Source organism: Actinomyces israelii (genome assembly GCF_030253495.1).
GTDB classification, from domain to species: Bacteria; Actinomycetota; Actinomycetes; order Actinomycetales; family Actinomycetaceae; genus Actinomyces; species Actinomyces israelii.
In genome coordinates, this window is the sequence record NZ_CP124548.1 from 1,432,653 (window position 1) to 1,488,127 (window position 55,475).

Sequence of the window (55,475 nt, forward strand, 5' to 3'; positions counted from 1 at the left end):
ACGAGGCCGTTGACGCCATCGCGACGCAGGCGCGGTCCGCGGCCGCGACCGCCCGGGCCACCGACCAGTGACCCCGGGACGACCGGCGAGCCGGCCCCGCGTCCCCGTCATCGCGCTCACCGGCTACCTGGGGGCCGGCAAGACGACGCTCCTCAACCACCTCCTGCGCACCCCGGGCGCCCGCCTGGGGTGCGTCATCAACGACTTCGGTGACATCAACGTCGACGCCGCCCTCGTGAGCGGCGAGGTCGACGAGCCCGCCTCCGTCGCGGGCGGCTGCCTGTGCTGCATGCCCGACGCCGGCGGGCTGGAGACCGCCCTGGAGCGGCTGACCGCGGCCCGGGCGGACCTGGACGCCATCCTCATCGAGGCTTCCGGGCTGGCCGAGCCGCCCAACCTGGTCAGGCTCCTTCGCTCCGCGGCGTCGCGCCGCGTGCGCTACGCCGGCCTCATCGACGTCGTCGACGCCGTCAACGACGCCCGCACCATCGGCGGCGCCCCGCCGGCGCGGTACGGAGCCGCGACCCTCGTCGTCGTGGCCAAGACCGACCTGCTGGATGCCGGGGAGCGCCGCCGGGCCCTGGCGCGCGTGGCCGGCCGCGCCCGCGCACGCAACCCGCGTGCGCTGGTCGTCGAGGCCGACCACGGCCGCATCGACCCGCTCCTGGTCATGGACGTCGCCCAGGAGGCCGCGCCCCCGGGCGAGCTGCCCCTGGCCGAGCTCACCCGCACTGCGCGCGCCGAGGCGCACGGCGGCCACCGGCACGCCCACGCGGACTGCCTCACCGTTCCCGCCGCCCTGCCCGTCTCGCCGGGCGCCCTGGCCGACCTGCTGGAGCGCCCGCCCGTCGACGCCTACCGGCTCAAGGGCGTCCTCGACGTCGCCGGCTCCGCCGGGCGCCCGGGACCCCCGGAGCCCTCGGACGGGGCGCGGCGGGTGGTCGTCAACGTGGTCGCCGGGCAGGTGCACCTGGAGACCGCGCGGCCCGCGCGGCCCGCGCGCCCCGCCGAACCGGGGCTGGTCGCCATCGGCACCCGCCTCGGCGACGACGTGCGCGCCGCTCTGGAGGAGGCCCTGCGCCCCGCCCGGGAGCCGCCCTCCCCGTCGGACCTCGCCCGCCTGGACCGCATCCGCCGACGCAGCCGGGGGATATGAGCGGGGCGTGAGACGGCGTAGAGGCCCAAGGCGGCATGGGACGGCGGCACCGGGGCCGGGCGCAGGACCGCTCACCGGGCCCGATCCCGGCTCCGCCCGCGGCAAGAGTGGCCCCTACCATGGCCCGCGACCCCTGTTGTCGCCGGCCAGGGCCGTTAGGCTGGCCGTATGACTCGGTCCAAGCCCATGAGCGCCGCCGACGCACCCGCCCCCGCCGTCCCGGCGCCGGTGGATGTCGACCGTATTATGGCCTGCGTGCGCGAGCTGGGCCTGCGCTTCTTCCTGGACGACGAGGGCGACATCGGCATCCCCTGGCGCTACGTCACCGTCCACGCCATCTTCCAGGACACCCGGGCCCTCCAGCTGCGCGGCGTGTGGCACCGCATCGCCGACACCGAGCACCTGGCCGCCCTGCGCCGCCTGGTCGAGGAGTGGAACGCCACCCGCATCGGCCCCAAGGCCTACCTGACCATAGCCGACGGCGGTATCGTCCGGCTCCACGGCGAGGTCACCTATCCCCTCGAGGCCGGGATGACCGACGCCCAGCTCGGGGACTTCGTCCTGACCGGGTGCAGGCTGATCGTCGCTCTCATGAGAGAGGCGGAGGACCTCTTCCCGGACCCGCTGCGCGGCAGGCTGGACCCATGAGCCGCCTGAGCGATCTTCTTGCCCGGCTTCTGGGGCAGCCGCAGGGCCAGTCCGAGCCCGCCGAGCGATCGCGTCCGGCGCGCGGGTCCTCCTCCGCCCGCCCGCCCGGTCGCCGCGCTGAGCGCGGCTCCCGGGCGCTCGCGGGCCCGGCGGCCGCGCGCGCGAGCGGGCCCGGGGGCGACGCCGCGCCCGTCGCCCAGGAGCCCCGCGCCCCCCACCCGGATGAGGACGCGGAGACCACCAGCGGGCTCACGCTGGACCGCATGGAGACGATGATCACGGACGCCATGGGCTACGGGGTGCAGCGTCACGCCGAGTCCGGGCACCCCTGCCTGCTGGGCACATGGGACTCCTACCCGTTCGTCATCGAGATCCCAGAGGGGCACGAGGGCTGGCTCCTGGTCTCCGGGGACTGGGATGAGCCGGTGGGCGAGGGCATGCGCGACGAGCTGGCCTCCAGCGTCAATGACTGGAACCGCGACAAGTTCTTCCCGACGGTCTCAATCATCGACTCCCCGTCGGGCTCGCTGGTGCGCGCCACCTACCTGATCGACCTCAGCTCGGGGGTCACCGACACCCAGCTGCGCCTCCACCTGGAGACGGCCCTGTCCTCGTGCACGCAGGCCCTGAGCCTGGTGCGCCCCCTGCTGCCCGAGCTGTGAGGCCGCGGTGAGCCCGTCCGCCGTCCGCATCGCCGTCGTCGGCCCCACCGCCACCGGCAAGTCCGAGCTGGCACTCGACCTGGCCGACGCGCTCACCCGGGACGCGGGCGGCGTGGAGATCCTCAACGCCGACGCCTCCCAGCTCTACCGCGGCATGGACATCGGCACCGCCAAGCTGCCGCCCGGGCGACGGCGCGACCATCCCCACCACCAGATCGACGTCCTGGACGTGCGCGAGGACGCCAGCGTCGCCGCCTACCAGCGCCATGCGCGCGCCGACCTGGAGGGCGCCGAGGCGCGCGGCGCCCGCACCGTGATCGTCGGCGGCTCCGGGCTGTACGCGCGTGCGGTCACCGACGCCCTGGACTTCCCCGGCACCGACCCGGCGGTGCGCACGGCCCTTCAGGAGCGCGCCCGCCGCGAGGGCGCACGGCGCCTGTGGGAAGAGCTGAGCGAGGCGGACCCCACCTCCGCCCGGCGCATCGAGCCGTCCGACACGCGCCGGATCGTGCGCGCCCTGGAGGTCCTGGCCGTCACCGGCAGGCCGTTCTCCGCGACCCTGCCCCGTTACGAGGACCTCGTGCCGACGCTCCACCTGGCCCTGCGGGTCGACCGCGCCGCCCTGAACGCGCGCATCGACGCGCGCGCCGCCGCCATGTTCGACGCCGGGCTGGTCGGCGAGACCGAGGCGCTCATGTCGGCGGGCCTGGGGCAGGGGCGGACCGCCTCTCGGGCCATCGGCTATGCCCAGGCCATCGACGTGCTCCGAGGACGGCTCACCGAGGCCGACGCGGCTCAGGCCACGGCCCGGGCGACCCGTCGTCTCGCCTCCCGGCAGATCAAGTGGTTCCGCCGCGACCCGCGCATCCACTGGCTCGATGCGGCCCTCGACGACGCCGGGACGTGGAGGCCCGGCGAGCGTCGGCGCGTGAGGCAGCAGGCCCTCCGCCTGGTCGCCGAGGCGGACGGGGCGCGCTCGGCGTCTCCCGGAGCCACTCGTCTAGGCTGGAGGCCATGACTGCTGCCTCAGGCCTCGCGGGCCACGAGCTCATCAAGGGCCACGGCACGGAGAACGACTTCCTCCTGCTTATCGACCCCGAGCGGGACGTGCCGGTGAGCGCCGCCGACATCGCCGCCGTGTGCGACCGGTGCGCCGGGTTCGGCGCCGACGGCTTCGTGAGGGTCGTGCGCACCCGGTTCCTGCCCGGCGCCCGGTCCTTCCACGAGGCCGTGCCCGAGGCCGAGTGGTTCATGGACTACTACAACGCCGACGGCTCCGTGGCGGAGATGTGCGGCAACGCCTCCCGCCTGTTCGCCGCCGTCCTGGACGCCGAGGGGCTGCGCCCGGTGGCCGACGGCGGCTCCATCACCATCGGCACCCGCGGGGGCGCGCGCACCATCACCCGCATGGGCGACCTGTGGACGGTCGACATGGGGCAGGCCCGCCTGACGCGACCCGACGGCGCCCAGGCCGACATCGAGGCCGACGGCTGGGACACGGCCGTCGTCGTCCCCGGCCTGGAGGGCGAGCGCGCGGCCCTGTCCGTCTCCGTGCCCAACCCGCACACCGTAGTCGCCCTGGGCGACGACAAGGATCTCGACGCCGCCTCCTTCACGGGCCTGACCGGCTCGGGGGCCCCGGTCGTCTACGAGCCGGCGCCCCCGGCCGGCACCAACCTCGAGCTCGTGGTGCCGCTGGGCCAGGACGCCGACGCCGCCACCGGCGAGCGGGTGGGCCGGGCGCGCCTGCGCGTGCTGGAGCGCGGCGTGGGGGAGACCCGCTCGTGCGGAACCGGCTGCTGCGCCGCGGCCGTGGCCCTGCACGTGTGGGAGGGCGAGGGGGCCCCTGAGGACTACCGGCTGCTCGTGCCCGGCGGCGAGATCGGGGTGCACGTGGGCGCCGACCCTCTCGCCGAGGGCTCCACCGTGCTGCTGACCGGGCCCGCCGAGATCACCGGGCGGGCCCGCCCCGGGCGGCTCCGGTCATGACCTGCCGTGACGCGGCGTGGGGCTGTTCCCACTGACGCCGAGCGTTTTCTCACGGCTCACAGGGAGACATACTGACGGCACACCGAGTAAAGAGACAGGCACTATGACCTCCACAACCGATCAGCACCCGAGCCCCGGTCCCGTCACCAGCGTCGTGACCACGGGCCTGATGCTCTTCGCCCTCTTCTTCGGGGCGGGCAACCTCATCTTCCCGCCCCTGCTGGGCGCGGCCTCGGGCCGCAGCCTGGCCGCGGTCATGGTCGGGTTCCTCATCACCGGCGTCCTGCTGCCGCTGGCCACGATCGTGGCCGTGTCCACCTCCGGAGAGGGCATTCTCGGCCTGGCCCGTCGCGTCGGACCGCGCTTCGGAGTCGCCATGCCCCTGGCGGTCTACCTGTCGATCGGCCCGTTCTACGCCGTGCCGCGGGTCACCACGGTCGCCTACGAGCTGGCGACCCGTCCGGTCCTCGATCTCATGGGCGTCGGCGACTCGCGCCTGACCCTGGCCGTCCACGTCGTGGTCTTCCTCGGCGCCTCCGTCCTCATCGCGCTGCGCCCCAGCAGGCTGGCCGACCGCATCGGCCGCTGGCTGACCCCAGCCCTCCTCGCTCTGCTGGCGGTGCTGTGCGGGGCGACGATCCTGAGCGCCCGGGGACTCGGCCGGCCGGCCATCGAACCCTATGCGAGCGCCCCGATGGCGACCGGGCTCACCCAGGGCTACCTGACCATGGACGTCCTGTCGGCGAGCGTCTTCGGCATCGTCGTCATCACCTCCCTGCGGGAGCGCGGCTTCGCCGCCCCCGGCAGGCTCGTGCGCGGCACCACCATCGCCGGGGGCATCGCCGCCGTCCTCCTGGGTGCGGTGTACATCGGCCTGGCCCTCATCGGGGCGCGCGCCCCCGGCGACGTCACCACCGAGACCACGGAGGGGACCGAGCTGCTGCGCACGGCCGCCTCCCTGACGCTGGGAAGGGGCGGGGTGATCGTCTTCGCCGGCATCGTCATGCTGGCCTGCCTGACGACGGCGGTGGGGCTGCTGGCCTCCTGGGCCGGCTACGCCTACACCGCCTGGCCGGCCGTCTCCTTCAACCGCCAGCTCCTGGCGGGAACGGCCGTCTCCATCGTCCTGGCGAACCTGGGCCTGAGCGCGATCCTGAAGATCACGGCCCCGCTGCTCTTCCTGCTCTACCCGCTGGCGATCTGCCTGGTCGTCGTCACGCTGATCGACGCGCTGGCGCCGGGGCACCTGCGCTCGGCCTACCTGTGGTCCGTGAGCGTCGCCGGCGTGCTCGGCGCCGTCTCCGCACTGGCCGAGGCCGGTTGGACCGCCCCCAGCGACCTGCTGGCGCGCACGGGGCTGTGGGACAGCTCCACCGGCTGGATCGTGCCCGCCCTGGTCGCGCTGGGCGTCGGACTGGTCCTGGACGTGCGGGCGGGACGCTGGTCCACGCCCGCCGGCGATGTCAGCAGCGCCTCCCTGAAGGTGGAGCAGGCGGCCGCGTCCCAGCGCTGAGGACACGCAGGCCCCGGTGCCCGGGCTCCGCCGGCCGGTCTCGCGGGAGACGTCCTGAGGAGCGGGCGGCTCTTCGCCGGCCGACAGCGCCCTGGAGCACGCGGGATCCGCCGGGGCGCTCTGCGGACCGGTCGGCGCGTCGGCGCCTCCATCGGCATCGCCGCGCGCCGGGACGCGGCCGCGGGTCAGTGCGCGGCCGAGACGTGGAGCACCTCGTAGCCGGTCAGCCGCGGGTCGGTCTGCTCGGCGGGCCGGCAGGAGAGCTCGACCAGCACGACCGTCCAGGTGGTGATGTCGACAGCGGCCAGACGGGTGACGCTCTGGCTGTCGGTCCGCGTCAGGAACGGCCGGGTGACCGCGTCCAGGCACCGGGATGGGGCCTCCCCCTCGGGCAGCTGCACGGTGGACATGGTCAGGCTCCTGGCGTCGGCGTAGGGGGCGGGGCCCGGCACGAGCCGCGCGACGGTCCAGTCCTGGATGGGCTGGCGGCCGAAGTCGCGCACGATCGAGGAGTAGCCGGACTCGCCCCAGCAGAAGGATCGCATCCCATCGATGTCGCGCCACACGTAGAAGGGCGCGTAGGCGTTGCGCGTGGCGCCCCTGGCCTTCTCCCGGATCAGGCAGGCCCTGAATTCGAGTCCCGCGAAGTCGTCCATGAGGCGGCCGGTTGCGGCCACGCGGTCGCGGATGGTCCGCATGTCGTAGTCGGCGGGCAGGTTGATGGCGTACTGCATGGCGTACATGGGTCGCTCCTGAACGGCTTGTCGGGATGTGACTCTGGACTCTGCGGCGCTCAGTGGCGCACGCGCAGGACGCGGAAGCCCTTGGAGGAGGCCGTGCGCACCGTCTCGTAGGCCTCGCCCGCCAGCGACGCCGCCAGGGAGTCCGCACCCAGGTTCTTGGCGACGACGAGCCACGCCTCGCCGTCGGGGGCCAGCAGCTCCAGCCAGGAGGCCAGCAGCGCGTGCAGGGCCCTCTTGCCGATGCGCACCGGCGGGTTGGACCAGATGAGATCCAGTCGGGTGGCGTCGCGCTCGAGCTGCGCCTGCAGCGCGGAGGCCTCGAGCACGCGCACGCCCGCGTGCCCGGCCGCCGCGGCATTGCGGGCCGTCAGCTCCAGGGCCCGCTCGTTGACGTCGGTGGCGAGCACGCGGGCGTGCGGGGCGGCGTCGGCCAGCGCCAGCGCGATCGGGCCCCAGCCGCAGCCCAGGTCGAGGAAGGTGCCGGTGGCGGGCGGGTCCGGGACGTGGTCGAGCAGGACCCGCGTGCCCCTGTCGAGGCGGTCGGGGCAGAACACGCCCGACGCCGTCGTCACCATGTGCTCGTGGCCGCGGATGACGAAGGAGCGGGTGCGCTCCCGGGCGGCGGCCGTGGGGGAGGGGGTGAAGTAGTGCTCGCTCACGCCCCGAGGCTACCGCCCGGCCCGCCGGGGCCTCAGGCGGCGCGGCGGGCCAGGAGCGGCGTGAGGCCCAGCATGATCGTGAGCACCACGACGACGGGGACCACGAGCCGCTCCTCGACCCCGGCCGACGTCGGCGCCACCAGGGTCGTCGCCAGCGTGCCCAGGGCGGCCGCGCCGACGTTTCCGGCCACCGTCACAGCGGTGGCCGACCGGGCCTCCGAGATCCCGTCCGCCGCCCTGCCCAGCTCGACCGGGTCGGTCACGCAGCGGATGAGCGTGTCCTGGTGGGTCAGACCCATGCCCAGGCCCGCGATCCCCCAGCCCGCGTGCAGTCCCCACCACGGCGCTGCCCCGGCGAGGGCTGCGGCCAGGAGCGCGCCGCCGAGGGCGAGGAGCAGCCCGCCCGCACCCGTGCGCACCAGGTAGGCGCGCCGTCGCCGTGCCGGATGCGCACCGCACCACACGGCCACTGTGCTCCACAGGACCCCGGCCGTGGTCAGCGCCCAGCCGACCGCGCCCGGACCCAGGGCGAGGACGTCGTGGCCGGCGGGGGAGACGAGGAAGTCGAGGGCGAAGTAGCAGGCGCACACCCACGTCAGGGTCGCCAGCGCCGCCCGGCGCCCGGGCGCCAGCCGCAGCACACCGGCGGGGAAGACGCGCGAGCAGGCCCACCCCACGCCGCCCAGGCCGAGGGCCGAGACCGGCCAGAACCAGGGCGCCGACGCCGGTACCGCCCCGATGAGGGCCACCCCGCCGGCCATGACGAGGGCCGCCGCGAGCGGGGCGCCGTCGTCGTCGTCGCGCACCCGCAGGCCCCGGATCTGCCGCGCCATGACCAGCCGGGCGGCCACGAGCACGGGGATGTAGGCCACCAGCGCCCAGCGCCATCCCCACCCCGAGCTGATGGCGGCGGCGTAGGTGGGCCCGGCCAGCGAGGAGACCACCCACATGGCCGAGCTCGCCGCCAGGAAGGCGCGGCGCCACGCCTCGGGCAGCCCCGCGACCATCGCCCCCATGGTGACCGTGGACAGGGCCCCCGCGGCCATCCCGCGCACGACCTCCCCCAGGACGTACACGCCCACGTCGGGCGCCAGCGCCCCCGCGGCGGCACCGGCGACGAGCAGCCCGGTCAGGGCAGTCATGAGGCGGTCGGCGCGCCACCTGGCCAGCATCGCCCCGCCCAGCGGCATGGTGAGGAAGGTCGGCACCGTCGCCGCGGCCGTCACCAGGCCGTAGTGCGCCCGGGCGCTCAGGTCTGATGCGACCAGCGGCAGCACCGTCTGGTTGATGTAGACCTGCATGCCGGCGAGGAGCTCGACCACCAGCATCGCCAGGGTCAGGCGGCCCACAGGCGTCGCGATCACGCCCCGCACCGACACGGGCGGGGCGCCGGGCCGCCCCTGGCCGCGCCGGTCCCGCCGGCCCTGAGGGGCGGGCGGGTCCGGGGAGGCCGTCGCGCTCACGCCGTGAGCGTACCGGCGGGCCGTGGCCGGGAGGCCTCATTGGCCCGCGACCTCGTGTGGCGCTACGATGCGGCCATGTGGAGTTCTCGTATGCGCTGAGCCGGTGACGGCTCGCCGCTGTCGCCCCGATCCCTCACCCGCGTCCGGCAGGCCGGGCAGTTCCGCCGAGCCGGGCTCCGGGCCGCTGCATGCATACGGACATACGAATTAGGACTCTCTTGTGACTCACCGCTCGAATAGCCGCTCGATTCACGACTCGGACCGCGGCGGCGCCCCCGGCCCCGATGACGCGCCCGACACGGGCGCCGCGCACCCTGCGGACGCGGCGGAGCGCCCGCACGCCGCCGGCCCGGGCCGGCCGCCCACGCCCGAGGACATTGTCAGCCGCGTCCTGTCCCGCGCCGGGACGGCTCTGGCCTCCACCGCCGGCGAGCACGCCGGCCGCGAGACCGATGACGACGGCCTCCTGGAGCGCGAGGCGCGCGCCGGCACCCGCCGTGTCGCCGGCCTGAGCACCGAGCTCGAGGACGTCAGCGAGGTCGAGTACCGCCGGATCCGCCTGGAGAGGGTCGTGCTCGTCGGCCTGGACCTGCCGCGCCCCGCCGCGTCCGCGGCCCAGTCGCCCGGGGCGGCCCAGGACGCCGAGACCTCGCTCGCCGAGCTCGCCGCCCTGGCCGAGACCGCCGGATCCCAGGTCCTGGACGCCCTCATCCAGAGGCGTGACCACCCCGACCCCGCCACCTACCTCGGGTCCGGCAAGGCCAGGGAGCTCGCCGAGACGGTCGTCGACGCCGGAGCCGACACGGTCATCGTCGACGGCGAGCTCGCCCCCTCCCAGCGCCGCGCCCTGGAGGACGTCGTGGGAGTCAAGGTCGTGGACCGCACCGCCGTCATCCTCGACATCTTCGCCCAGCACGCCAAGTCGCGCGAGGGCAAGGCCCAGGTCGAGCTCGCCCAGCTGGAGTACCTCCTGCCGCGCCTGCGCGGCTGGGGGGAGTCCATGTCGCGCCAGGCCGGAGGGCGCGTCGTCGGCGGCCAGGGCATCGGGTCGCGCGGCCCCGGCGAGACCAAGATCGAGCTCGACCGACGCCGCATCCGCCGCCGGATGGCCGGGCTGCGCCGCGAGATCAGGGCCATGGCGCCCTCCCGTGAGGTCAAGCGCGGCTCGCGCCGGCGCGGCCCCATCGCCTCGGTCGCGATCGCCGGGTACACCAACGCCGGCAAGTCCTCCCTGATGAACCGGCTCACCGGCGCCGGCCTCATGGTCCAGGACGCCCTGTTCGCCACCCTGGACCCGACCGTGCGCCGGGCGGAGACCGCCGACGGGCGCGTCTACACCCTCACCGACACGGTCGGGTTCGTGCGCAACCTGCCCCACGAGCTCATCGAGGCCTTCCGCTCCACCCTGGAGGAGGTGGCGGGCGCGGACATCCTCCTCCACGTCGTCGACGCCGCCCACCCCGACCCTCTGGGCCAGGTGGCGGCCGTGCGGGCGGTGCTCGCGGACATCCCCGGGGCGCTCGACGTCCCCGAGCTCATCGTCCTCAACAAGGTCGACCTGGTCGACGCCGTCGCCCTGGCGGCCCTGCGCACCCGCCTGCCCGGGGCGATCGAGGTCTCGGCCCGCAGCGGCGAGGGGATCGAGGAGATGCGCTCGCGCATCGAGGCCATGCTGCCGCGCCCGGACAGGCCAGTGGACGTTGTCGTGCCCTACTCCCGGGGCGACCTGGTCTCCCGCGTCCACGCCGACGGCGAGATCGACGCCGTGGAGTACGTCGAGGCCGGCACCCGGGTCGTGGCCCGGGTGGATCCCGCCCTGGCCGCCGAGCTGGAGGCCGCCTCGGAGCCGGCGCCGTAGCCCGTCCCGGGCACGCGCCGCCCTATATGCGCGCCCCGGACACCGAGGAGGATGACGACGGGGGTGCGGACGGGCCCGGGGGTGCGCTCGTGCGCCGCCGATGCGCTCGTGACAGCCGGGCGCCCGTGAGCGCGGCGGCGGCGAGCGCGACGCACCCGGCCGCCGTCAGGACGACGGCCTCGCCGCGCCCCGTGACGAGCACCCAGGGGCGCTTGCTGGCGGCCTCCAGGAAGAGCATGACGACGACCACCGCGTTGCGCGCGACGAGCATCCGGCTGACCCTGGTCCTGGTCAGGGAGCCGAAGCAGCCGCACTCGGTGACGATCCCCCTCAGGAGCGCCTGCGCCATGGCCGCCGCGAAGCAGACGAACAGCAGGCCCCCGGCGATGCAGGTGACGACCCGGTGCGCTCCCGCAATGAGAGCGGCGCCGAGCAGGATCTCCGCCCCGGTCAGGACCGCCAGGCAGGCCGGCTGGAGCGGACGCGGGACCATCCTGTAGCGGTCGATGGCGTCGAGCCTCCTGCCGGGCGGGTCGCGGTGCTGCGCGGCCGCGGCGACCAGCAGCACGACGCCCACGAGGACTCTGAATACGGAGGAGAAAGCCGGCATAGTCCTGTGTCACTTCGCTCACGGTGCGGGGGAGCAGAGATAGGTCCGGCTGGTGCAGTTGCGCACGATCAGGTTGCCGGACGAATCGTGTCCTTGCGCGGTGCACGATACGGGATTGTTGTCCTCGTTGACGGTGGTCTCGACGACCTCCAGGTCGTCGAGGGGCTCTTCGTACCAGGGGGTGGCCGGTGCCGCCTGGGCCCGAGCCAGTTCGGGTACGATTCTATAAAGGGCTGCGCCCAGGGCTGCTGAGACAGATCCGGCAATAAGTGAACGGCGTCTCATAGTGTCTCCTCCTGTTGCTGAGTCGCGTTCAGTGCGGTGAGTGTGATCTGAGTGGTCGGATACGAATGAACATGCTGCTTGCCCGGAACCGCCTTAAGCGCAACACATCTCTGTGCGACGTGGCTCTCGGTTCCCGGGCTCCCTGTAGGCAACTTCCTTCCTAATTTCCCTCCTTCCTGTGTCGTCCATCACGGTAACATGTTCTCCTTCGCGTTGCTGTGACCTCTACTACGTTGAGGAGGGATTGTTTCTTCGCTTTCTTAATGGGGTTGTTGCCAGCTTCCTCTACTTCTGCATGTTGTTAGCTGTTGGGCGGCCGAGCCTTCTGACGGCGCAGCGGGACGCGAATCGTCCTGCCGCGGGCCCCAGCCCGCCTGTTGCGCGGGCCTGCCGCCCGGTGATCCTCACGTATCCTCACGGCCGTGCCGCCGACATCAGCCGCCCCGCCGCCCTCGCCCCCGGACGGGTGCGGCCGGCGCACCCGGGCGGCCCTCGACGAGGCCGTGCGCCGCCTCGGCGGCGCCCCGCGCACCGGGCAGGTCGAGATGGCCGATCGCGTGGCCGGCGCGCTGGAGGCCGGCGACCACCTGCTGGTGCAGGCCGGCACCGGCACCGGCAAGTCGCTCGGCTACCTCGTCCCCGTCATGGTCCACGTCCTCGACGCCGGGGAGCGCGCCGTCGTCTCCACGGCGACGCTCGCCCTCCAGCGCCAGGTGCTGACCAAGGACGCGCCCCTGGCCGCCGACGCCGTCGAGGCCGTCACCGGGCTGCGGCCCGGCGTCGCCCTGCTCAAGGGCTGGCAGAACTACCTGTGCCGCCACCGCCTTCAGGGCGGCTACCCCGACGACGACGGCGCCCTGTTCTCCGCCGGGGAGGCGGCTGCCGCGGGGCGGGTCGGCGAGGCGAGCCGGCGCTCGACCGGGGAGCAGGTCGTCCGGCTGCGCGAGTGGGCCGCGCAGACCGCCACCGGCGACCGCGACGACCTCGTCCCGGGCGTCTCGGACCGCGCCTGGGCGCAGGTGTCGGTGACCAGGGCCGAGTGCCTGGGACCGACCTGCCCGTTGCGCGAGGAGTGCTTCCCCGAGCTCGCCCGCGCCGCCGCCACCGAGGCCGACGTCGTCGTGACCAACCACGCCATGCTCGGCATCGCCGCGGCGGGCAACACCGGCGTGCTGCCCGAGCATCGGGTCCTGGTGGTCGATGAGGCCCACGAGCTCGCCGACCGGGTCCGCTCCCAGGGCACCGCGAGCCTGTCCGCGGCCGCCGTCGCGCGGGTGGCCGCCACCGCCAGGCGGGGCGCCTCGATCGTCGTCACCGAGCTGGAGTCCGCCGGCCAGCAGCTCCAGCTCGCCCTGGCCGACCTGCCCGACGGGCGCCTGCGCGACGGCCTGCCCGCCGCCCTGCACGAGGCGCTCGTCGTCCTGGACGGCGCGGCCCGCCAGGCGCTCGCCGACGTGCGCGAGGCCGCCAGGGCCGGCAGGAGGGGCGCCGACGCCGACGGGGCCGGGGGAGCGGCGCTGGCCCGCACCGCTCTGACCGACCTGGTGGAGGCCATCGAGCGCATGACCTCGGACTCGGTGCGGGAGCGCCGCGACGTCGCCTGGATCGAGCGGCCCCGCATGGGCGCCGAGCCCCCCAGGCTCACGCTGGCGCCCGTCGACGTCGCCGGATCCGTGGCCGACTCCCTGCTGGCCGACCGCGCCACCGTCCTGACCTCGGCCACCCTGGCCCTGGGCGGCAGCTTCGAGCCGATGGCCCGCGCCCTGGGGCTCGCCCTGGCCGCCGGCCAGTGGGACGGCGTGGACGTGGGCACCCCCTTCGACTACGCCCGCCAGGGCATCCTCTACACCCCCACCCACCTGCCCCGACCCGGCAGGGGCATCTCCGAGGCGGCGCTCGACGAGGTCCTCGCCCTGACCGAGGCCAGCGGCGGCGGCATGCTGGGCCTGTTCTCCTCGCGCCGAGCCGCCGAGGAGGCCGCCGAGGTCCTGCGCGGCGCCACGGACCTGACCGTCTACGCTCAGGGCGAAGACCAGCTGCCGTCCTTGGTGGAGGCCTTCGCCGCCGACGAGGACGCCTGCCTGGTGGGGACCCTGTCCCTGTGGCAGGGAGTAGACGTGCCCGGACGCGCCTGCCGGTTGGTCGTCATCGACCGCATCCCCTTCCCGCGCCCGGACGACCCCGTCGCCCAGGCCCGCAGCGAGGCCGTCGCAGCCGCCGGCGGCAACGGCTTCATGAGCGTGTCCGCCACCCACGCCGCCCTTCTGCTCGCCCAGGGGGCGGGGCGGCTCATCCGGCGGGCCGACGACCGCGGCGTCGTCGCCGTGCTCGACCCGCGCCTGCGCACCGCCCGCTATGGCGCCTTCCTGGCGCGCTCCATGCCGCCTCTGTGGCCCACCCGGGAGCGCGACGTCGTCCTGGGGGCGCTCGCGCGCCTGGCCGCCGCGACACGACCGGGGTAGTCCCTTCGAAGGGGCCGCGGCACCGGAGCGTCCGGCCCTTTCAGGCCCGGATAGTGACGAACCTCGCCCCCGCCGACGGAAACCGCGTATTCTGGCCCTGGCCGGCGCGCCTGCCGTGCCATCACCCTATTCGGAGGAAAACCGTGTCCGAGGCCACCATCACCAACAGTGCACAAGGTTCCTACCCGACGGCTCCGGGGGGCCGCCCGTCCAAGGTCGCGATCATCGGCGCGGGTGCCGTGGGCTCCACGCTCGCCTACGCCTGCGTGACCAAGGGGGTCGCCCGCGAGGTCGTGCTGCAGGACATCGTCAAGGAGAAGGTCGAGGCCGAGGCCCTCGACATCGCCCAGGGGATCCAGTTCACCTCCGCAGGCTCCGTCTCGGGCTCCGACGACCCCGAGATCTGCCGCGACGCCGACGTCATCGCCATCACCGCCGGGGCCAAGCAGAAGCCGGGCCAGTCCCGCCTCGAGCTCGCCGGCGCCACCGTGGGCATTATGGAGAAGATCCTGCCCAAGCTCGTGGAGGTCGCGCCCAACGCGATCTTCCTGCCGGTAGCCAACCCGGTGGACGTCGTGACCTACTGCGCCAAGAAGATCACCGGCCTGCCGGAGAACCAGATCTTCGGCTCCGGCACCGTCCTGGACACCGCCCGCATGCGCTACCTGGTCTCCCTGGAGACCGGGACCGCGACGCAGAACATTCACGGCTACATCACCGGTGAGCACGGCGACTCCGAGGTCCCCCTGTGGTCCTCCTGCGAGATCGGCGGCGTGCCCGTCACCCAGTGGGGCAAGACCCTGGACGGCGGGGTCTTCGACCAGGCCAAGCGCGAGCGCATCGCCCACGACGTCGTCCGCTCCGCCTACCGCATCATCGAGGGCAAGGGCGTGACGAACTACGCCGTGGGCCTGGCCGTTCAGCGGATCATCAGCGCCGTCCTCAACGACGAGCAGCGTGTCCTGACCATTTCGCCGCTGCTGGAGAACTGGCACGGCATCTCCGACGTGTGCATGGCCGTGCCCACCATTGTGGGCCGTGAGGGCGCTGGGCGCCGTCTCGAGCTGCCGCTGACCCTGGATGAGCGCGACCGCCTCACCTCCTCGGCCGAGCGCCTGCGCGAGGTCGCCCGCGGCCTGGGCTACTGACTAGCGCGCCGCGTGACCGCGCCCGCGGCGCGGACTCCGGCCGGCACACGGCCGGCACAGGGTCGGCATGGAGTCGCACGGAGCCGACGGCCGGTGAGATGAGCGCAGCACCGGGGGCTGAGGCCCCGCTCCGGTTGAGGGGGCGGGGCCTCAGTCGCGCGTGCGAGAGGGCAGGGCTCTTCTCGCCCGACCCGCCGGCCGGCACTCGTCGGGGCCGCATCTGGATGACCAGGTCCGGGGCCCGTCTCTGTACGACCGCGAGGGCGGCGAGGGGCCCGTACGGCCTGGGACGCGCACGGCGCGCGGAAGTGACGCAGAGCATACAGCCACCTGCGATATGTGCTTGACGATGTTTGAAGGGTACCTGTAGTTTTTTGGTCGTCAGAGATCAGCAGGCACCTGCTGGACAGGTGCCCGATACGATGCAGGAGATCGTCATGGACACCACCACACGCACAGGACTGCACGAGCGGCTCCGCCGCCTTCACCGGCTCATGCGCCGCCGCCACGTCGAGGCCCGCACTCACGCCGGTCCCCTGGCCGACACCACCCGCGGGCGCGGGCGGGTCCTCGCCGCCCTGAAGATGCAGAGCCCCATTCCCACCCGCGAGCTCGCCTACCTGCTCGACATCCGCCAGCAGTCCCTCAACGAGCTGCTCAAGAAGCTCCAGGCGGACGGGCTCGTCGAGCGCACCCCCTCCGAGACCGACGGGCGCGTCATGATGGTCGCCCTGACCGAGGCGGGCCGGGATGTCGAGGTCGGCCGGGAGGACGACGACTACCTCGACGCCCTGACCGACGAGGAGGCCGCCGCCCTGGTCGGGCTCCTCGACAAGCTCATCGACGCGCTCGAGACCGAGTTCGGGGCCGATGACGACGACGACCCGTCCGACTGGATGGCCGAGGCCCGGCGCCGCATGGGCGACGGGCCCTTCGAAGCCATGATGCGCATGCGCGAGCAGGGCTTCGGGCCGGGCCCCTTCGGCGGCCGGGGTCGCGGCGGGCACGGGGGCCGTGGCCGGGGTCCGCACCGCGGTGAGCACGGTCGCTGCTTCCCGGGCGAGGGCGGCTCGGAGGACGGGGGGCGCCGGCTCCGGCGTCGTCGCGGCGGGCCCCTCCCGACCTGGGCCGGCGGATTCGCGGAACCTCGCCGCGGCTTCTAGCGCGGTCGGGCCCGGCCGGTCGGGCCCGACCGTGTCAGATCCAGTCGTTCTTGCGCATGATGACGTACACCACGACCGAGGGGACGACCACCATGACCACTGCGGAGATCAGCCCGGAGCGCTCCCCGGCGCCCGGGTAGGGCACGTTGATGCCGAACCACCCGGTCACGAGGGTGGGCACGGAGATAACCGCCGCCCAGCCCGCCAGCTTCTTCATCACGTTGTTGAGCCGCTGGTCCTGGAGGGACAGGTGGGTCTCGAAGACGCTGGCGATCATGTCGCGCAGGGACTCCGTCCACTCCGTCGCCCGCAGGACGTGGTCGTTGAGGTCGGCGTAGAAGGGGTCCAGCTCGCGCTGCGAGTCCTCGCGGTGGCGCCACAGCACGTTGACGACCTCCCGCATGGGCAGGACCACGTGGCGCAGGGTGACGAGCTTGGTGCGCACGTCATAGGCGGTGCGCTGGAACTCCGTGGAGTGGGAGTCCGGGGAGAACAGGTCGTCCTCCAGGTCCTCGATGGCGTCGTCGAGCTCCTGCACGGTCTCGAAGTAGCCGTCGACGATGAGGTCCAGCAGGGCGTGCACGAGGGCCGGAGATCCCAGGTGCAGGAACTCCCGGTTGGAGTTGATGCGCTCCACGAGCGTGCCGGCGTCGATGCGCTCGGAGGTTCGGATGGTCACGAGCCCTCCGGGGAAGGAGAAGCCCGCGATCTTGCTCAGCTGGTCCTCCTCGTCTCCCTCGGTGGAGGCGAAGTCGGGCAGCGTCGCGTAGGTGACGAAGAAGGCGTAGCCGTTGTGCTGGGAGGCCTTGGGGCGCTCGTGCGGCGCGATCGCGTCCTCCACGGCGTTCGGGTCGAGGTCCAGCTCGGTGGCCAGGAGGGCCAGGTCCTCGCGCGCGGGGCGCACCAGGTCCGCCCACACGAGCAGCCCCGGCTCGGCGAGGGCCTTCCTGAGGCCGTGCAGCTCAGAGGGGGCCTCGTCGGTGGGGCGGCCGTCGCGCCATGCCAGGGCTCGGAAGGTCATGCACTGATCCTGCCACTTCCTGCTGCTGCGCGGGCAGGACCGCAGCGGATCGGCCGTTCTGGGCGACGATGGTGGGCGCGGGCCCCGAGCGGGTCGTGGCCTCCACCGATTGCGGTCTGGGCGGTGCGTCCACGACCGCGGGACGCCACGCGCGATGACGGCGCGGATGTCGCAGGGGCGTCATGCGATGGCCGCGAGGGGGGGGAGAGTCCCTGATCGCGGCTGCCGATGAGGGAGGTGCCGGCCATGGTGGTCCGAGTCGAGGTGGAGCCCGCGCTGCTGAGGTGGGCGGTGGACCGGGCGGGCTGGGATGAGAAGACCGCCGAGAGCCGTGCCCCTCACCTGGATGAGTGGATCAGGGGCGCGCGCAGGCCGACGCTGAAGCAGATCGAGGACTTCTCCAGGGCGACGCACGCGCCGTTCGGGCAGTTGTTCCTGCCGGAGCCCCCCGACGAGCCCTTGCCGATCCCCGATATGCGGACCGTCGGGGGCGACGGCGTCTCGAAGCCGTCGGGGGATCTGCTCGACACGATCTACCTGTGCCAGAACCGGCAGGAGTGGTACCGGGAGTACCTCCTGGAGGAGGGTGCGCCAGCCGCCGAGATTGTGGGGTCCGCAGTCCGCGAGGAGGATCCCGCTGCCGTCGCCGAGCGGGTCCGGACGGTGCTTGGTCTCCATGACGACACCGCTTCGCACCGCTCGCGCAGGGAGAGTATGCGGCAGGAGCTCATTGACCGGATCGAGGAGCTCGGGGTGCTCGTCATGGTCAGCGGCATCGTCGGGAGTAATACTCGCCGGCGGCTTGACCCTCGGGAGTTCCGGGGCTTCGCCCTGGTTGACTCGACGGCGCCGCTGATCTTCGTCAACGGCAGGGATACGCAGGCCGCCCAGGTTTTCACGCTTGTCCACGAACTGACCCACCTCTGCCTGGGAGGCAGTGCGCTATCTGATCCCAGCGACGTCGCGCGCCCGGGTGTGGGCGAGGAGCGCTGGTGCAACACGGTTGCGGCCGCGGCCCTCGCCCCGGAAGCGGTCCTGAGAACGGAGTACCGGGGCGACGTCGGGGTTGAGGCCCTGGAGGGTCTCGCCGGCTGCTTCGGCGTGAGCACACTGGTCGTGCTTAACCGTCTCTACGATCTCCGTCTCATCTCCTGGGATGTGTTTCGCCGCACGTACGGTGCCGAGCACGAGCGGCTGATGAGCCTTATGACGGAACGAAGGTCGGGCGACGGCGGCAGCTACTACAACACGGTTCCCCTGCGGCTGGGGCGTCGGTTCGCCCAGGCGGTGCTCCTGTCTACTTTCGGGGGCGGACCTCGTACCGGGAGGCCTACGAGCTCTTGCAGGTGAGAAAGCACGCTACATTCAAGGAGTTGGCTGCCCGCTTGGAGGTCGCCTGATGTACGTGGTCGATGCGAACGTCCTCATCGAGGCTAAGAACCGCTATGGCTGGAATTAAGCGAAACGGTGTTCTGGGGCAGCTGCTGCGGGACTTCTGGTTGGCGTCTGCGGGGGTCTCGCATGAGGGCTGTCGCGTGCAGGTCGGCATGACGGACGGGGGTCGGGACATCCTTATCGGGTGGGGGAGGTGTTCGGGCGCCCTGCGGGCTGGTGAGAATTGAGGTGGAGGCGGTTGTGTGCGCTGCCCGTGGTGTCGGCCTGGGTGCTGTCGCGGGGATGGTCGGGCGGGTCGGGGGAGACGGTGCGTGAGTGGTTGTCGCAGTGGCGGCAGGGGCGGGCTGGGCCCTGGTGGTGGCCGGTCGCGCTGTGAGCGAGAGTGCGGTGAGGCTCGATGAGGGTGCGGAAGGAGAGGGTGGAGGAGGTTCTTGGTGAGCCGCCGTCGGGGGCGGGCGCCGGGGCCGGTTTCTGGGGCGCCCGCGGCTTCTTGAGGATGTGGCGTCTGATCAGGTTTGGTGCCCGGTACGGGTCGGAGTCCTCCTGACTGGCTGCTCGTGCGTCTTGTCGGGCGTGAGCCTCAGGCTTCCCGACCCGTCCAGGGGGGTGTCGCGACGATGAAGACCACCACCAGGCGCATGGCCGGGATCCGGGGCCAGGTCAATGATCTGCTCCAGGAGGGCTGGGAGGCCTGGTGCCGTCGACGAGGTCCCCGCCGGCTGCGAGGCCGAGACCCGGCGCACGCGGCTAAGGGGGAGGAGGGCAAGGCTGTCCGTGGACCGGGTGAAGGCGAGCCGGTCGTTCCTCGGGGCACTGGGCCTGACGACCAGGAAGATGAGGACCCACCCCATCGGGGGAGACCAGGACGCCGAGCAGATCCGCTCTCATGAATGGGTCGCCTGTCGCGCGAGACCGATGAGGAACAAGGAGGACCGCGGTGGTCCTGGACAACGCCGGGCTCCACCACGCCAAGGCGTTGAATGATCTTTATGCCCCCGGCCGGGAGCCAGAACGCATCACGGCCATCCACGTGCCTCCTGCGCCCCCGACCTTGGGTCCCACCAAGCACGTACGGGACACCGCCAGAGCCAGCACCGCCAGCCCCCGCCCCGCAGAACACCCTCGCGGCCCTCACCGCCTACATCACCAACCGCACCTTCGACTACGACTTCGAGCCATCCCCCAGCCGCACCACCACACACCGATCTTGTTTAGTTCCAGCCATATTTGAGAACGGATTTATTGAGATTCCGGACGGTGGGGGTGTTAAAAGCTGCGCATTCTTTATTTGCGTCATGTTTTCGCTGTTAGCGCGAGAGAGGTTGGTGTTTATAGCCCGCGCATAGATCATCCGGAACACGATTCCGACATTATAGGTTTCTTGCTTCTGTGGTGTGAGCCATGCTTGGACGATTCTGATGGGGAGACGACGGTCAAGCCCGGTTCCTCCGAGAGCAGGTCAGGTGCGGCCTTCGGGCCCGCCCCTCGCGCGACGCGGGCCGTCCGCCGGGCCACGGGGGTGGACTGAGCACTGCACCCTCGCCCGGCACCTCGAGGAGCCTTACGACCATGACCTCAACTCAGCACTGACGCAGAAAAGTCCGTGGGGATGTGACAGTGCCTGCGGTGTCAGCGGCGGCCACTGTCACGATCTGCCTGCCCAGGACTCCGGTGATGGTCTGGGCCCAGGTGGTGTGGTATCTCGCCCCGTGAGCCTTGAGCCTGGCGTCGATACGGGCCCGCCCGGCCTACCTCAGGGCGCCTGGCGTGGGCCAGGGGTGATGACCGCCGACGGCCTCGTGGTCCAGATGGGGCCGATGACGGCCTCCAGGGCGGGGTCTGGGTGTGCAGGCCGCGGATGCGGCCCGCGGTCTGGTTGACCTGGCGTGCCAGGCCCGGGTCGAAGGTCGTGACGGCGCGCTGGTGATGTCTGGTGAGCGTCCCCGACGGGCCCGGTCCTCGTGGCGGGAGGCGTGCACAGATAGACTCCGGGGTGAGATCAGAGCCGGAGGAGGGAAGATGACTGTCAAGGTGACGAGGCTGACCGTGGAGGACATCGAGGAGCGTCGCGCCCGCATCAGGCAGATCGTGGACTCTGACGACTTCAGGGAGCGGCAGGCTGAAGGCGTGCTTCTCGCCCGGGAAGAGCACCTTCTGGAGGAGCTCGATGACCTGGACTACCTTCAGTACGGCCGTGTCCGCGCTCGCTGATCAGGCGAGGCGGTTCGCTGAAGAAGTCAGGGACCTGCTCTCAGAGACCGTGTGCGAGTCCCCCGTGCTCGAGCTGGAAGAGATGAGTTCGAGGGAGAGGCTGTCCGTTGTCATTAGGAGCTCGAAGGACGCTCCGCCTCTCCTGACGGTCGACTCCCGGCCCATCCTCAAGCTGGAGGTCTCCTACCGCCTCTGCCTGGCCAAGGATATGCGGTACCTGAGAACGGATCAGTCGACGTTCCAGGTCAGGTCAATGGCCAAGGGTGCTCCGCTCTTCCGCTACGACTATCTGGCGTCGCCACACTCCAGCGCGGTGCCGTCGGCACACTTCCAGGTGCATGCGCACCGCGACGAGCTCCTGCACGCCATGTACGTCTCGGACAAGGCTCGATCACGACCGGTTCAGAGGAAGGACCTCGATCCCGCCTCTCCGCGTGGCCTTCAGATGATCCACTTCCCTCTCGGAGGGGCCAGGTTCCGCCCCTGCCTGGAGGACGTCATCGAGTTCCTCGTCCATGAGTTTGGAGTCGACGCGCGGCCCGGGTGGCAGAACGCGGTCAGATGCGGGCGCATTGCGTGGAGGCACATCCAGCTCGCCGCTGCGGTGCGCGACGATCCAGAAACAGCCCGTAGCGCGCTGCAGGAGCTTGATGAGGGTGCGCCGACCGCTGAGGACCGGCTGGCTCGGATCTGAATGACTGTGCCGAGCGCGGGATCGCCTGCCGGGCAACCCATCCGGTCACGGGCGGTCCGACTGGTCCTGGGCGGGACCGGTGCGGGACTGGAACGCGCGACGCGGGCCGTCCCACGCCCGCGCGGGGGTAGGGCAGCCACCGCCCCCACCCGGCGTCCCGAGGAGCCTTACGACCATGACCTCACTGAGCACTAACGCTGAAAAGCGCGGTCGGGGCCCCTGTGACTGGGACAGCCACGGCCGTGCTTCCCATGGTCGGGGCTCTCACAGTCGGGGCCCTACCAGCGCCCAGGTGGCCGCGGAGATGCCGGGCGCTGTCGTCCTGCGCACCCGCCGCGGTCAGGACGGGCGGTGCGTGCGCAACCACGCCAAGTTCGTGGCCGTGGACGGCCGGATACTCATTGTCACCAGCGCCAACATGTCGGCCAGCGCCGAGGAACGCAATGTCGAGCTCGGCCTGCGCCTGGACGATGCGCTCCTGACCTGCGCCGTCGAGGAGCGTATGCGCGCTCTGGAGCCTCTCCTCTATGAGCGGGTCCGGCCCTGTGCAAAGGGTGTTGACGATTGACAACGGCCTGCTGGTGGTGCAGTCTGGTCACCGTACGGCGGAGTTTGTCTGCGTTGTACTGCCCATACGTGGGGCCCTTCGAGAAGGACTTGGACGATGAACCTGTTTGAGATGACCTTCCACGTGGAGCACGTTGACGACAGCCTGGTTGACACGCTCATCAACGACTACGAGGCGACGGTCGGCACCGATCACACCGGTCACGAGTTCGTCACCGTGCTGGCGGAGGGGGACCGCTTCGACCATGCCGCCCGCACCATGGTGACCGAGCTGCAGTCCCACGGCCTGCGGATCCGGCGCCTGGTGCCAGACCTCCTCACCCGCTCCGAGATCGCCGCCCGTCTGGGCGTGACGCGCCAGGCCGTCCAGAACTGGACCTCCGGAAAGCGTCAGAGCGGCTTCCCGCTCGCGGTCAACCCCGTCGGCGGGGGTGTCTGGTCCTGGTATGACGTGTGGGCCTGGGCGCTCTCCTGCGAACGAGCCGCCGACAATGGCGTGCGCTACCCGTCCCAGCCCGAGGCCGACATCATTAACGCCTGGATCGAGGCGTCTCACGAACGTCTCGCGAGCTCACAAAAGGAGCCGCAACAATCACCGACAAATCCGAGACCGATGGTCACGCCTTAAGGCCGAGAGCTCAACCTTCCGGGACAAGATCCGCCTCCACCTCGGTGAGCGGGGATGCGGGGATATGCCCGGTACGGACACCCTCGGCCTCGGCCAGGACGTCGTGCCCCCAGACGAGCGCATCGACACGCTCCTCGGCCGCCTGACGCAGGTAGAACGACACCGGCCGTCCGGTGCGCGCCGCCAGACCCTCAAGCTTCCGAGCCGTCTCGGGCCGCATCTCAACGGACGCGGGAAGCACGAACGCAGCATCCACGCAATCGCTGGCTGCCCACCGCCTGCGGGTCATGGCCGGCTCTCAGACGGCGTCAGCCGGGAAGGCTCCGTCAGAACCGATCTCGACGCGGAAGTGAACCGATCTCGGCGAAGGGGACGCGCCGCTCGGTCTGCGGGGGCACAGACCCGCGGTCCCGCAGACCGTAGGCTTGCCCCATGGACCTCCTCATCATCGCCGTGGCGGGGCTGCTGGCGATCGCCGGCGCCACCCAGATCAGTGACCGCGTCCGGGTCGCCCCGGCGCTCCTGCTCCTCGCGACCGGCATTATCGTCGGATTCCTGCCCGTCGTGCCCGCCATCGAGATCGAGCCGGAGATCATCCTCGAAGGAGTCCTCCCGCCCCTGCTGTACGCCACCGCCGTCAACATCTCCACCATCAACTTCCGCCGCGAGCTCGCCTCCGTGGCGGTCCTGGCGGTCCTCCTCGTGGCCGTCTCCGCCACGGTCATCGGCGCCATCCTCACCCTCGTGGTCCCCAGCCTCTCCCTGGCGTGGGCCATCGCCATGGGCGCCGTCCTGAGCCCCACCGACGCCGTCGCCATCTCCATAGCCAGGCGCCTGGGCGTCTCCCAGCGCATAATCACCGTCCTGGAGGGGGAGGGCCTCCTCAACGACGCCACCGCCCTGGTGGTCCTGTCCTCCGCCAGCGGCGCCGCCACGGCGGGCACCGTGACCGTGGGGGGAGTCGTGGGCAGCTTCGCCGCCGCCGTCCTCGTGGCCCTGGCCGTGGGATGGGCGGTCGGCGAGCTGACCCTGCACCTGCGGGCCCGCATCACGGACGCATCCGTGGACACGGTCATCTCCTTCACCATCCCCTTCCTCGCCGCCATCCCCGCCGAGCACCTGGGCGGCAGCGGACTCGTGGCCGCTGTCATCGCCGGCCTGGTCACCGGCCACCGGGCCCCGCGCATCCTGCCCCCCGACCACCGGATCGCCGGCCAGGAGACTTGGCACACCGTCGAGCTCGTCCTGGAGGGATTCATCTTCCTCGTCATGGGCCTGCAGTTCTTCGGCATTGTCGAGGACGTCCGGGCCGAGGGCCCCAGCATCGCCACCGCCGCCTGGCTCGCCGTCCTCGCCGGGGGGCTCACGGTGCTGGTGCGGGCCGCCGTCGTGGCCCCCATGCTGGCCTGGCTGCGCCGCCGCGCTGAGCGGCACGCCACCCGCTGGGAGGAGATGAGCGAGTCCGTGCGCGCCTTCGAGGGGCGCTGCTCGGCTATCGCCCACGGCGACATTCCCGCCGACATGCAGATCCCCTGGGACCCGCACCGGCGCGGGATCAGGCGCCGCCTCAAGCGGGCGCTCAGGCTGCACCGCCTGCCCACCAGCCCCGAGCGGGCCCAGCGCCGCGCCTCCCGCGCCGTGGGCCGGATCCGCCGCCGCGGCGCGGACGTGGAGTACTACCGCGACGAGCCGCTGGGCCTGAGGGAGGGCGCTGTCATCGTCTGGGCCGGGATGCGCGGCGCCGTCACTCTCGCGGCCGCCCAGACGCTGCCCGCCTCGGCCCCCAACCGCTCCTTCCTCCTCCTGATCGCCATCCTCGTGGCCGCGGGATCTCTCGTCATCCAGGGCCTGACGCTCCCGTGGGTGGTCAGGGCCGTGCGCCCCTCCATGGAGGGCCCCGCCGACGAGGAGGAGCGCGGCGAGCTCATCCGCCTCCTGATCACCGCCGCCAAGGAGGTCATTGCCGAGCGCGACGCCGCGGACCTCGGCGGGACGGACCGCCGGGAGGCGGAGTCCCCCAGCACGGTCATCGAGCACGACGACGGTGATCCCGCCGAGCCGTCCGGCCCCGCACCGGAGCCCGATGCCTCCCAGCAGGCCACGGGGACGGTGGTGGGAGTCGTCCCGAGGAGCACCTCGGACCTGACCACTCACATTGTGCGCAAGGACAACGGCGACTACGTCGTCTCGGCCGCCCTGGCCGCGGAGGCCTGGAAGGACCCCGAGGTCCGCCACCGCGAGATCGCCGCCGCCCGGGCCACGACCCTGGACATGGTCCGCGCTCAGCGCGAGGCGCTCCTGGACGCCGGGGAGCTGGGCCTGTACTCGGCGGGCTCCATCGAGTACGCCCTCACCCGCCTGGACTACGAGGAGATCATGCTGACCTCCCAGCCCCAGTGACTCCTGCCGGGCGCCAGGCCGCACCCTGCCCGTTCCGCCGTCGTCAGGCTCCGATGGCGACCCGCCGCGGCCACCACTGGCCCACCGCGGGCGGCGGGCCGGCCGGGTCCCAGATGCCCGCCACCTTGCGGCCGCACTGCGGGCAGGCGCCCTCGGGCGTGATCCGGTAGTCGGTGACCCGGTAGCCGGCGCGGTCCACCAGGAGCGCCCCGCAGCCGGCGCAGCGGGTGGAGGAGCCGCCGCTGGTGCGCACATTGCCGAGGTAGACGTGGGCGATCCCGGCGTCGCGGGCGATCGCCCGGGCCCGCTCCAGGGTTGAGGCCGGGGTGCGCGGCACGTCCAGCATCCGGTGCGCCGGGTGGAAGGCGGAGAAGTGCACGGGCACCTCCTCCCCGAGTTCGGCGACGATCCAGGCGCACTCAGCGGCGATCTCGGCGTCGGAGTCGTTGCGCCCGGGGATGAGCAGGGTGGTGATCTCCAGCCAGGTGCCCAGGGCGCGCACCCGCACGAGCGTGTCGAGCACGTCGGCCAGGCGCGCCCCGGTCACGCGCCGGTAGAAGTCGTCGGTGAAGCCCTTGAGGTCGATATTGGCGGCGTCGACGGCGCCGAACAGCGCGTCGCACGGCTCGGGGCTGATCCACCCCGCGGACACTGCCACGGTCAGCAGCCCCGCCTCGCGGCAGGCGGCGGCGGTGTCGATGGCGTACTCGGCGAAGACCACCGGGTCGTTGTAGGTGAAGGCCACCCCCGCGGCGCCCACGTCGGCGGCGGCCCGGGCCAGGGCCCGCGGGGTGGCGGGCGCGGCGAGGGTGTCGATGTCCCGGGAGGTGGAGATCTCCCAGTTCTGGCAGTACTTGCACGCCAGGTTGCAGCCCGCCGTCCCGAAGGACAGGACCGTCGAGCCGGGCAGCACGTGCGCCAGGGGCTTCTTCTCGACCGGGTCCAGGACGAAGCCGGAGGAGCGCCCGTAGGTGGTCAGCACGATGGCGTCCCCGACGCGGGCCCGCACGAAGCAGAAGCCGCGCTGGCCATCGCGCAGGGTGCACTGGCGGGGGCACACCTCGCAGCGCAGCCGCCCGTCCGGCATCGCCCGCCACCACCGGGCGACGTGGGGCTCGGCGGCCGCCGCCCCGGCGGCCCGCGCGCTCATGACGGGTCTCCCCGCGCCTCGCCCGAGGGGATACCGGCCTCGGTCTCCTGCCAGGCGGTCACCGTGTAGGTCTCGATCGTGAGGTCGCGCTCCCAGTGGCCGGCCGGCAGGCCAGCCTTGCGGCGCAGGTGGGCCAGGAAGTCGGCCGGGTCGGGCAGCTGCTCCCACACCTGGGGCAGGAAGGTCGCGCGGTGGCCAGCATCCGACAGGATGACGCCGTCCACGCCGGGGCGCAGCCGGGCCAGGAGCTCGGCCTCGTCGGCCACCGGCAGGGCGGTCGGGGCGGACAGGACGGAGACCTCGACGATGGCGTCCTCCAGCTCGGCCCGGCTCAGGGGTGGGAAACGGGGGTCGCGCGTGGCCGCGGCGACCGCATTGGCCTCCACGTCGTCGCGCAGCGGGCGGTGGGCCTGGAGGGTGCCGATGCAGCCTCGCAGGGGGCCGCCCGGCAGCCGCCCCGAGGTCAGGGTCACGAAACTCGCTCCGGGCTCCTCCAGCCAGGCGGCCCTCTCGACGACGGCGGGGTGGTCCAGGCCAAGCCGGTGGGCGATGGCGCTGCGGGCCAGCGGCAGGAGGATGAGACCGGCGTCGGTGGGCAGTTCGAGAGTCATGGCGTGCGCCTCCTCAGTGATGCTCTTCCATAGTGCGTGCCCGAGTGCCGTCGCGTCCACCCCCGAGCCGCCTCCCCTCACCGAGATCGGTCGATTTCCGCTCCGAGATCGGTTCACTTCTGGCCCAGTGACATGAGGGCTGTTCTCTGGCCGTTGAGATGGACGCACCAGTCGGGTTGTGCGGCCGTGGGGCGGCTCCGCCGGGGGCCTGCGGGTGCCGGGGCGACGGTGTTGCACATTCGTGCGCGCCCCACGTCGGCAGAAACCCCGGAATCATGCGGAAAAACGGTTTCGGTGGCGACCATGACCCTGCTCCCATGTGCGCAGGCCCCCCTCAACGCACATGGGATCCCGACAACCACACATGACGGCCGATGGGAAAACGCATGATTCTGCCGGAAACCGGCCCCCACCCCGCAAAGGCCCCACTCTCCCATGTGCAACATCGAGGAAGAATCCGAGAAGACCACCTCCACCGCCCCACGCTCACACCCCGACACAGCCCTAGCGGGAGCGCCGGGGCGTTCTCAAGGCCAGTGCCGCACAGGTCCGGCGTGCGATCCGGATGGCCCCGTCCCCGACGTACTGTCGACGCGCCACAGGGGCCGCGGCCACCCACCGGTCCCGATCCCCCACACCCCGCAGCCGGCGCACTACCCGCCGGGCACTGCCTCAAGTGCGCTGACACACCGCAATCCACACCGAGATCGGTTCACATCCGCGCTGTCGTCGGGGCGGCTGACCAGCTCACGCGCCCGCCTGATCGTAGAGGGCGATGGCGGCGTAGCCCACCACCCGGTCGGGGGTGCCGATGGTGTCGGCGGAGGTCGCCGCCCCGAGCAGCCGCGGGCTCAGACCCTGCTCGGCGGCGGCCAGCAGCAGGGCGTCCACGCCGGTGGCGCCGCAGGCCTCCTCGTGGCTGATGTCTGCGCGCAGCGCCAGGATGCGCTCGATGGTCGCGTCGTCCACCCTCCGGGCCTCGGCCTGGGGCAGGTAGTGGGACAGGTCCGAGCTGATCACCACCAGGGTGTCCGGGCTGCCCAGGAAGGGGCGGATCGCCTCGGCGGCGCGCTCGGGGGAGACCCAGCCCACGGCCAGGGGCACCACGCTCACCCCGGGCAGGACGACGGCCAGGAAGGGGAGCTGGACCTCCAGGGAGTGCTCGGCGGCGTGGACGTCGGGCCGGGTGACCACCAGCCCGGCGTCGGCCAGCGCCTCGACCTGGGGCGGGACCTCCACGCCCACCGCTCCCAGCGGGGTGTCCATGGCCCGGCAGCCGGGCAGGGCGAGGGCGCGCACGCCCACCCGGTGCGTGGGCCCGAGCATGACGACCCTGCGGACTGCTCCTCGCAGGGTCTCGGCCTGCGCCCAGGCCAGGGCGGCGGTGGGGCCCGAGTAGACGTAGCCGGCGTGAGGCACGATCAGCGCCGCCGGGGGAGTATCGCCGACGGCGCCGACTTCGCGGCGCGCCGTCTGAAGCATGGCCTCCACGTCGGCCCGCAGGCGGGCAGGCTCGGCGGGGTAGAACAGGCCCGCCACCGCCGGCGGGCGCACCTGCTGGGACTGGTGTGACGACTGGCTCATGAGGATCGCCCTCCCTGGATCGCCTGGCCCCTCCAGGCTACCTGGCCGTCCCGCCCCGCGGGGCCCCACCGGCGCAGGACCCTGCTTGATCAGGTTCTGACAAGAGTCTTTCCTGCTGCGGGCCCAGGTCTGACAGTCCTGTTATTAAACTCTTAAACGCCCTGTTAGCAGGTGGGATAGATGTCCGAAACCGTGAAAGTCGGCTGCTTGCCGGTCGGGCCGCCGGCTGTCACCGTCGCGGTTCCGGACGAGGTCTCCGTCACTGGTTTCGATGATGTTCCCGAGGCCCGCTGGGCGCACCCGAGCCTGACGACGGTCCGTCAGTCGATCCGGACCAAGGGCAGGCTCGCGGCGGACCGCCTTGTTGACGCGATCGCCGCGGATCGGTCCGGTCCGGAGGCCCTGGTGCCGGAGTACCAGCTCATCCACGGGTCCTTGATCGTCCGAAAGTCCTCGGGACCGTCTCCGACTGCTCAGTAGCTCAGTAGTCCCGTGCGAACCGGCAGGCGGGGCGGCGCCGTGGGGGCGCCCAGGACGCCGGGGCCGTAGACTCCCGTGCGTGAGCACTCTTCCCCTGCGGCCCGGCCTGGAGGGCGTGGAGCCCTACGGGGCCCCCGAGCTCGACGTGCCCGTGCGCCTCAACGTCAACGAGAACCCCTACGCGCCCTCCAAGGCCGTCGTCGAGTCCATCGCCCGGGCCGCCGCCAGGGCCGCGGGCGGCCTCAACCGCTACCCGGACCGCGACTTCCCCGCCCTGCGCCGCGCCCTGGCCGACTATCTCGCTGTCGAGTCCAAGGCGCGCCTGGGCCCGGAGAGTATCTGGGCGGCCAACGGCTCCAACGAGGTCATGCTCCACGTGCTCCAGGCCTTCGGCGGCCCGGGGCGCGCCTGTCTGTCCTTCACCCCCACTTACTCCATGTACCCCGAGTACGCGCGCGACACCCTCACCGGCTATGTCACCGGGCCACGCCGGGAGGACTTCACCCTCGACACCGCGGCCGTCGCCGATGCCGTCGAACGCCTTCGCCCCGCCGTCCTCGTCCTCGCCAGCCCCAACAACCCCACCGGCACCGTCCTGCCGCTGGACGACGTGCGCACGATCCTGGAGGCCGCCCGCGGCCGCGGGCCCGCGGGCCCCGACGGCGCCCCGGCCGACGTCGTCGTCGTCATCGACGAGGCCTACGGCGAGTTCCGCCGCCCCGGCGTGCCCAGCGCCCTGGAGCTGCTCGCCGAGCGGGCCGACGACGGCGGTGGCGACAGCGGCCCCCGCTACCCGCACCTGGCGGTGGCCCGCACCATGTCCAAGGCCTTCGGGGCGGCCGGGCTGCGCCTGGGCTACCTCGCCGCCTCCCGCGAGCTGGTCGACGCCCTGCGCGTCGTCCGCCTGCCCTACCACCTGTCCGCGCTCACCCAGGCGGCCGCCCTGGCCGCCCTCTCTCATTGCGAGGAGCTCATGAGCCAGGTCGCCTCCCTGCGGGCCGAGCGCGACGCCCTGGTGGCCCGGCTGCGAGAGTGGGGCCTGACCGTCCACGACTCGGACGCCAACTTCGTGCTGTTCGGACCCTTCGAGGACCGCGACGCCGTCTGGCACTCCCTGCTGGAGCGCGGCGTCCTCATCCGCGTGGTCGGCCCGGAGGGGTACCTTCGGGTCAGCATCGGCACGCCCGAGGAGATGGACGCCTTTCGCACCGCCCTCGCCGGCGTCCTGGCGGCCGACGCCCACGAGGGCGCGGACAGGAACAGTAACCAGGACAACCAGGAGAAGAGCGCATGAGCCGCACCGCCCGCATCGAGCGCACCACCAGCGAGTCCGATGTCGTCGTCGAGCTCGACCTCGACGGTACCGGCGCCACCGACATCTCCACCACGGTCCCCTTCTACGACCACATGCTCACAGCCCTGGGCAAGCACTCCCTGATCGACCTGACGGTGCGCGCCACCGGCGACACCCACATTGACGTCCACCACACGGTGGAGGACACGGCCATCTGCATCGGCGAGGCCCTGCGCGCCGCCCTGGGGGACAAGCGCGGCATCCGCCGCTTCGGCGACGCCCTCGTGCCGCTGGACGAGGCCCTGGCCCAGGCTGTCGTCGATGTCTCGGGCCGCCCCTACCTGGTTCACGACGGCGAGTCCGAGGCCTTCGTCCACCACCTCATCGGTGGGCACTTCACCGGTTCGATGGTCCGCCACGCCTTCGAGGCCATCGCCTATCATGCTGGCATCTGCCTGCACGTGCGCGTCATCTCCGGACGCGACCCCCACCACATCGCCGAGGCGGAGTTCAAGGCCCTTGCCCGCGCCCTGCGCACCGCCGTCGAGCCCGACCCGCGCGTTCACGGCATCCCCTCGACCAAGGGAGCACTGTGATGAACGACTCCAACTCCACACCCCAGCAGGACCCCGAGGACCGCAACCGACCCGAGAGCCCCGACAAGCAGACCGGTGCGGGCAGGGCCGACGACGGCGGGCCCCAGCCCGACATCGACGCCGAGTTCGCCGCGATGATGGAGGGGCTGTCGCTGCCCGACGAGATGCAGGCGGACCTGGAGTCCCTCGACGAGACCGGGCCGTCGGTCATCTCTGTGGACGACGTGCCCCACAACACCTACACGGCGCCGCGAGAGCCGCTGGCCGGCGCCCGGGGCCCGGCCGACCGGGAGCCGGACCACCACGACGACCCGGACGGGCTGACCCCGGAGCAGGTCGCCGAGGTGGACTCCCTGGCGGCCGCGCTGAATGCCGAGGCGCCCCGGACGCCGCAGGCGGTCAAGGTCGCCGTCGTCCTGACGCCCCTGGCGAGCGCCGAGGCCCTGGCGTCCCTGTGCGCCATGAGCGACCTGGACTGCACGGTCGTGCCCTCGCGCTCCGGCGCCTTCGCGGTCAAGGAGTTCGTGTCCGCCCACGCCGAGTGGGACGTCTCCGAGCTGCTCGGGGGAGCGGACACCGAGCCCGCCGAGGCCGCCGAGCTCGCCTCGGCCCTCTCCCGCCTCAGCCGTGCGGGCGTCGTGCTGATGACCGCCGACCTGGCCACTGACGTCGGCATTGAGTCGGGCCTGTCGGGCACCATCACCGCCCGCCGCTACACGGGCGGCGAGGCCGGCGAGGACGCCGCCGCGGGACTGCTGCTCGCCTCGATGGACCAGGAGGTCGAGGACGTCCTGCTGGGCGTCACCCGCGCCGAGGACATCAAGGGGGCGGTCAAGTCCTCCGAGGTCAAGCCCGGCCGGGCCATGCGCTGGTTCGGACGCGGGCTGCGCCGCCCCCGCGGCGGCAAGAGCTGAGCTGAGGCCGCCGGCGGGCCTGAATCTGTCGGCGGGCCCCGCTCACCCCGCGGCCAGGGCGTCGGAGAGCGTGAGGAAGACGGTGCCCGCCGCCAGCATGGCGGGGACGGCTGCCAGGTAGCCCGCACCGGTGTCCGCGGCGGGCTGGTTCATGTGGGAGATGACGACGTCGCCCGCACCGGCCCGCCCCACCTCCGCCTCGACGGTGCCGGCGGGGAAGGTGGCGCCGCCGTCGCCATTGATCGAGAAGCCCGCGGCGCTCAGCCCCAGGCGGGCGGCGATGGCCAGGGCGACGTCGTCCCAGTGGGCGGTGCCGGGGCGGAAGAAGCGCGGTGCCCGGCCGGTGCGCTCGGTCAGGGCGGTCTGGTTGCCCATGATCTCGTCCCACACCTCGCCCGCGTCCCGCGTGCCGGGGATGCCGTATGCGGAGGCGCCGGTTACCGACATCGGCAGGTGGTTGGTGCCGTGGTTGCCGATCTCCACGGTCGGGCAGGCGGCGAGGCGGTCGGTCAGGTCCGGGTTGGCCTCGACCCACCGGGAGTTGAGGAAGGCGGTGAAGGGCACAGAGTCGCCGATGAGCATATCGATCAGCGCGGTGTCCGCGCCCGACCCTCCCGGGCCGCCACAGGCGTCCAGCGTCAGGCACACGCCGGAGGCCGGTGTGGACGAGACGATGCCCTCGCCGACCAGGTCGAACCAGGTGGGCTCGCGTCCGGCGAACTCGGCGACGATCTCCTCGCGCGATGGGGGCTCGGGCGTAGGGGAGGGGGAGGCGGGTGCGGCCCCGGGAGCCGTCGGGGCCTGCAAGGCGTCCGGGGTCGGTGAGGAGGGCCCCGCCGTGGACGACGGGCCGGTCGGGGAGGGGGATGCGGGGGCCCTGCGGCCGCACGCGCCGAGGGCGGTCAGCCCCGCGGCGGCCAGCAGGCCGTGCACGACGGTGCGGCGTGCGGGGCCGGATGGTGAGACGGGCATATGCAGATACTGCCACCGTCGGCGCCGGCCCTTCGCCGCCGGCCGGAGGAGTCCGGCGGGGACCGGCCTCCGAGACGGGGACTGAGCGGCGTGTTTTCCCCGGTAGGCTGGCTCCATGAGTCAGCCCAGCGTGGTGGTCCTGTCCTATGGCAGCGGCAACGTCCGCTCCGCTGTGCGCGCCCTGGAACGAGTCGGCGCCGACGTCGAGCTGACCGCCGACCGGGCCGCCGTCGAGGCCGCCGCCGGACTCGTGGTGCCCGGCGTGGGGGCCTTCGGCGCCGTCATGGACCAGCTGCGGGCCGTGGACGCCCCCCGGCTCATCGACCGCAGGCTGGCCGGGGGCCGGCCCGTGCTCGGCATCTGCGTGGGCATGCAGGTCATGTTCGAGCGCTCCGAGGAGCACGGGACCACCAGCGAGGGGCTCGGCCAGTGGCCCGGGGTCGTGACGCGGCTGCGGGCCGACGTCGTCCCCCACATGGGCTGGAGCGAGGTCCGTCCGCCCCGCGGCACCGTGCTCTTCGACGGCGTGGCCGACCAGCGCTTCTACTTCGTCCACTCCTACGCGGCCACGACCGATCCCGCCGCGCTCCTGGGGCCCGGCCCCATGCGGCCTCCGGCCGCCACCTGGGCCACTCACGGCGAGGACTTCGTGGCCGCCGTCGAGAACGGCGCCCTGTGCGCCACCCAGTTCCATCCCGAGAAGTCCGGCGACGCCGGTGCCCGGCTGCTCCGCAACTGGCTGACCACTCTGTAACCAGCCTGGAATCAGGCAAACGGCAGCATCTCGCCTGCGCCCACCGCACCACTGAAGGGATTCGCTATGTTCACTCTCCTGCCGGCCGTCGATGTCGCCGACGGAAAGGCCGTCCGACTGCTCAAGGGGGAGGCCGGCAGCGAGACCGACTACGGCAGTCCCGTCGACGCCGCCCGCGACTGGGTGAGGGCCGGCGCCGAGTGGATCCACCTGGTCGACCTCGACGCCGCTTTCGGCCGCGGCTCCAACGCACCGCTGCTGGCCCGGATCGTGGGCGAGGTCGGCATCAAGGTCGAGCTGTCCGGCGGCATCCGCGACGACGCCTCGCTGCGCTGTGCCCTGAACGCGGGGGCCGCCCGGGTCAACCTGGGCACCGCCGCCCTGGAGGACCCTGAGTGGACCGAGCGCGTCATCGCCGAGCACGGCGAGAGGATCGCCGTGGGGCTCGACGTGCGAGGCACGACCCTGGCCGCCCGCGGCTGGACCAGGGAGGGTGGCGACCTGTGGGAGACGCTGGCGCGCCTGGACTCCGCCGGGTGCTCCCGCTACGTGGTCACCGACGTCGCCAGGGACGGCACGCTGTCCGGTCCCAGCATCGGGCTCCTGCGTCAGGTCTGCGCCCGCACGAGCGCCCCCGTGGTCGCCTCCGGCGGCATCGCCCAGCTCGACGACCTGCGCGCCCTGGTGCGGCTCGTGCCCGAGGGCATCGAGGGGGCGATCGTCGGCAAGGCGCTGTACAACGGTAACTTCACCCTTGAGGAGGCGCTGGCGGTGGCCGACGGCGAGGATCACGACCGCCTGGCCGGCTGACGCCAGCGCTACCTTCTTCACCTTCGCGCGGCCTCCCGGTCGGTCCCGACCGCGGCCACGAGCCCGCGCTCGCGAACCGGCCGCACCGCCAGGCGCCGGGGCTGCCCCCGGTCCTGCTGCGACAAGGCCTGCGATTGCGTGCGCCTGCTCGGCCCGTGCTCGGGTGCGGCCGCCAGAATGAGGCCGCCCGTCCCTGTCGCCGCAGAAAGTGATCATCCCACGCAGCCTTAAGACGATCGGCGGCCTCGGGCCCGATGGGAATCGGCATGATTCCGCGTCGGGCACGACCGGCGCCCTCGGAATCAATCATCTGGGCGCCGGGGCGCGGACGCGCTACCGTGAGACGCGTGAGTGAGTCCCGCCCAGCTTCCCGGTCTGATGACGGGACAGGCCCCCGGCCCGGCAGCCGTCCGGGCATGCCGCCACGACAGGTGTCCGTCCCTGCTTCTGCAGGTTCCGCGGATGCGCCTGCGGAAGAACGCGCAGGACGCTCATCTTCCTCCCGGGCATCCGCAGTCACCGGTCCTCAGCTGGCCGCGGCCATGGCGGCTCGGTCCAAGCTGGAACGGCTCCTCGCCGCGCCCACCCCTTTCGCCGCCGATGACGGCGCCGCCGACCCCGCCGTCGTCGCCGCCCTGGAGGCCGATGACCGCCCGCGTCACGAGTACCTCGACTCCCTGTGGGGAGCGCTGGTGGCCTCGCGCGTCATTGTGCCCGTGGCGGCCCACGCCCTTTCCGGTCCGCGCACCGCTCTGCACCTGGCGGCACCCGGCGTGAAGCCGCGGGCTCCCGGCCACGAGGTCCACACCAATGACGCCGCCCAGGACGCCGCGACCCTGGCCGTCGACCTGCCTGACGGGCACGTCGCCATGCCGGTCTTCACGTCCGCGCAGGCCATGTCCGCCTGGCGGACCGATGTGCGCCCGGTTCCGGTCGAGCCCAGGCGCGCCGCCCGGGTGGCCTGCCTGTCCACCGACCAGCTGTGGGTCCTGGACCCCGGCAGCCGGGACCTGCGCCTGCCCCGGCCCGCCGTCGTTGCCCTGGCTGGAGGAGAGGACTGGGTGCCCTCATGGCGCAACGAGCCCGTCCAGGCCGAGGTCCGCACCCAGCTGGAGGAGATCGGCGGCGTCACCGGGGTGGCCTTCGCCCCCGGGCAGGACGCCGAGCTGCGGGTCTTCATCCGTATCGACGCCTCCCACGGACGCAGCGCCGTGGCCCGGACCCTGGAGATCTGCCAGCACATCATGGTCAATCCCGCCTGGGGAGACCTGATCGACGCCGTCGAGCTCTGCCCCCTGCCCGCCTGACTCCCGTCCGGCCCATTTCTCCGAGACCGGTTCGGTGGCGGGGGTCACCACTTCGGCGTCCTGGTGATCCTGGGCAAAAGATGAGCGACCTGGTAGTGTCTTTCCGACCGGCTGGGGTTCCTGCCCCGGCACGCAAGCGGAGAAATCCCACCTGGGTCCCTCATGGGGCCGGGTCATGCGAGGAGAGATCCTCGGCGGTCGCGGGTGTCTCGACGCCGGCGGCCGCGCTCGGACGAGCACATGTAAGGCCTTCGCGCGCATTCGCGGCGAAGGTTTTTTCGTTGCGGCGGTCAACATCACCGAGAGTGAGGAAAAGCCATCAGCGAGCCCCGTATCAACGAACGGATCCGCGTCCCGGAGGTGCGCCTCGTCGGCCCCAGCGGCGAGCAGGTCGGCGTCGTCCGCGTCGAGGACGCCCTGCGCCTGGCCGAGGAGGCGAGCCTCGACCTGGTCGAGGTGGCGCCCGACGCACGTCCCCCGGTGTGCAAGCTCATGGACTACGGCAAGTTCAAGTACGAGTCGGCCATGAAGGCGCGTGACGCCCGACGCAACCAGGCGAACACACAGCTCAAGGAGATCCAGTTCCGCCCCAAGATCGACCAGCACGACTACGCCACCAAGATGGGGCACATCGAGCGGTTCCTCAGGGGCGGAGACAAGGTCAAGTGCATCGTCCGCTTCCGCGGCCGCGAGCAGTCCCGCCCCGAGCTGGGCATCCGGCTGCTTCAGCGGGTCGCGGAGGAGATGGACGAGCTGGGCACCGTCGAGTCCCAGCCCCGTCAGGACGGCCGCAATATGGTCATGGTCCTGGCGCCGACCCGCAAGAAGGCCGAGGTCAAGTCCGACCAGCGCCGTCGCCGTGAAGAGGCCCGCGCGAGCCGTCGCGCTGAGAAGCACGCGAGCAGGGCCAGGAAGGCGTCCGCCGCCGGCTCCGGCGGGCGGGCGCGGGGCCAGGCCGGCCAGGCCTGACGAGAGCCCGTCACCCATCCCTGCGGCAGTCCGTCAGGGGTCCGCAGCCCGGACCATCCGGTCAGGGCCGAGAAGAGGATATCTACAATGCCGAAGAACAAGACGCACTCCGGTGCCAAGAAGCGCTTCCGGGTCACCGGTAGCGGCAAGCTCATGCGTGAGCAGACCAACAAGCGCCACCTGCTCGAGGTCAAGTCCTCCCGTCGTAAGCGCAAGCTCGCCCAGGACCAGCCTGTCGCCAAGGCTGACACCCGTCAGGTCAAGAAGCTGCTCGGTCGCTGACCGGTCCCACCACGTAGAAGGAGTCATCACATGGCACGTGTGAAGCGGGCTGTCAACGCCCAGAAGAAGCGTCGTACCGTTCTCAAGAAGGCCTCGGGCTACCGGGGCCAGCGCTCCCGCCTCTACCGCAAGGCCAAGGAGCAGGTCACCCACTCAGGCGTCTACGCCTTCCGCGACCGTCGCGCCCGCAAGGGCGACTTCCGCCGCCTGTGGATCCAGCGCATCAATGCCGCGGCCCGCGCCGAGGGCATGACCTACAACCGGTTCATCCAGGGGCTCGGCCTGGCCGGCGTCGAGGTCGACCGCCGCATGCTGGCCGAGCTGGCCGTCAACGAGCCCGACGTCTTCAAGTCCCTCGTGGAGACAGCCCGGGGCGCCCTGCCTGAGGACGTCAACGCCCCCGGGGCCTGAAGGTTTCCGCGGCATCAAGCCCGGGCCCGGATGCCGGGACAGTATCAGTCGCCATCAGTCGCTCGATGGCGCCGCGCCCGCATGGGGGCGGCGCCATCGCGGTGCGCGGGCGGCTATGGAGCCGGGAGAAGCGCGGGGCGTCCGAGGTGTTCTTGAGCGCGTCTTATCAGTTGTCCTGGGCTGATTTGTCGGTTGAGCTGTCGTCGGGGTAGACGGTGAATGCGTAGCCAGGTTCAGCGGCTATGGGCGGGATCTTGTCAATGACGGCCACGGCGAGGTCTTCGAGGGCCTGGAGATTGCTGTCGGGAGCGGGGGCCCCCGGCGTGTAGCTCTTGGAGACGACCAGGTAGTAGCCGCTGGGGTACTGCCAGGCCAGGATGGGCCTGTCGTCGACGTCCGGGGAGCTTCCGATGATCCAGCCCTGCCCCTCGTGGCCCGGCAGGGTGATCGGGTCGGCGTTGAGCTTCTCGTCCTCGGGCACAGATTCCTTGAGGGGCGACCAGGCCCAGCCGGCAGAAGTGTTCCAGTGGTCGTGATCGATGTACTCGATCTTGATCGTCTGCTTGTTGTCCGGAGATACCCTCGGGGAGATCAGAGTGCATTCCCACCGGTCAGAATAGCCGCCGTTACCACCGGAGTGCGAGTAGTAGGTCTGACCGGTGCGGAAGCTGAGGGAGTCATTGAGGACGCTGGCCGGCACAATGTCGCACAGGTACTCGTCTGTCAGAGGCGTGGGCGTAGGACTGTGCCTTTGGGTCGCCCAGGGCGGGGATGAGCACGAGCACAGCGCCAGGCATGCGGCCACTGCCGTCACTCGGGCCCGCCGGTGCAGGCTGCGCACCGATGAGACGCGATGGCGTAAGCGATCAGGCGCGAAGGTGCTCATTTGATAATGTCTTCCGGCTGGGCCTGCCCGCTTCCTGTGCTCCACCCGGTCTGAATGGCTCCGTCAAGACCGGTCATGGTCGGTTCTGAGCTGGAGCTCTTGATGACTGCGTTCCGCCAGTCGATAAAACTCTGCGCTGCGTTCGGGGTCATTGGATCCGGGGCTGTGATAGCTGGCTTGCCGTCCGCTTCTGAGTAGAATGAGAAGGGTCTGTCGTCGTTCTCGGGGTTGTGTGCCGCGATATTGAGTGTCGTGTCCTCCAGTTGTCCGTACCGGGCGGCGTCCACATAGGACTGGGCGCGCAGGACGTTCTGGATGTCGTCCGCATCGACGGTGTCGGGAACTTTCCAGTCCTTGGTGAGGTCGTCGACAATGAGCGGTTGAGCAATGGTTGACCCTGTGCTGTAGAGCAACGGTCCCGCCACGGCGAGGCCGGTGCCTCCGGTCGCGGCGCCCACCCCCGCGCTCAGGACTGTGGAGAAGACGCTCAGCGCGGTGCTCATATTCTTCTTGGCCGTGCCCTGGGCCGTCTTGTCGTCCCCCGCGCGCAGGGCGGCCATTGCGTCGAGGTACCCCATTGCTCCCGCTGCGGACTGGTACTGCTCATGGAGCTCGCTTTTTGGATCTGCGGAGCCGGGAACCGTGCTCTCGATCTCATTGCGGTAATACTGCCCTATGCTGGCGGCCACTGTCCCGGCGGCGTCCTTGTTGTCAATGACCCGGTACAGAAGGGTCTCGAACTCCTGATCCGTGACGGAGTCCTTAAGGCCGAGCTTGTTCTCCCCGCTGATAGAGCTGCCGGACGCCAATGCGTTGAACTCCTCGGGGCTGTTGCCTATGACCACGGCGAGGTTCCGCTTCATCCTGTCCGTCAGATCCTTTTCGGCAACATTATTGACGAAGTACGGGATGGTCTTGCCGGTCACCCACGTAGCCCGTGCGTCGGCATTAGTGATAGGGGCGCTCGGGTCGGTTGCGCGGCGGTAGGACGAGGCTGCGCCCAGGGCGGCGGTGAGTCCCTCAAGACCCACCTGGGGGTCCCAGGTGCGTTCCGTGAGCAGCTTCCACCGCTCCGCGCTTCTGTCTCCGGGCGTTCCCGAGGCATCGCCATCAGGGGTGAGGTAGGTCAGTGCCGCGTCGGGGTTGTTGCCCATCGCCATGGTCACGCCGTAGAGGGGATCCATGGAGGAGCCTTCGTAGGCTCCCCCGTACTTGACGTCCACTTTGGCTCTTGCGGAGGATACGCCATCGTACGAGTTATCTTCGAGTCTGCCGGCGAGGTCGACGAGAAAATTTGTTCCGTATACGGTGTCCGGCGTCTCGAGAAGGCCGTTGAGGGCAGATATCCTTCCCGTGTGACCTTTTTCCTCCACCGCGGCCTCGGCCTCGGAGGCCATGTTGAGCGGGTTTCCCTTGGCGTCGTAGATTGTGACCCCATCTTGTGAAGCGGCGGCGAAGACATGGCCAAGAATCCCCACGTCGTGAGCGGCGCCCTCGCTGTCGAAGCTCGCACTCGCCATGTTATTCGAGTCCTTGGCGGGCGTATAGCTCGTGTTGCGGGCCCCGAGCGCCTCGACGAGGTCCAGGTACTTGTCGACGCCCAAAGACGAGATATACGCAGCGGCATAGGTTGGAACGTCTTGATGCTTAGCGATCTCGTCGAGGATCTCACCATATGTGCGCCCTTTTGAGGACTTCCCGTCCCTGTTGCCGAGGGCCTCGGCAAGCTCGGCGGACTCCTCCTCGGCGTTGGCCACGGACTGGGAGTTGTAGGCCCTGACGTTGTCGACCGTGTCCGTGGAGTTCCAATAGGCCTCGACGTCGGCGGTGCCCTCAGGGGGGTCGGGCAGGTAGTAGGAGACAATGGTGCTGTCGGGGTTCGTGGTAATGCCGTTGGAGTTCAGGTCGATGGCCTCCTGGCGGCGGGTGCGCAACTCTTCCGCCAGGCTGTACAGAGCCTGGGCGCAGGCGCTGAGGGTCCCCGATGCCGTGCTCGGGTCCATGAAGCTTGGGAAGGGAGTGGGACTGGTGGCCAGGTCTACGGAGGGCACGGGATCATGGTTTGCTGCACTGGAGTCGTTGACCTTACTTCCGCTCGGTCTCGATTCCGTCAGCATGTTCGTTCAGGTTGTTGATGACGGTGAGCATGGCGTCAGTGTCAATCTTAATGAAGGCCATGGGAACCTTCTCCTCATTCTGGTCCAGGGGTGTGGCGGTGGGGTCAAGAGCTGGGCCAGCGCGCCTCGGGTGAGTCGTCAGCCACCGGAGAGGTCCACACGTCTTCGGCCAACCCGTCGGCAACCTTGTCGGCAGCGGTTCCGGATGTTGATGTCGCCTCAGCCAGCCTGTCGCGGGAGGTGATGGCCTGCTCCTTGACCGCCTGGATCGCCAGGAGCCGGGGATTGGTAATCAGTCTGGAATCGTCGTCTAGGTACATGGTCAGCAGGTCTCCTGCCTCGTTGAAGGACCCAGTCGCAGCAGTCCCGTCGTCAGGACCGAGGCCCGGCGCGCGGGGGTGTGCTCGACGTGGTCACTGGCCGTTATCACATCACTGCATCAGTACGTGTTAACAGTGCACCACCGGCTCCCCGCTGTGTCAAGGCCCTCAGCACCGCTTCCCTGGACAGCCTGAATAGGCTTGTCCCATGAGTTCCGCTGCCTCTGATGACGCCCCCGCCGCGCTTCCGCGCAAAGACGCGGCACGGCCCGCCCCGCGCCGGCCGGGACGGCCCGCCGACGCCGGGGTTGCGGGCCGCGACGTGCTCGCCAACCCGGCGTCGGACCGTGTCTCCCGGGTGGCTGGCCTGGCTCGCAAGAACGTGCGGGCCAAGTACCGCAGGTTCCTGGTGGAGGGCCCTCAGGGGGTGCGCGAGGCGGTGAGGTGCGCCGCCGACCGGGTCCTGGACGTCTACCTCACCGAGACCGCCCGCAACCGCCACAGCGGCATCTGGGAGGAGGCCCGGGCCGCGGGCCTGTACGTCCACCTCACCAGCGAGCGGGTCATGGCGGCCATGAGCGCCGACTCCCAGGGGGTGCTCGCCGTCGTCGCCATGGATGAGGCCGCGGGCCCCAGGGCCCTGGCCGCCGCCCTGTCGGGGGCGATGCTCGTCGTCGTGCTCACCGAGACCCAGGACCCCGGCAACGCGGGCGCCATCATCCGTGCCGCCGATGCCGCCGGCGCCGACGCGGTCGTGCTGTTGCGCGGCAGCGTGGACGCCACGTCCCCGAAGGTGGTGCGCTCGAGCGCGGGCAGCCTGTTCCATCTGCCCGTGATCACCGGCGTGACCCTCGACGACGCCATTGCCGCCCTGCACGAGGCCGACCTCGCAGTGGTGGCCGCCGACTCCCGGGGCGCCCTCGACCTGTTCGATGCCGACGTGGTGCTCGAGGGGCCGATCGCCTGGCTGCTGGGCAACGAGGCGCGCGGGCTGCCGCCCGAGGCTCTGAGCCGCGCCGACGCCGTCATCTCCATCCCCGTCCGCGGCAGGGCCGAGTCCCTCAACGTGGCCACCGCGGCGGCCGTCTGCCTCTACGCCTCGGCCCGGGCGCAGCACTGAGCGTCCCGCGATGAGTGCCGGGAAAGGCATCCTCATCGACCCGGACCTGCGGCTGCTGCGCTGGATGGTGTGGACGGGGATCGTGCTGCTGGTCCTGGTCGGCGGCGTCCCCCAGGTGCGGGACGCCGCCGCGCACCCGGTCGCGGTGGCGGCGCTGCGCATCGCCTGGGCGGCCACCTGATGGCGCCGTCTGGACGCCGATGCAGCCGGTGCCGTGGTCTTCCTCGTCGGCGGCCTCCAGGTCGCACTGCTCGGTGGCGCGCTGATGGCCGACGTCATTGTCCTGCTCGCCCTGTTCCGGCTGGGGGAGCACGGGCGCAGACGGCTTCGACCAGTCTGGCTGCTGCTCCTGACTGTCGGATGCATCGCGGCGGCCGTGAGTTGGACGCGGGGCGAGGAGACCTACCAGTAGAGCTTTCTCACGATCCTCCTGCTGACCTCGACCATGGGCCTGCTCGCGTGGGCCGGATGATCGGGCAGGGCCGCAATATCGCTTGGGCCCGACGACGCCTCCCCGGCCTCGGCCGCCCCGCTGCGCCCGACCCCGAGGCTCGCCGATCTGCCCGCCCTGGTGCGTCGGCCGCCGACGCCGGGGCGCCCGTGGTGCTGGATGCCCCGGCCGGTCCCGGCGGCCACTCCGATGCCGTGGTCGGCCTCGGAGCCTAGGCCCAGCTGGCCCTCTACCGGGTGGCGCAGGAGGGGATCACCAACGCCGTCAAGCACGCCTCCGATGCCGGCGGCATCCTCGTGGAGCTCGCCTGCGCCGCCGACGGCGTCGTCCTGCGGGTGAGCGACGACGACCCGCACGGCCGCCTCCCCGAGGGCGAGACCGGGGTCCAGGGGCTGCGCAGCCTGCGGCGCCGGGTCGAGGTCGCCGGAGGAGACCTGCGGATCGGCTCGCGCCTCAGGGGAGGCCGAGGACGGCGATCGGGTCCTCGCGGCCGCTCGCGCCTGCGACTCCGACGTCGTCCTCATGGATGCGCGCATGCCGCGTATGGACGGGATCGCGGCCATGCGCTCGCCCGCCTCCAGCCGCGGGTGCGGGTCCTCGTCCTGACCACCTTCGACCTGGACGACTACGTCGTCGAGGCGCTGGTGCTGGCGGAGTCCACGGTCAAGACCCATATCAACCAGCTCCTGCGCAGGCTCTCCACGAGGGACCGCACCGGACTGATCGTGCTCGCCTACGAGACGGGCCTCATCCGGCTCATGTTCGGTATGAGCATGCGATTCGTCTCCGACTCGGCGCTCAGGCGCGGTGCCTCGCCGTGGAAGGTGGTGGGAGGGCGGATGATCGCCCTGCTGGCGATCGGGCTGCTTCACTCCCTGGTGTACCCGGGCGAGGTGCTCAAGGAGTACGCCGTGGCCGGGCTCCTCATGCTGCCCATTGCGCTGAAGGCGCCGCGCCTGCTGGCGGCCGCCGTCGCTCTGGCGGTGGCCACGGTCCCGGCCCTCATCGCCCAGACGCATGAAGACGGTGACCCCCGGTTCGGGTACGTCGGCGGTATCGCTGGCGGGGTGCAGGCCATGCTCTACATCTGCCTGATGGCGCTGGCCTGCTCCTGTCGGATCCGCAAGCCCCTCATCGCCTTCTTCGAGCCCCTGGGGAGGATGGCGCTGACCTGCTATGCGAGTGCCAGCCTCATTGTGGCTCCCATCGGCCTGGCGCTGCACTGGAAGGAGAGCCGCGACGTCGCGCCGCTCCTGGCCGTGGCCGCACTGGTGCTGATCGTCCAGTCCACTGCCGCGCGCCTGTGGCTCAAGCACTTCCGCTACGGCCCCCTGGAGTGGGCGTGGAGGTGCCTGACCTGGTGGACACTGGTGGACATCCGCCGGCCGGCCGTGCCCCACGGCAGGAAGCCGGCCGCCGTGATGTGCTCGGAGTTGCGCGGGGAGAAGCCTGTGAAGACGCAACGGAGGCACGGAGACTACGTTAGGCCCGGGCCCGCGTCTCAGCCTGCGGGCGCTCCTTGGCCTGATGCGTGACTGCGGTGTTATCGTCCTCGCGTCGCGGAGCCGCCCCGGGGCCGCAGTCGAATGACGTCAGGAGGAATGCAGTGCGCATGTGGATGTGTTGCTGTCAGTGTCGCTGAGACACCTCTGCACCCATCCGCATCTCTGACCGAGACGAGGTCCTCGTGTCCGCTTCCGCGCTCTCCTCCGACCAGCCCGCCTCCAGCACCGACGGCGCAGACGACGTCAAGAACGGCGCCCGCCCGCTCGTGCGCATCGACCATGTGAGCAAGTACTACGGCGACTTCAAGGCGCTCAACGACGTCTCCCTCGACATCCTCCCCGGCCAGGTCGTCGCCGTCATCGGGGCCTCCGGCTCGGGCAAGTCGACCCTGTGCCGCACCATCAACCGCCTGGAGACGATCCAGGAGGGCTCCATCGAGATCGACGGCGAGCGCCTGCCCGAGGAGGGGCGCGAGCTGGCCCGCCTGAGGGCCGAGGTCGGCATGGTCTTCCAGTCCTTCAACCTCTTCCCGCACCGCACGGTCCTGGACAACATCACGCTCGCCCCTGTCAAGGTGCGCGGCATCTCCCGCGGCGAGGCGGAGGCGACCGCCCGCGCACTTCTGGAGCGAGTGGGTCTGGCCGACCAGGCGGGCAAGCGTCCGTCCCAGCTCTCCGGCGGCCAGCAGCAGCGCGTCGCCATCGCCCGCGCCCTGGCCATGGACCCCAAGATCATGCTCTTCGACGAGCCCACCTCCGCCCTGGACCCGGAGATGATCACCGAGGTCCTCGACGTCATCAAGGACCTGGCCACCTCTGGCATGACCATGCTCGTGGTCACCCACGAGATGGGTTTCGCCCGGTCCGTGGCCGACCGCGTCGTCTTCATGGACTCCGGCCAGATCGTCGAGTCCGGTGCGCCGGCCGAGTTCTTCTCCGCCCCCGTCACCGACCGCGCTCGCGACTTCCTGTCCAAGGTGCTGAGCCACTGAGCTCGGCCTCGGAGACCTCCGTACACCGCCCCTCGACCGGGACGCCTCCAATCATCGTCTCGGGGCCGCCGGCCCCGCCGACACAACCCGTTGTGACGAAAGGAACCCCATCATGACGACTCTCTCCCGCCGCACACTGCTACAGACCGCAGGCGCCGTCTCCCTGGCGTCGGTCCTGGCGGCCTGCGCCGACACTGGTGCCGACGGCCGGGCCGTCTCCAGCAGCGGAGGGGATGCCGACTACGACGCGGTCATCAGCTCCGGCCCCGTCGCCGCCGACGATGTCGTAGCCGCCTCCACCTGGGCGTCGGCCATCAAGGAGGCCGGTGTCTTCAAGATCGGAGGGACGAAGACCGCACCGGTCTTCTCCTCCGAGGACGCGACCACCGGCAGGGTCTCCGGCTTCGACGCCGCCCTCGGCCAGATACTGGCCCGCTACATCATCGGCGGCGACGACGCCCGCGCCCTGCTGGCCATTACGCAGGTCACCCCGGACACGCGCGAGACTGTGCTTGAGAACGGCAGCGTGCAGGCCGTGATCGCCACCTACTCGATCACCCCCGAGCGCGACAAGAAGATCGATTTCGCCGGCCCCTACTACTCCTCGGGCCAGGCGGTGCTCGTGCGGGCCGACGATGAGACGATCACCGGCGTGGGCGACCTGGCGGGCGTCAAGGTCGCCGTCCAGTCCGGCTCCTCCTCGATCGCAGCGCTCCAGAAGGCGGCGCCCAAGGCCCAGCAGAAGCCGTTCGACGACCACAATGGCTGCCTGTCCGCGCTCAAGACGAAGCAGGTAGACGCCTACGTCGTCGACTACACGCTCCTGCTCAGTGCGATGCAGGCCAATGACGACATCAAGATCGTCGGCGACCCCTTCACGGAGGACCCTTACGGCATTGGCCTGCCTCAGGGATCGGACGCCAAGGCCTTCGTCGACGCCTTCCTCCAGACGATCTACGACGACGGCACCTGGGAGGCGATCTGGAAGGCGACCATTGGCGCCGTCACGGGAGGCGATGCTCCCCGGCCGCCCGCCCTCGGCTCGGTGCCGGGCTCCGAGACCGCCGGCGCCTCCTCCTCTCCGGGGGCCTGACTCGGCTCGCTGCGGGAGTCGTGTCTGGCGGCGTCCCATGCGCATAATCACCTGAGGAGACGGCCATGTCGATCATTACACACAACCTCGGAGCGATCGGGGCCGGTCTGGCGACCACCCTCGTCATCGCCCTGCTCGCCTACCTCGGCGCGCTCGTCGTCGGCACGCTCATCGCCGTGTGCCGCGTCAGCCCGATCCCGCCCCTGCGGGCCGTGGCCGTCGCCTGGGTGACGCTGGCCTGCAATATCCCGACCCTGTGTCTCATGATCCTGCTGGCCTTCGCCGCGCCGCAGGCGGGCGTGCACTTCTCCCTGTTCGCGGCGGCTGTGGGCGCGATCCTCTTCGTGGGCTCCGGATATGTCTGCGAGACGGTCCGCTCGGGCATCAACTCCGTCGCCAGGGGGCAGATCGAGGCCGCCCGCGCGCTGGGCATGCCCTTCGGGCTCATTATCCGTGCGGTCGTGCTGCCCCAGGCCCTCGCCCGTACCGTCCAGCCGCTGGTCAATATCTTCATCTCCTGCCTTATCGGCTCCGCCCTGGCCGCAGCCATCGGGGTGCGCGAGCTCACCAGCATCACCCAGCAGCTCAACTTGGAGTCCGGGGAGGCCGTTGTCATGTTCCTGGTGTCGGGCCTGATCTATCTGGTACTCGCCTTCGGCGCGACCAAGCTCGGGGGCCTGCTCGAGCTCCGTCTTGCGAGCGGGGAGGCACGAGCATGAGCTCTACTCCCGACATCGTTCGCACGGCGCGGCGCGTTCGGCCCGGACGGGCCGCGGACGCCGATCTTCTCTTCGACGCTCCCGGTCCCGGGGGACGACGGCGCATCGCCATCATCTCCGGCATCGCGACCCTTGTCGTCGTGGCGCTGGTCGCCGCGGCGCTCCACCAGCTCGCCCTCGAAGGCCAGCTCGCCTATCCCAAGTGGCGCTTCTTCCTGGGACGGTCGATCGTCCTGTTCCTGGGAAGGGCGCTGGAAGGAACGCTGGCCGTCACCGCGGTCTCCGCGTTCCTGTCCTTCCCCCTGGGGATTCTCCTGGGCTGGGCGAGAATGGGCGCCGGCCCGGTCGGGCGCGCGGTCGTGGGGACGTGGATCGACATGATGCGGGCCGTGCCCATGCTCCTGCTCATCTACTTCTTCCTGCTGGCGGTGCCCCGCTTCGGCCCCGCGCTGCCGTCCTTCTGGATGCTCACCATCCCCATTGTCATGTGCACCTCGGCGACGACGGCGGAGGTCTTCCGCTCCGGGGTCCTGGCGCTGGACCGGGGGCAGACCGAGGCGGCCCAGGCCTTGGGGCTCAGCCGGGGGCAGACGATGCGCCTCATCCTCGCCCCGCAGGCCCTGCGGCTCATGCTGCCTACTCTGGTCACTCAGCTCGTGACGATCCTCAAGGACTCCTCACTGGGCTACGCCGTCTCCTACGCCGAGCTCATGTACGCCGGGAAGGTCCTCATCACCAGCACCGCGCAGAACTACAAGCTGGATGTCTACGTGCCCGCCTACATCATTATCGCCCTGCTCTACGTGGTCATGAACTGGTCGCTGGGCGCGCTGGCCCGCAGCATCGAGGCGCGCACGCGCTGACCACCCACCGCGTCGAGATCGGTCCGGTGGCTCACCGCCCTGAGCCGAGCGCCTTCATAGGGGCGCCCGGCGCGGGGTCCGGGGCGAGGCTCATGACCGGCTGCAACAGCCGGTCATGAGCGCCGGGAGCCCGAGGCCGCCCACGGGCCGAGCGTCACGAGGGTCGTCCCCAGCGCCAGCAGGCTGACGCCCCAGGACGAGGGCAGGGCCGCGAGCAACGGGCCGCCCACAATGCCCGTCAGGGTCGAGCCCGCGTACATGAGGACACTGGCGAGCGCCGACACCCTCCCACGCGTCGAGACGGTCAGTTCCTGAAACAAGCTCATCATGACTGGGAAGAGCGCTCCGCCGCCGACGAAGGCCCCAGCGAGCAGACCGATCCTCGCCCAGCGGACTGGACTGGCCGCGACCACGGCGTAGACGAGGACGTAGCAGGCCGAGCCGCCCAGCAGCGCGCGCCCCTGCCCCACGCGCCGCACGATCCGGGGCTCCACCAGGGCGCCGGCGGTCCCGACGACGAACGGGTCGGAGGTCGAGCGTACCGCCAGCGGGCTCCCGGCCGGCACGCCGAGGAACTGGGCGATCGTCAGGCCCGCCGTCGCCGTCGCCATGGCCGGCACCGCCCGCTCCTAGGGCACGACCTGGGCGGTCGCCGCCCAGACCTGCGGGGCGGCAACCGCCGCGGCGACGCCGGTCGCCAGGCGCAGCACCAGCATGGAGGTGAACGACCATCCGGCTGGGCAACGGCTACCGCGACTACGACCAGGTCGGTATCGAGCGGGCCCGCCGTGTGCACTCCCTCGTCGCACCGACGGCAGCCCGGTAGGCTCCCTTCCATGGGCCATGAGCGGGTGCTGCTGTCGGAGGGGTCGAGCCTGACGGCCCGCGAGACCATGACGGTCCTGGGCTCCCGCGGAGTCGGCGTGGAGGTGGCCTCCGCGATCGGTCGGCCGCTGGCCTCCTTCAGCGTGTGGTGCCGAGCGGTGCGCAGGGTCCCCGCCCCGGGCTGTGACCCCGTGGGGTATCTGCACGCCGTCGACGCCCTCCTGGCCTCGGGCAGGTACCGGGCCCTGCTGGCCACGCACGAGCAGGCGTGGCTGCTGGCCGCCGGCAGGAGGTACCTTCCTCACGCCTCCGGCCGGCTCGCCGTCGCCGGGGTGTCAGCATTCGAGCAGGTGCAGTCCAAGATCGCCTTCGCCGGCGTGTGCGACGAGCTCGGTATTCCCCAGCCGGCCTGGCACGAGGCGCACTGCGAGGCGGACCTGGACCGGATTGGCTACCCGGCGTGGGTCAAGGCCGCCTACTCCACGGCCGGTCGCGGAGTGGCCCAGGCCAGAACGCGTGCCGAGGCGCTCTCGGCATGGCGGGTCCTGAGGTCTGACGGCGCCGCGGTCATGGTTCAGGCTCCGGCGAGGGGCGCCTACCGGCAGGTGGCCGCGCTGTTCGACCACGGTCGGCTCATCGCGGCCGCGTGCAGCGAGCGCATCGGCCTTGGCGCGGGCGGGTCCGCGGCGGCGCGCCTGTCAGTGAGCGACCCGGCCGCGGTCGACGCCGTCTCCCGTCTTGGCCGGCGACTGGCCTGGCACGGCGGCCTCACCTGCGACTACTTCGCCGAGGGCCCTGGACGGAACATGTTCATCGAGTGCAACCCGCGCACCACCGAGCCCGGCAATGCCGCCGCGGCCGGGGTCAATCTGCCGATGCTGACCATTGCGCTCGCCACGGGCGGACGGCTGCCCCGCACGCCGCTCATCGCCAGGGCCGGGGTGCGCACCCGCTCGACCATGGCCCTCGCCCTGGGCGCTGCCGAGCAGCAGGGGAGCCGCCGTGCCGTGCTCGGCGTGCTGGGCCGCGCCCTGGGAGGCTGTCCGCCTCTTCAGTGCAGCCGCGAGGTCCTCACCCCCGTGGGCCGGGACCCCCTCAGCCTCGCCCCGGCCCTGGCCGTCGTCGGTGCCCTCCTCGCACGGCCCCGCACTGTGACCGCCCTGGCCGACGGCGCCGTCAACGCCTACGCGGTCACGCCCCGCACCATCGACCGGCTGAGTCGCTGAGGCCGCTGACCCAGGCGGCGCCGTGACGAGCCCCTGCGCTCCCCGCCTTCTCCGCCCCCGGTGCGCCGGAGCCGTCCAGTGCACCTCTCGGGCCCAGTCCTCCGCGATCTCGTACGCATGGTCGAACCAGAAGTCCTTCGAGCGCGCGTAGCCATCGAAGTGCGGGTCGCCTGCGTGCATCTCGGCGATACGCAGCCTTGTCGCGGCGTACTCATCCCGCGCGCTTTGTCGCCCGCGACGCCGGGCAGCGCGGTTTGCAGGGCCCGCCGATAGAGTCTTTGCACATTCGGGCCGCCGACGGCGAGCACCACGAGCGACTTATGCGGGGGGCATCGACATGGCGGGAGCGTAGCCGCGCTGAATAAGCGCGGAAAGCGTATGAGGGTATGAAGTGCATGCGGTCCCCTGCCGCGGCTCGCGGTCGCGTCGAACTGGCGGCATTCTCGCTGGACTGCTCCGTCGCCGCGCGGCTCCGGGTGCGCCAGGAGAAGCTTGATCGTCATCACGGGAAGCACCCAGGCGATGTATGGAGGCAGCACAGCTCCTGCGAGTGGCGGCACTATATCCCATGTCATCAGGAGCACAGTGGCGGTGGCGTAAGCGATCGGAGAGCGCAGAGGCGGCGGCGCGCACCGGGCTGCCGCGCAGGACGCGACCAACCCAATATAGATCAATATAGAACTGGATCGCTATCGTCATCGAAAATAGCGGAAATACCGCAGCCGGCACCAGAGTGTGAATGTGCGCCGCGCAGAAGATCAGGCTGCGCCGTGCCGACTGCTCCGGACAGTGGAAGCGCCGCCCCGCGGTCCGCGCCGCATTGACCACCGCTCCGCCGCACAGGTCGAACCCCATGAGCGCGAGGACCGCCGTCTGCAGCGCGGACAGATCCGCGTGGAGCGCCGGCACGATCACTGCGATGCTTCCGCACAGCGCCGCCCCGTACCCCGGAGCCGTCTCCGCGCCCGTGGCGCCTGGGGCGATGAGAAGGGCGCCGATCCTCGAGGACAACGACCGGCCGGCTCGCGGTGATGATCTCGTTCCTTCCGGCTCGTCGTGACGTCATAAGCGGCCTCACTGCTGGCGACCGGGCCGGATGATAATCGTCGCCGCCAGGCGCGTGAGGGCGCATGTACATGCGCGGCCTCCGGGTTGTCGTGCTGGCGGGTGAGACCGGAAGCAGGGCGTCCGGCGTGGGCAATCGCTCACCGTGCTGGCGCGCCGAGTCTAGTCGATTGATTTCGCCGGGGCGCGGGCCAGGCGGGGGCACTCGGTCATCAACCGGTGTTGACGACGTCAATGTACCTTCGTCACGTGAACGTACGTTGACGTCGAGGCCCGTCGGGTCCACCCGCACGTCGTCTGCGTCAATCGTCTGAGTGAGGCCCGGCCCGGCGGTGTCGCGGACGCGACGTCGTGCGCAAGACCGGGGTTCCGGCGTCCTCGCCCTCGCCCCGGCCGTCTGCCGCTCCCCCCTCGTGCACGGGCTCACGGACGCCAGCGTTGACGACGCCGTTGACCGCGACGCCGCTCCTCCTCTTGTGCGCGGGCTCACAGGGCTCGCCCATTCAGAGGGGCGAGCGTTGAGTGGCCAGAGCCTCGCCGGCGCGGAGGCCGGCCGCAGCGACTCCGCAGCGACGCCGTCGGTCCCGCGGTTAAGGCGCCGGCGACTCGATTTCGAGCGCCCGCCGCGCACAGACTATTCTAAGCGCGGATACCGATCACCGCCCCGATCGTCGGAAGGCTCCCGGATGACTGACACTGCCGGCGCGCTGTCGCCGCTGGATGAAACGGGCGTCAACGCCCTCGTCGAGAAGGGGCTGGCCGCTATTGCCGCCGCCGACGACCTGCCCGCCCTGAAGGAGGCTCGTCTGGCCTTCACCGGCGACGCCTCCGCCCTGGCCGGCGCCGGCCGCGGTATCGGGGCGCTCGACAGGGCCGACAGGCCCGCCGCCGGCAGGCTCCTCGGCTCCGCCCGCGGCCGGCTGACCAAGGCCCTGGCCGAGCGCCAGAGCGTTCTCGAGGCCGAGGCCGAGGCGCGGATGCTCGCCACCGAGGCCGTCGACGTCACTGTCCCCACGGCGCGCACGGCCGCCGGCGCGCGGCATCCCCTCGACGTGCTGGTCGATGAGGTCACGGACCACTTCGTCGCCATGGGCTGGTCCATCGCCGAGGGCCCCGAGCTGGAGCACGAGTGGTTCGACTTCGACGCCCTCAACTTCGACGCCGACCATCCGGCCCGCCAGATGCAGGACACCTTCTACGTCGACGGCGCCTCGGTGGGCGCCGTCGACGGTGAGCCCGTCAACCTCGTGCTGCGCACCCACACGTCCCCGGTGCAGGCCCGCGCCATGCTCGCTGCTGAGCCGCCCATCTACGTCGCCTGCCCCGGCAAGGTCTTCCGCTCCGACGAGCTCGACCAGACCCATACCCCTGTCTTCCACCAGGTCGAGGGCCTGGCCGTGGACAGGAATCTGACCATGGCCCACCTCAAGGGCACGCTCGACCACTTCGCCCGCGCCATGTTCGGCCCCGAGGCGCGCACGCGCCTGCGCCCTTCCTTCTTCCCCTTCACCGAGCCGAGCGCCGAGATGGACCTGTGGTTCCCCTTCAAGAAGGGCGGGCCCGGCTGGATCGAGTGGGGCGGCTGCGGCATGGTCAACCCCAATGTGCTCATCGCCTGCGGCATCGACCCCGAGGCCTACACCGGCTTCGCCTTCGGCATGGGTCTGGAGCGCACCCTCATGCTGCGTCACGGCATCGCCGACATGCACGACATTGTCGAGGGCGACGTCCGCTTCTCCCAGCAGTTCGGCACCACCGGAAAGGGAATCTGACATGCCCTACGTCCCCATCGAGTGGCTTCGCGAGCACGTCGACGTCCCCTCCGGCACCACGGCCGCCCGGCTGGCGGCCGACCTGGTCAAGGTGGGCATTGAGGAGGAGCGGATCGTCCCGCCGGCCGTCACCGGCCCGCTCGTCGTCGGCAGGGTGCTCACCCGCGAGGCCAAGAAGCACACCAACGGCAAGGTCATCAACTACTGCCGCGTCGATGTCGGGGAGTACAACGACGCCCCCGGCACCGGCAAGGAGCCCTCCGAGCTGCCCAGCCGCGGCATCGTGTGCGGCGCCCACAACTTCGACGTCGGCGACTCGGTCGTCGTCTGCCTGCCCGGCGCCGTCCTGCCCGGCGACTTCGCCATCTCCGCCCGCAAGACCTACGGGCACGTCTCCGACGGCATGATCTGCTCCGAGCGCGAGCTCGGCCTGGGCGCCGACCACGACGGCATTATCGTGCTCTCCCAGTGGCTGGCGGCACACGGCCGGGGCGGCGAGGAGCCGCCCGCTCCCGGAACCGACGCGATCCCTCTGCTCGGCCTGGGCGAGGAGGTCCTGGAGGTCAACATCACCCCCGACCGCGGCTACTGCTTCTCCATGCGCGGGATCGCCCGCGAGTACTCCCACGCCACCGGGGCCCGCTTCACCGACCCGGCCGACGCTGCCGACGCGGCCCTGTATCCTCACGGCGTCGCCCCCGCCGGCGACTCCGGCTTCGAGGTGCGCATCCCCGACGACCCGTCGCCTGTCCGCGGCCGCCCCGGCGCGGATCGCTACGTCGCCCGCATTGTGCGGGGCATCGACCCCACGGCGCCGAGCCCGAAGTGGATGCGCGACCGGCTGACGGCCGCGGGCATGCGGCCGATCAGCCTGGCCGTGGACATCACCAACTACGTCATGCTCGACCTGGGCCAGCCCCTGCACGCCTTCGATCTGGCCAAGCTGCACGCCCCGATCGTCGTGCGCCGCGCCGCGGTGGGGGAGACCCTCGCCTTCCTCGACGACGTCACCCGCACCCTGGATGCCGCGGACCTGGTTATCTCCGACTCCCCGGATGGGCCGGGCTCGCGCGCCCTGGTGCTCGCCGGCGTCTTCGGCGGCGCCGACACCGAGGTCGACGCGCGCACCACCGACATCCTCATCGAGGCCGCCCACTTCGACCCGGTCTCGATCGCCCGCTCGGCCCGCCGCCACAGGCTCCCCACCGAGTCCTCCAAGCGCAACGAGCGCGGCGTGGACACTGAGCTGGCCCCCGTGGCCGCGCAGCGGGCGGTCGACCTGCTCGTGGAGTACGGCGGCGGCACGGCCGACCCGGTGGCCACCGACGTGAACCGCACCACGGCGCCCCGGCCGATCATCGTCCGTGCCGATACCGCTGAACGCCTCACGGGCGTCGCCTACGGCACCGAGCGGGTCGTCGGGCTCCTGGAGGCCATCGGCTGCGCCGTGGAGCCCGCGGGCGACGACGGGGCCGCCAGGGCCGGACGCGAGCTGCTCGCCGTCACCCCGCCCACATGGCGGCCTGACCTGGTCGGCCCCGCCCACTTCGCCGAGGAGATCGCCCGCCTCGACGGCTACGACAGCATTCCTGTCGTCGTGCCCGCCGCGCCGGCCGGAACCGGCCTGACGCCGCGCCAGCAGGCGCGCCGCGAGGTGGTGCGGGCCCTGGCCGACGCCGGCCTCACCCAGGTGCTGTCCTACCCCTTCATCGGCGACGTGCACGACGCCCTGGAGATCCCGGCCGACGACCCGCGCCGCCGGGCGGTGCGCCTGGCCAACCCCCTGGCCGAGGACGCGCCGTGGCTGCGCACCAGCGTGCTCGACTCCCTGGCGGAGGTCGCCCGCCGCAACGTCTCGCGCGGACTGGATGACCTGGCCGTCTACGAGGTCGGCTCCGTCACCCTCCCGGCCGGCACCGTCCCCGCCGCGATCCCCGGCGTGGACCGGCGCCCCACCGACGAGGAGGTCGCCGCGCTTGAGGCAGGCATCCCCGCCCAGCCCACCCACCTGGGTGCCGTGCTGGTCGGCGACCGCGTCCGCCCGGGGGTGCTCGGCGAGGGGCGCGCCTGGGACTGGGCCGACGCCGTCGAGGTCGTGCGTCTGGTGGCTCGCACCCTGGGAGTGGCCGTCGAGGTGGCCGCCCCCGCGCGGCCCTGCGCCCCCTGGCACCCCGGGCGCACCGCCGAGGTGCGTCTGCCGGGCGCCCGCCGCGGCCGGAATGTCCTGCCCGGGGCGCTCGTCGGGTACGCCGGCGAGCTCCACCCGCGGGCGGCCCGCGCGCTCGGGCTGCCCGGGCGCGCCTGCGCCGTCGAGATCGACCTGGAGCCCCTGCTGGAGGCCGTCGAGGCCGCCGGCGTGCTCCAGGTGCGGGCGGTCTCGACCTTCCCCGCCGGCAAGGAGGACATTGCGCTCGTTGTCGATGAGGCGGTCACGGCCGCTGCGGTCGAGGCGGTCATCCGCGAGGCCGCAGGCGACCTTGCCGAGGAGGTGCGCCTGTTCGACATCTTCCGCGGGCCCCAGCTGGGCGAGGGGCGCAAGTCACTGGCCTTCTCCCTGCGCCTGCGCGCGGCCGACAGGACTCTGAGGGCCGAGGATCTGGCGGCCGTGCGGGGGCGCGTGGTCAAGCGCGCCGCCAAGCGCCTGGGCGCCGAGCTGCGGGCCTGAGCGCCGTCCGCGATCGCCGCGCAGTGTGTGGCGGTCATCACCTTTGGGTGTGGTGTCGTGACTTGCACACGGGGCTCGCCATAAGTCGCAATACTTGCCCCATGAAGATCCTTCTCACCTCTTCTTCCCGCCACGGCACGACCGACGAGGTCGCAGCCGTGATCGCCGAGCAGCTGCGCGCCGCCGGGCTCGACGTCGTCCAGGCCCGTCCCGAGGACGTCGCCGACGTCGAGGGCTACGACGCCTTCGTCCTGGGCAGCGCCGTGTACATGACGCGCTGGACCGACGAGGCCGTGGACTTCACCCGTCGCTTCTCCGGCGCTCTGCGCAGCCACCCCGTATGGGCCTTCTCGGTGGGGCTGTCCGGCCTGCCCAAGGGCAAGATCGCCGACCCCAACCGCATCGGCCCGGTTCTGCTGTCCATCGAGCCGGAGGACCACATCACCT

Annotated in this window: 55 protein-coding genes and 1 pseudogene (2 of these 56 cut by a window edge); 40 read left to right on the plus strand and 16 right to left on the minus strand. The window is 71.5% G+C overall.

Annotated elements, in window-relative coordinates; genetic code table 11:
- The 7 genes from AIF0345_RS05815 to brnQ all read left to right on the plus strand — a co-directional run.
- Positions 1-71: the 3' portion of an FMN-binding protein gene (locus AIF0345_RS05815; protein WP_285297608.1), read on the plus strand. The gene continues 481 nt to the left of window position 1, outside the view; only the last 71 of its 552 coding nucleotides appear in the window; the start codon falls outside the window, past its left edge; the stop codon is at positions 69-71.
- Positions 68-1,156 carry a CobW family GTP-binding protein gene (locus AIF0345_RS05820; protein WP_285297609.1) on the plus strand — a complete coding sequence of 363 codons (1,089 nt, stop codon included), beginning with the start codon at positions 68-70 and terminating at the stop codon, positions 1,154-1,156. The genes AIF0345_RS05815 and AIF0345_RS05820 overlap by 4 nt, the downstream gene beginning before the upstream one ends.
- Before the next feature lie 168 nt (positions 1,157-1,324).
- The gene (locus AIF0345_RS05825; RefSeq protein ID WP_268916674.1) at positions 1,325-1,804 is read left to right on the plus strand and encodes a YbjN domain-containing protein; all 480 of its coding nucleotides are present in this window, start codon (positions 1,325-1,327) and stop codon (positions 1,802-1,804) included.
- The gene (locus AIF0345_RS05830; RefSeq protein ID WP_273165869.1) at positions 1,801-2,466 is read left to right on the plus strand and encodes a type III secretion system chaperone family protein; all 666 of its coding nucleotides are present in this window, start codon (positions 1,801-1,803) and stop codon (positions 2,464-2,466) included. Before AIF0345_RS05825 ends, AIF0345_RS05830 begins: the two co-directional genes overlap by 4 nt.
- A 7-nt stretch (positions 2,467-2,473) precedes the next feature.
- Positions 2,474-3,484 carry a tRNA (adenosine(37)-N6)-dimethylallyltransferase MiaA gene (miaA, locus tag AIF0345_RS05835; protein WP_285297610.1) on the plus strand — a complete coding sequence of 337 codons (1,011 nt, stop codon included), beginning with the start codon at positions 2,474-2,476 and terminating at the stop codon, positions 3,482-3,484.
- Complete coding sequence (gene dapF, locus AIF0345_RS05840) at positions 3,481-4,455, plus strand: diaminopimelate epimerase (RefSeq protein WP_285297611.1); 975 nt, start codon at positions 3,481-3,483, stop codon at positions 4,453-4,455. Before miaA ends, dapF begins: the two co-directional genes overlap by 4 nt.
- Before the next feature lie 103 nt (positions 4,456-4,558).
- The gene (brnQ, locus tag AIF0345_RS05845) at positions 4,559-5,968 is read left to right on the plus strand and encodes a branched-chain amino acid transport system II carrier protein (protein WP_268916678.1); all 1,410 of its coding nucleotides are present in this window, start codon (positions 4,559-4,561) and stop codon (positions 5,966-5,968) included.
- A gap of 185 nt (positions 5,969-6,153) precedes the next feature.
- On the opposite strand, the gene AIF0345_RS05850 is transcribed toward brnQ, so the two are convergent.
- The 3 genes from AIF0345_RS05850 to AIF0345_RS05860 are packed head-to-tail and all read right to left on the minus strand — an operon-like array spanning position 6,154 to position 8,833.
- A complete protein-coding gene (locus AIF0345_RS05850; protein WP_285297612.1) occupies positions 6,154-6,711 on the minus strand; it encodes a DUF4865 family protein in 558 nt (185 codons plus the stop codon).
- A 50-nt stretch (positions 6,712-6,761) separates the two neighbouring features.
- The gene (locus AIF0345_RS05855; RefSeq protein WP_285297613.1) at positions 6,762-7,370 is read right to left on the minus strand and encodes a class I SAM-dependent methyltransferase; all 609 of its coding nucleotides are present in this window, start codon (positions 7,368-7,370) and stop codon (positions 6,762-6,764) included.
- Between the two features lie 32 nt (positions 7,371-7,402).
- Positions 7,403-8,833: an MFS transporter gene (locus AIF0345_RS05860; RefSeq protein WP_404975982.1), complete on the minus strand. Its 1,431-nt coding sequence runs from the start codon at positions 8,831-8,833 to the stop codon at positions 7,403-7,405.
- Positions 8,834-9,209: 376 nt separating this feature from the next.
- Between AIF0345_RS05860 and hflX the strand changes: the two genes are divergently transcribed.
- Entirely contained in the window at positions 9,210-10,691 is a 1,482-nt protein-coding gene (gene hflX / locus AIF0345_RS05865) for a GTPase HflX (protein ID WP_285297897.1), read from the plus strand.
- A 22-nt stretch (positions 10,692-10,713) separates the two neighbouring features.
- Here the strand turns inward: hflX and AIF0345_RS05870 are convergent, their stop codons facing one another.
- A complete protein-coding gene (locus AIF0345_RS05870; protein ID WP_285297614.1) occupies positions 10,714-11,301 on the minus strand; it encodes a MauE/DoxX family redox-associated membrane protein in 588 nt (195 codons plus the stop codon).
- 18 nt (positions 11,302-11,319) lie between these two features.
- The gene (locus AIF0345_RS05875) at positions 11,320-11,586 is read right to left on the minus strand and encodes a hypothetical protein (RefSeq protein ID WP_285297615.1); all 267 of its coding nucleotides are present in this window, start codon (positions 11,584-11,586) and stop codon (positions 11,320-11,322) included.
- Between the two features lie 545 nt (positions 11,587-12,131).
- Here AIF0345_RS05875 and AIF0345_RS05880 point away from each other — a divergent pair.
- The 3 genes from AIF0345_RS05880 (at position 12,132) to AIF0345_RS05890 (ending at position 16,359) form a co-directional block, all read left to right on the plus strand.
- Entirely contained in the window at positions 12,132-14,048 is a 1,917-nt protein-coding gene (locus AIF0345_RS05880) for an ATP-dependent DNA helicase (RefSeq protein ID WP_268916728.1), read from the plus strand.
- Positions 14,049-14,191: 143 nt separating this feature from the next.
- Positions 14,192-15,196, plus strand: coding sequence for an L-lactate dehydrogenase (locus AIF0345_RS05885; protein WP_043563361.1), 1,005 nt, complete (start codon positions 14,192-14,194; stop codon positions 15,194-15,196).
- Between the two features lie 437 nt (positions 15,197-15,633).
- Positions 15,634-16,359, plus strand: a complete 726-nt coding sequence (locus tag AIF0345_RS05890) for a MarR family winged helix-turn-helix transcriptional regulator (RefSeq protein ID WP_285297616.1) — start codon at positions 15,634-15,636, stop codon at positions 16,357-16,359.
- A 34-nt stretch (positions 16,360-16,393) separates the two neighbouring features.
- Here the strand turns inward: AIF0345_RS05890 and AIF0345_RS05895 are convergent, their stop codons facing one another.
- Positions 16,394-17,380: a magnesium transporter CorA family protein gene (locus AIF0345_RS05895; protein WP_285297617.1), complete on the minus strand. Its 987-nt coding sequence runs from the start codon at positions 17,378-17,380 to the stop codon at positions 16,394-16,396.
- A gap of 246 nt (positions 17,381-17,626) precedes the next feature.
- Here AIF0345_RS05895 and AIF0345_RS05900 point away from each other — a divergent pair, with 246 nt between their 5' ends.
- The 5 genes from AIF0345_RS05900 to AIF0345_RS05925 all read left to right on the plus strand — a co-directional run bounded on the left by AIF0345_RS05900 (position 17,627) and on the right by AIF0345_RS05925 (position 22,875).
- Positions 17,627-18,730, plus strand: a complete 1,104-nt coding sequence (locus AIF0345_RS05900) for an ImmA/IrrE family metallo-endopeptidase (RefSeq protein WP_285297618.1) — start codon at positions 17,627-17,629, stop codon at positions 18,728-18,730.
- A 2,064-nt stretch (positions 18,731-20,794) separates the two neighbouring features.
- On the plus strand, positions 20,795-20,986 hold the full coding sequence (locus AIF0345_RS05910; protein WP_285297963.1) for a hypothetical protein: 192 nt from the start codon (positions 20,795-20,797) through the stop codon (positions 20,984-20,986).
- On the plus strand, positions 20,970-21,680 hold the full coding sequence (locus AIF0345_RS05915; protein WP_404975983.1) for a hypothetical protein: 711 nt from the start codon (positions 20,970-20,972) through the stop codon (positions 21,678-21,680). The genes AIF0345_RS05910 and AIF0345_RS05915 overlap by 17 nt, the downstream gene beginning before the upstream one ends.
- 292 nt (positions 21,681-21,972) lie before the next feature.
- Positions 21,973-22,248, plus strand: a complete 276-nt coding sequence (locus AIF0345_RS05920) for a phospholipase D-like domain-containing protein (RefSeq protein ID WP_285297620.1) — start codon at positions 21,973-21,975, stop codon at positions 22,246-22,248.
- Between the two features lie 96 nt (positions 22,249-22,344).
- Positions 22,345-22,875, plus strand: coding sequence for a hypothetical protein (locus AIF0345_RS05925; RefSeq protein WP_285297621.1), 531 nt, complete (start codon positions 22,345-22,347; stop codon positions 22,873-22,875).
- A 10-nt stretch (positions 22,876-22,885) separates the two neighbouring features.
- Here AIF0345_RS05925 and AIF0345_RS05930 read toward each other — a convergent pair whose 3' ends face one another.
- Complete coding sequence (locus AIF0345_RS05930; RefSeq protein WP_285297622.1) at positions 22,886-23,116, minus strand: DNA-binding protein; 231 nt, start codon at positions 23,114-23,116, stop codon at positions 22,886-22,888.
- A 191-nt stretch (positions 23,117-23,307) separates the two neighbouring features.
- Here AIF0345_RS05930 and AIF0345_RS05935 point away from each other — a divergent pair, with 191 nt between their 5' ends.
- Positions 23,308-25,275, plus strand: coding sequence for a cation:proton antiporter (locus tag AIF0345_RS05935; protein WP_285297623.1), 1,968 nt, complete (start codon positions 23,308-23,310; stop codon positions 25,273-25,275).
- Between the two features lie 43 nt (positions 25,276-25,318).
- On the opposite strand, the gene amrS is transcribed toward AIF0345_RS05935, so the two are convergent.
- From amrS to amrB, 3 genes are all read right to left on the minus strand, one after another.
- On the minus strand, positions 25,319-26,425 hold the full coding sequence (gene amrS / locus AIF0345_RS05940; RefSeq protein WP_285297624.1) for an AmmeMemoRadiSam system radical SAM enzyme: 1,107 nt from the start codon (positions 26,423-26,425) through the stop codon (positions 25,319-25,321).
- Positions 26,422-27,036 carry an AmmeMemoRadiSam system protein A gene (gene amrA, locus AIF0345_RS05945; RefSeq protein ID WP_043562804.1) on the minus strand — a complete coding sequence of 205 codons (615 nt, stop codon included), beginning with the start codon at positions 27,034-27,036 and terminating at the stop codon, positions 26,422-26,424. Before amrA ends, amrS begins: the two co-directional genes overlap by 4 nt.
- A 747-nt stretch (positions 27,037-27,783) precedes the next feature.
- On the minus strand, positions 27,784-28,620 hold the full coding sequence (amrB, locus tag AIF0345_RS05950) for an AmmeMemoRadiSam system protein B (RefSeq protein WP_285297625.1): 837 nt from the start codon (positions 28,618-28,620) through the stop codon (positions 27,784-27,786).
- A 180-nt stretch (positions 28,621-28,800) separates the two neighbouring features.
- Between amrB and AIF0345_RS05955 the strand changes: the two genes are divergently transcribed.
- From AIF0345_RS05955 to AIF0345_RS05970, 4 genes are all read left to right on the plus strand, one after another.
- Positions 28,801-29,100 carry a substrate-binding domain-containing protein gene (locus tag AIF0345_RS05955; protein ID WP_285297626.1) on the plus strand — a complete coding sequence of 100 codons (300 nt, stop codon included), beginning with the start codon at positions 28,801-28,803 and terminating at the stop codon, positions 29,098-29,100.
- 79 nt (positions 29,101-29,179) lie between these two features.
- Positions 29,180-30,394, plus strand: a complete 1,215-nt coding sequence (locus tag AIF0345_RS05960; RefSeq protein WP_285297628.1) for a histidinol-phosphate transaminase — start codon at positions 29,180-29,182, stop codon at positions 30,392-30,394.
- The gene (gene hisB / locus AIF0345_RS05965; protein ID WP_285297630.1) at positions 30,391-30,990 is read left to right on the plus strand and encodes an imidazoleglycerol-phosphate dehydratase HisB; all 600 of its coding nucleotides are present in this window, start codon (positions 30,391-30,393) and stop codon (positions 30,988-30,990) included. Before AIF0345_RS05960 ends, hisB begins: the two co-directional genes overlap by 4 nt.
- Positions 30,990-31,904, plus strand: coding sequence for a hypothetical protein (locus tag AIF0345_RS05970; RefSeq protein WP_285297631.1), 915 nt, complete (start codon positions 30,990-30,992; stop codon positions 31,902-31,904). Before hisB ends, AIF0345_RS05970 begins: the two co-directional genes overlap by 1 nt.
- A gap of 42 nt (positions 31,905-31,946) precedes the next feature.
- On the opposite strand, the gene AIF0345_RS05975 is transcribed toward AIF0345_RS05970, so the two are convergent.
- Positions 31,947-32,876 carry a polysaccharide deacetylase family protein gene (locus tag AIF0345_RS05975; protein ID WP_268916695.1) on the minus strand — a complete coding sequence of 310 codons (930 nt, stop codon included), beginning with the start codon at positions 32,874-32,876 and terminating at the stop codon, positions 31,947-31,949.
- A gap of 115 nt (positions 32,877-32,991) precedes the next feature.
- Here AIF0345_RS05975 and hisH point away from each other — a divergent pair, with 115 nt between their 5' ends.
- The 6 genes from hisH (at position 32,992) to rplT (ending at position 37,409) form a co-directional block, all read left to right on the plus strand.
- The gene (gene hisH, locus AIF0345_RS05980) at positions 32,992-33,630 is read left to right on the plus strand and encodes an imidazole glycerol phosphate synthase subunit HisH (protein ID WP_043562792.1); all 639 of its coding nucleotides are present in this window, start codon (positions 32,992-32,994) and stop codon (positions 33,628-33,630) included.
- Between the two features lie 66 nt (positions 33,631-33,696).
- Positions 33,697-34,440, plus strand: a complete 744-nt coding sequence (gene priA, locus AIF0345_RS05985; protein ID WP_285297632.1) for a bifunctional 1-(5-phosphoribosyl)-5-((5-phosphoribosylamino)methylideneamino)imidazole-4-carboxamide isomerase/phosphoribosylanthranilate isomerase PriA — start codon at positions 33,697-33,699, stop codon at positions 34,438-34,440.
- A 542-nt stretch (positions 34,441-34,982) separates the two neighbouring features.
- Complete coding sequence (locus AIF0345_RS05990) at positions 34,983-35,747, plus strand: SseB family protein (protein ID WP_273165843.1); 765 nt, start codon at positions 34,983-34,985, stop codon at positions 35,745-35,747.
- A gap of 360 nt (positions 35,748-36,107) precedes the next feature.
- Entirely contained in the window at positions 36,108-36,716 is a 609-nt protein-coding gene (gene infC / locus AIF0345_RS05995; RefSeq protein ID WP_404975984.1) for a translation initiation factor IF-3, read from the plus strand.
- A gap of 87 nt (positions 36,717-36,803) precedes the next feature.
- Complete coding sequence (gene rpmI / locus AIF0345_RS06000) at positions 36,804-36,998, plus strand: 50S ribosomal protein L35 (RefSeq protein ID WP_043562785.1); 195 nt, start codon at positions 36,804-36,806, stop codon at positions 36,996-36,998.
- 30 nt (positions 36,999-37,028) lie between these two features.
- On the plus strand, positions 37,029-37,409 hold the full coding sequence (rplT, locus tag AIF0345_RS06005) for a 50S ribosomal protein L20 (RefSeq protein ID WP_043562783.1): 381 nt from the start codon (positions 37,029-37,031) through the stop codon (positions 37,407-37,409).
- 166 nt (positions 37,410-37,575) lie between these two features.
- Here rplT and AIF0345_RS06010 read toward each other — a convergent pair whose 3' ends face one another.
- From AIF0345_RS06010 to AIF0345_RS06020, 3 genes are all read right to left on the minus strand, one after another.
- Positions 37,576-38,109, minus strand: a complete 534-nt coding sequence (locus AIF0345_RS06010; protein WP_285297633.1) for a hypothetical protein — start codon at positions 38,107-38,109, stop codon at positions 37,576-37,578.
- 182 nt (positions 38,110-38,291) lie between these two features.
- Entirely contained in the window at positions 38,292-40,346 is a 2,055-nt protein-coding gene (locus AIF0345_RS06015; RefSeq protein WP_285297634.1) for a DUF6571 family protein, read from the minus strand.
- A 170-nt stretch (positions 40,347-40,516) separates the two neighbouring features.
- Positions 40,517-40,732 (minus strand): hypothetical protein, encoded by a 216-nt coding sequence (locus tag AIF0345_RS06020; protein ID WP_285297635.1) that lies wholly within the window; start codon positions 40,730-40,732, stop codon positions 40,517-40,519.
- Between the two features lie 208 nt (positions 40,733-40,940).
- On the opposite strand from AIF0345_RS06020, the gene AIF0345_RS06025 reads away from it, so the two are divergent.
- Genes AIF0345_RS06025 through AIF0345_RS06035 form a run of 3 tightly spaced genes read left to right on the plus strand, consistent with a single transcriptional unit; the run spans position 40,941 to position 42,264 of the window.
- A complete protein-coding gene (locus AIF0345_RS06025; protein WP_285297636.1) occupies positions 40,941-41,852 on the plus strand; it encodes a TrmH family RNA methyltransferase in 912 nt (303 codons plus the stop codon).
- 10 nt (positions 41,853-41,862) lie between these two features.
- Complete coding sequence (locus tag AIF0345_RS06030; RefSeq protein ID WP_285297637.1) at positions 41,863-42,033, plus strand: hypothetical protein; 171 nt, start codon at positions 41,863-41,865, stop codon at positions 42,031-42,033.
- Between the two features lie 33 nt (positions 42,034-42,066).
- Positions 42,067-42,264 (plus strand): hypothetical protein, encoded by a 198-nt coding sequence (locus tag AIF0345_RS06035; protein WP_285297638.1) that lies wholly within the window; start codon positions 42,067-42,069, stop codon positions 42,262-42,264.
- On the opposite strand, the gene AIF0345_RS16655 is transcribed toward AIF0345_RS06035, so the two are convergent.
- Positions 42,255-42,575 carry a hypothetical protein gene (locus AIF0345_RS16655; protein ID WP_328514165.1) on the minus strand — a complete coding sequence of 107 codons (321 nt, stop codon included), beginning with the start codon at positions 42,573-42,575 and terminating at the stop codon, positions 42,255-42,257. The genes AIF0345_RS06035 and AIF0345_RS16655 overlap by 10 nt on opposite strands.
- Between AIF0345_RS16655 and AIF0345_RS16660 the strand changes: the two are divergent.
- From AIF0345_RS16660 to AIF0345_RS06065, 6 genes and pseudogenes are all read left to right on the plus strand, one after another.
- Positions 42,540-42,707: pseudogene (locus AIF0345_RS16660) on the plus strand (sensor histidine kinase); the annotation flags it as partial. The gene AIF0345_RS16655 and the pseudogene AIF0345_RS16660 sit on opposite strands and share 36 nt — an antisense overlap.
- A gap of 183 nt (positions 42,708-42,890) precedes the next feature.
- Positions 42,891-43,838 carry a DUF418 domain-containing protein gene (locus AIF0345_RS06045; protein ID WP_285297640.1) on the plus strand — a complete coding sequence of 316 codons (948 nt, stop codon included), beginning with the start codon at positions 42,891-42,893 and terminating at the stop codon, positions 43,836-43,838.
- Between the two features lie 152 nt (positions 43,839-43,990).
- A complete protein-coding gene (locus tag AIF0345_RS06050; RefSeq protein ID WP_043562779.1) occupies positions 43,991-44,800 on the plus strand; it encodes an amino acid ABC transporter ATP-binding protein in 810 nt (269 codons plus the stop codon).
- Between the two features lie 112 nt (positions 44,801-44,912).
- Complete coding sequence (locus tag AIF0345_RS06055; protein ID WP_268916707.1) at positions 44,913-45,893, plus strand: glutamate ABC transporter substrate-binding protein; 981 nt, start codon at positions 44,913-44,915, stop codon at positions 45,891-45,893.
- 65 nt (positions 45,894-45,958) lie between these two features.
- A complete protein-coding gene (locus AIF0345_RS06060; protein ID WP_273165833.1) occupies positions 45,959-46,612 on the plus strand; it encodes an amino acid ABC transporter permease in 654 nt (217 codons plus the stop codon).
- Positions 46,609-47,475, plus strand: a complete 867-nt coding sequence (locus AIF0345_RS06065) for an amino acid ABC transporter permease (RefSeq protein ID WP_285297641.1) — start codon at positions 46,609-46,611, stop codon at positions 47,473-47,475. Before AIF0345_RS06060 ends, AIF0345_RS06065 begins: the two co-directional genes overlap by 4 nt.
- Positions 47,476-47,588: 113 nt before the next feature.
- Here AIF0345_RS06065 and AIF0345_RS06070 read toward each other — a convergent pair whose 3' ends face one another.
- Complete coding sequence (locus AIF0345_RS06070) at positions 47,589-48,095, minus strand: MFS transporter (RefSeq protein ID WP_285297642.1); 507 nt, start codon at positions 48,093-48,095, stop codon at positions 47,589-47,591.
- A gap of 216 nt (positions 48,096-48,311) precedes the next feature.
- On the opposite strand from AIF0345_RS06070, the gene AIF0345_RS06075 reads away from it, so the two are divergent.
- From AIF0345_RS06075 to AIF0345_RS06090, 4 genes are all read left to right on the plus strand, one after another.
- The gene (locus AIF0345_RS06075; RefSeq protein ID WP_285297644.1) at positions 48,312-49,526 is read left to right on the plus strand and encodes an ATP-grasp domain-containing protein; all 1,215 of its coding nucleotides are present in this window, start codon (positions 48,312-48,314) and stop codon (positions 49,524-49,526) included.
- Between the two features lie 1,751 nt (positions 49,527-51,277).
- A complete protein-coding gene (gene pheS / locus AIF0345_RS06080; protein WP_285297646.1) occupies positions 51,278-52,363 on the plus strand; it encodes a phenylalanine--tRNA ligase subunit alpha in 1,086 nt (361 codons plus the stop codon).
- Position 52,364: 1 nt separating this feature from the next.
- Positions 52,365-55,028, plus strand: coding sequence for a phenylalanine--tRNA ligase subunit beta (gene pheT, locus AIF0345_RS06085; protein WP_285297648.1), 2,664 nt, complete (start codon positions 52,365-52,367; stop codon positions 55,026-55,028).
- Between the two features lie 101 nt (positions 55,029-55,129).
- Positions 55,130-55,475, plus strand: the 5' portion of a protein-coding gene (locus tag AIF0345_RS06090) for a flavodoxin domain-containing protein (protein WP_043563907.1). 149 nt of this gene lie beyond the right edge of the window; 346 of the gene's 495 nt are visible here — the first part of the coding sequence; it begins with the start codon at positions 55,130-55,132; its stop codon lies off the right edge, out of view.

What these genes read in the sequence shown, in the direction of transcription:
- AIF0345_RS05870 (WP_285297614.1), bottom strand. Translation starts at nt 11,301, where the DNA reads ATGCCGGCTTTCTCCTCCGTATTCAGAGTCCTCGTGGGCGTCGTGCTG.
- AIF0345_RS06060 (WP_273165833.1), top strand. Translation starts at nt 45,959, where the DNA reads ATGTCGATCATTACACACAACCTCGGAGCGATCGGGGCCGGTCTGGCG.
- dapF (WP_285297611.1), top strand. Translation starts at nt 3,481, where the DNA reads ATGACTGCTGCCTCAGGCCTCGCGGGCCACGAGCTCATCAAGGGCCAC.
- brnQ (WP_268916678.1), top strand. Translation starts at nt 4,559, where the DNA reads ATGACCTCCACAACCGATCAGCACCCGAGCCCCGGTCCCGTCACCAGC.
- AIF0345_RS06055 (WP_268916707.1), top strand. Translation starts at nt 44,913, where the DNA reads ATGACGACTCTCTCCCGCCGCACACTGCTACAGACCGCAGGCGCCGTC.
- AIF0345_RS06020 (WP_285297635.1), bottom strand. Translation starts at nt 40,732, where the DNA reads ATGTACCTAGACGACGATTCCAGACTGATTACCAATCCCCGGCTCCTG.
- priA (WP_285297632.1), top strand. Translation starts at nt 33,697, where the DNA reads ATGTTCACTCTCCTGCCGGCCGTCGATGTCGCCGACGGAAAGGCCGTC.
- AIF0345_RS05935 (WP_285297623.1), top strand. Translation starts at nt 23,308, where the DNA reads ATGGACCTCCTCATCATCGCCGTGGCGGGGCTGCTGGCGATCGCCGGC.
- AIF0345_RS05990 (WP_273165843.1), top strand. Translation starts at nt 34,983, where the DNA reads ATGGCGGCTCGGTCCAAGCTGGAACGGCTCCTCGCCGCGCCCACCCCT.
- AIF0345_RS05830 (WP_273165869.1), top strand. Translation starts at nt 1,801, where the DNA reads ATGAGCCGCCTGAGCGATCTTCTTGCCCGGCTTCTGGGGCAGCCGCAG.
- rplT (WP_043562783.1), top strand. Translation starts at nt 37,029, where the DNA reads ATGGCACGTGTGAAGCGGGCTGTCAACGCCCAGAAGAAGCGTCGTACC.
- AIF0345_RS05925 (WP_285297621.1), top strand. Translation starts at nt 22,345, where the DNA reads ATGAACCTGTTTGAGATGACCTTCCACGTGGAGCACGTTGACGACAGC.
- AIF0345_RS05890 (WP_285297616.1), top strand. Translation starts at nt 15,634, where the DNA reads ATGGACACCACCACACGCACAGGACTGCACGAGCGGCTCCGCCGCCTT.
- amrS (WP_285297624.1), bottom strand. Translation starts at nt 26,425, where the DNA reads ATGAGCGCGCGGGCCGCCGGGGCGGCGGCCGCCGAGCCCCACGTCGCC.
- pheT (WP_285297648.1), top strand. Translation starts at nt 52,365, where the DNA reads ATGCCCTACGTCCCCATCGAGTGGCTTCGCGAGCACGTCGACGTCCCC.
- AIF0345_RS05825 (WP_268916674.1), top strand. Translation starts at nt 1,325, where the DNA reads ATGACTCGGTCCAAGCCCATGAGCGCCGCCGACGCACCCGCCCCCGCC.
- AIF0345_RS05970 (WP_285297631.1), top strand. Translation starts at nt 30,990, where the DNA reads ATGAACGACTCCAACTCCACACCCCAGCAGGACCCCGAGGACCGCAAC.
- AIF0345_RS05975 (WP_268916695.1), bottom strand. Translation starts at nt 32,876, where the DNA reads ATGCCCGTCTCACCATCCGGCCCCGCACGCCGCACCGTCGTGCACGGC.
- hisH (WP_043562792.1), top strand. Translation starts at nt 32,992, where the DNA reads ATGAGTCAGCCCAGCGTGGTGGTCCTGTCCTATGGCAGCGGCAACGTC.
- AIF0345_RS05900 (WP_285297618.1), top strand. Translation starts at nt 17,627, where the DNA reads ATGGTGGTCCGAGTCGAGGTGGAGCCCGCGCTGCTGAGGTGGGCGGTG.
- AIF0345_RS05955 (WP_285297626.1), top strand. Translation starts at nt 28,801, where the DNA reads ATGTCCGAAACCGTGAAAGTCGGCTGCTTGCCGGTCGGGCCGCCGGCT.
- AIF0345_RS06065 (WP_285297641.1), top strand. Translation starts at nt 46,609, where the DNA reads ATGAGCTCTACTCCCGACATCGTTCGCACGGCGCGGCGCGTTCGGCCC.
- amrB (WP_285297625.1), bottom strand. Translation starts at nt 28,620, where the DNA reads ATGAGCCAGTCGTCACACCAGTCCCAGCAGGTGCGCCCGCCGGCGGTG.
- AIF0345_RS06030 (WP_285297637.1), top strand. Translation starts at nt 41,863, where the DNA reads ATGAGTGCCGGGAAAGGCATCCTCATCGACCCGGACCTGCGGCTGCTG.
- AIF0345_RS05850 (WP_285297612.1), bottom strand. Translation starts at nt 6,711, where the DNA reads ATGTACGCCATGCAGTACGCCATCAACCTGCCCGCCGACTACGACATG.
- amrA (WP_043562804.1), bottom strand. Translation starts at nt 27,036, where the DNA reads ATGACTCTCGAACTGCCCACCGACGCCGGTCTCATCCTCCTGCCGCTG.
- AIF0345_RS05875 (WP_285297615.1), bottom strand. Translation starts at nt 11,586, where the DNA reads ATGAGACGCCGTTCACTTATTGCCGGATCTGTCTCAGCAGCCCTGGGC.
- hisB (WP_285297630.1), top strand. Translation starts at nt 30,391, where the DNA reads ATGAGCCGCACCGCCCGCATCGAGCGCACCACCAGCGAGTCCGATGTC.
- AIF0345_RS05895 (WP_285297617.1), bottom strand. Translation starts at nt 17,380, where the DNA reads ATGACCTTCCGAGCCCTGGCATGGCGCGACGGCCGCCCCACCGACGAG.
- AIF0345_RS06025 (WP_285297636.1), top strand. Translation starts at nt 40,941, where the DNA reads ATGAGTTCCGCTGCCTCTGATGACGCCCCCGCCGCGCTTCCGCGCAAA.
- AIF0345_RS06075 (WP_285297644.1), top strand. Translation starts at nt 48,312, where the DNA reads ATGGGCCATGAGCGGGTGCTGCTGTCGGAGGGGTCGAGCCTGACGGCC.
- AIF0345_RS05910 (WP_285297963.1), top strand. Translation starts at nt 20,795, where the DNA reads ATGACTGTCAAGGTGACGAGGCTGACCGTGGAGGACATCGAGGAGCGT.
- rpmI (WP_043562785.1), top strand. Translation starts at nt 36,804, where the DNA reads ATGCCGAAGAACAAGACGCACTCCGGTGCCAAGAAGCGCTTCCGGGTC.
- pheS (WP_285297646.1), top strand. Translation starts at nt 51,278, where the DNA reads ATGACTGACACTGCCGGCGCGCTGTCGCCGCTGGATGAAACGGGCGTC.
- AIF0345_RS05880 (WP_268916728.1), top strand. Translation starts at nt 12,132, where the DNA reads ATGGCCGATCGCGTGGCCGGCGCGCTGGAGGCCGGCGACCACCTGCTG.